Source organism: Erythrobacter sp. (genome assembly GCF_011765465.1).
Classification (GTDB): Bacteria; Pseudomonadota; Alphaproteobacteria; order Sphingomonadales; family Sphingomonadaceae; genus Erythrobacter.
Window position 1 is genome coordinate 1,634,366 of sequence record NZ_CP050265.1, and the last position, 56,628, is coordinate 1,690,993.

Here is a 56,628-nt window from a genome sequence, read left to right on the forward strand (position 1 = left end):
GCGCGCTGGCCGCGGGCGCGTGCGCGCAGGACAGCGGCGCGCAGGACATTGCCGCGCCCGCCCCCGCACCCGCCGCCATGGCCGAGGCGGAGAGCCGCACGGCTTACCCGCCCGAGGACGAGGCGCTCTATCTCGCTCGCTTCAACCAGCTGCTCGAAGCCGCGCGCACCGGCGCAGGGCTCGGTTCCTACGACCCGCTCGAGCCGGTCGCGGGCGCGAGCGACCCGCAGCCGCTCCCGCGCGCCGAACGGCCCGCGCTGTCGGCCGAGGCGCTGGCCGAGGCGGAAAGCTACGCCGCCGCGCGCAATTCGAGCGCCTTCATCGTGATGAAGGACGGGGCGATCCAGCACGAGACCTATTTCGGCGAGACGACGCGCGACACGCCGATCGTCTCGCGCTCGCTCGCCAAGCCGGTCACCGCGCTGCTCGTCGGTCGCGCGATCATGCAGGGGCATATCGCCTCGCTCGACCAGCCGGTGGCGGATTTCATCACCGAATGGCAGGGCGATGCACAGCGCGAGAAAATCCTCGTGCGCCACCTGCTCGATATGCGCACGGGGCTCCTGCCGCAGGGCTTCTCGCGCGAGCCGGAGGACATCCTCAACCGCGCCTACCTCCACCCGCGCCACGACGAGGTCATCATCAACGACTACCCGCTCACCCATGAGCCGGGGACGCGCTACGAATATTCGAACGCCAATTCCGAACTGGTCGCGCCGGTCATCGAGCGCGCGACGGGGATGCGTTATTCCGAGTATCTGACCGAGGCCTTGCTCGAACCCATCGGCGCGTCCGGCGGGGAGGTGTGGGTCAACCGCGAGGGCGGGACGGCCCATTCGGGCTGCTGCCTGATGCTGCCCGCGCAAAGCTGGCTGCGCATGGCGATGCTGGTGATGAACGACGGCGAGTGGGAGGGCGAGCGGCTGCTGCCAGAAGGCTATGCCGAGGCCATGCGTACCGCGACCGACGAGAACCCGCATTACGGCATGGGCGTGTGGGTCGCAGGGCCCTACGTCCCCGAACGCGGCTTCGCCCATCCGAGTGTGCCCTACGGCAAGGTCGCCCATTCGGAGCCCTATCTCGACCGTGACCTCACCCTGTTCGACGGCAACGGCAACCAGGTGGTCTACATGATCCCCTCGCAGCGCATGATCGTGCTGCGGACCGGCAGCGCCCCGCCCAAGGACATGGCCTGGGACAACACGGTCCTGCCCAACCTCCTCATCCGCGACGCGGCGCGCCTTGCGGGCGAGCCGCTTCCCGAACCCCAGGAATAGTCGAAAGAGCCCGGCCCATGGCATCCACCGCCGCCCCGATCCCCGAGACGACGCGCGCCGCGCCTTCGGCCAAGCTGCCCTTCGCGCTCAAGCTCGGCTGGGGGTCGGGCGCCTTCGGCATCTCGCTGCTGATGAACGGGATTTCGGGCCTCATCCTGCTGTTCGCGGCGAGCATCCTGCAGATCGAGCCCGCGCTCGCCGGGACGGTCATCTTCCTTGCCAAGCTGGTCGATGTCGTCACCGACCCGCTGGTCGGCGTGTGGTCGGACCGCCACGAATCCCCGCGCGGGCGGCGGCGGCCCTTCCTGTTCTGGGGCGCGATCATGGCCGCGGCGAGCTTCGCGCTGATCTTCACCACGCCGGTGCTGGGGGGCCAGTACCTGACCGCGGCCTACCTGTTCATCGTGCTCAGTTTCTACGCCATCGGCTACACGATCTACAACATCCCCTACATGGCGATGCCCGCCGAAATGACCGAGGATTACCACGAGCGCTCCTCGATCCACGCCTTTCGCATGGTCTTCGTCTCGCTGGGCTCGCTGATCGCGGGCGCGGGGGTGAAGGTCGTGCTCGAATGGCTCGGCAAGACCGAGGCGCAGAGCTGGGCGATCGTCGGCCTCATCTGCGCCGCGCTGATCTTCGCCAGCCTGATGACCGCCTATTACGCCACGGCAGGCGCGCGCTTCACGCAAGGGGAAGGCAAGTCGGGCAAGAGCAACATGAGCCAGCTGGTCGAGGAATTCGGCGCGGTGAAGGCGAACCGCCATTTCCTGCGGCTCATCTCGGTCAAGTTCGCGCAGCTCATGGGCGTGCAGACGACGGCTGCGGCCTTCGCCTATTTCTTCGTCCAGAGCCTCGGGCGCGATTTCAACGTGCTGGCGATCTTCGGCGTCACCGTCACCGCCTCGACGATCCTGTGCGCGCCGCTGCTGGTGGCGCTGTCGCGGCGGATCGGCAAGAAGAACGCCTATTACCTCGCCGCCGGGACGAACGTGCTCTACGCGCTCAGCTGGTCGCTCGCCTCGGAAGGCGAGCCGATCTGGGCGATCGTGCTGCGCGGCGCGCTCGTCGGCCTCGCCTTCAGCGGCAATGTCGTCATGGCGATGTCGATGCTGACCGACATCATCAATGCCGATGCCGAGCGCACCGGCGTGCGCCGCGAAGGAGCCTTTACCGCGCTCTACAGCTTCGTCGAGAAACTGACCGGCGCGCTCGGCCCGCTGATCGTCGGCTTCGCCCTGTCCTTTGCGGGCTTCGACAACAAGCTGCCCTTCGACGTGCCGCAGGGCGGGAATGTCGACACGGCGCTGCTGGTTTCGGTATCCTGGCTTCCGGCCGTGTTCGGCGTGCTCGCGATGCTGCTTCTGTCGGGATACCGGTTGAGCGAAGACGACTTCGCGGGCGACAAGCAAGGAGCAAGGACATGACGACCCCGTTCCAGAACCCCCGGCTGCGCCAGCGCGGGCGCGCCTCGGTCGATTTCCTCGCCGGCATGGCGGCGGCCTCCGGTCCCGTTCGCGCGAGCGTCGATGCGGCGATTGCCGAGAAGGTGCCTTCACCGGACGCCCTGCCCGACAACCTCGACGAACGGCTCGTCCACATGGACGCGGCGCTGGCCGATTGCCCGGCCTGGCCGGTCCAGCAATTGCTCGGCGACTGGCACGGGCGGATGCACGGGCGCATTTCCGCCGAAGCCTTCGAGGAGGTCGAGGACGACCTCGCCCCGCTGTTCAAGGCGGCGGAGCAGGGCCCCGCGACCCTGCGGCTCGACCCCGCCATGAAAGCCCCCGATTACTGGGACGGCGTCCATTTCCACCGCACCACCGGCGGCTGGGAAGGCCACGCGAACATGGGCTACATCCACGGCGAGATCATCCACAAGAAGCTCGTCGGGCGGTTCTTTCCCGGCGGCATCTTCCAGCAGCGCCGCGACGTCGCCGCGATGGCCCCGCGTGAGACTTACAAGCGCATCCTCGACATGGGCTGCTCCTCCGGCCACTTCACCACCGCGCTCACCGAGACATACCCGCAAGCGCAGATCGTCGGGGTGGACCTGTCGGCGCGGATGCTCGAACACGCATGGCGCACGGCGAACGCGAACGGGTGGAACTGGCAGCTTTCGCAGCAAGCAGCCGAGGCGACCGATTTCGAGGACGCGAGCTTCGACCTCGTCGCAAGCTACATCATCCTCCACGAAATGCCGGCGGACGCGATCCGCAAGGTCTTCGCCGAGGCGTTCCGCCTGCTCGAACCCGGCGGCGACCTGCTGATGAGCGACGTCACGCGCTATGAGGACATGGACAAGCTCGCCGTGTGGAAGGCCGACCGCGGCGCGATGTTCGGAGGCGAGCCGCACTGGCGCGAAAGCGCGAGCCTCGATCTCGAGGCGGTCGCGCGCGAGGCGGGCTTCGTCGACGTGACGAGCAGCGGGCCCTATCCTTACGTCATCCAGGGGCGGAAAACAGAGGCATGAAGGACCCGCGCGATTTCAATACGCCCGACAATCAGATCCTCGGGCCGGAACACGTCGACAATCTCGCGCGCGCGGTGCTTTCGCTGACGCGTGAGGTCGCGGTGCTGACCGACCGGGTGATGGTGATCGAGACGCTGCTCGAACGCGAGGGCCTGGTGACAGTCGAGGCGATCGACACCTTCGAACCCGACGCTGCGTTCCAGAAGCGGGTCGACGAGGCGATGGCGACGATCACCGCCGGGGTGGTCGCGGCGCTGCAGGGCGCGGACCGGGACTAGCCTCTCAGCACCGCGGTCATGGCCGCCGCGCCCGCCGCGAGCGAGCCGATCCCCACCATCTTCAGCCGCGCGTCCGTCCGCTCGATCGCGGCGCGCATTTCGCCATAGGTGAGGTCCGGGTCCTGCGTCAGGAAGAAGCCGGGGCGCGCGAAATATTTCGGTAGCGCCGCGTTCAGCCCGCGCCGCAGCAGGAAGCCCGCGATCCAGCGCCGCATCGCCCAGGGGCGGTGGTTGTACTGCTCGGGAAAGACGTGGGTGACGAGCCAGCACAGGTCGCGCGCTTCGGGCAGGCGCTCTTCGGCATAGGCGGTAAGCGCGGTGTCGAGATCGCCCGCCGCCTCGAGGTGCTCTGCCAGCTTGTCAACGTCCTGCAGGGCGGAGTTCACCCCCAGCCCGAGGTCGGGCGGGAAGGCGTGGGCCGCGTCGCCTAAAAGCAGGGCGCGGCTGCGCGTCGGGCCGTCTCCGAAGGATGCCAGCAGTTCGCGCGCATATTGCGGGGCGGGAAAGGCGCCCGCTTCGAGCGAAACGAAATCCTCCGCTTCCTCGCGGCTGACGAGGTCGCGCACGGCGAGTTGCGGGAAGGAGTCCTCGAGAAAGGCGAGGAGGTCGTCCGCCGTCTCCAGCGTCCACAATTCGTGGTCCGCCTCGCGGATCAGGTTGACGCTGCGCGGGTGGCTCGCATCGGCGACGGGGAAGGCGAACAGGGCGCAGGCTTTCGTGCGGTCCTTGTGGCGCGAGGGGAGGATGTAGCTCATCGACGGATCGTCCACCGCCGCCCCGCCCTTCGCCGCGAAACGCGAGGGCAGGTTGAGCACCTTGTAGCGCAGCCCCGTCGAAAGCGAGGGCGTGGCGATCATCTCGAACCGCGCGGGGTCGATGCCGGGAAGGCCTTGCAGCCCGGAGCGGATCGCCGAGTTTAGCCCGTCGCAGGCGAGCACCAGCGTCGGCTCGAAGCTCTCGGAGCGGCCCTCGCCATCCTCGACCTCGACCGACAGCCCGCCCGCTTCGCTGCGGGTAAGCCCCGCGACCTTGTGCCCGTAAAGCAGCCGCACCTTGTCGCTCGCAGTCTCGCCGATCGCCTCGTAAAGCATGGTCAGCAGCGCGCGGCGCGTGGTCCAGTAACATACGGGCCGGTTCGGATCGATGATCGGCACGCCCTTGGTTTCGGCCTTGCCGTCGGGCGTTATCGTCGTCGCGGTGAATTCGCGCGTGGCGACGCCGACGGGCGGCAGGCGGTCCAGTATCTCGAGCCGCTCGAACAGGCGCTGCGAACGCTTGTCGACGAGGTAGTTGAAGCTCTTGTTCTTCTCGAAATCGGAAGGCCCGCTGCGGCGTTCGGCGAGCACGATTTCGTCCCAGCCGAGCCGGTCGAACAGCAGCGCCGCCGCCAGCCCCGCAGGTCCCCCGCCGCTGATGAAGACCGAACGTTTCGTCATGGGGGAAAGGGCTACCAGAACGCGCCCGCCAGCCGCCGCGCCGCTCGACGATGTTCGACTGGCGGACACATGGCGCCCCGGGCATGGAGGTCCGCTGCCCCGCTGCCAGTCTGACACCATGCCGAAAGCCGCCCTTGCCGCCGCCGCCCTGACCCTTGCGGGCTGCGCCTCCCTCCCCCTCGCTGCCGCCCTCGATGCCGCCTCCGCCCAGCCGCCCGCCTGCGCCCAGCTGCTCGCGGGCGCAGCGCAGAGCTTCGCGCTCGACCGCACGGCGGCGGACGGGCGCACCGTCCCGCTCACCGTCTTCGCCCCCGCCGAGCCGGGCGAATATCCTCTCGTCGCCTTCTCGCACGGCGCTTTCGCGACGCCGGGGCGCTACGAAGCGATGCTCGAACCGCTCGCGGCGGCGGGCTTCGTCGTGCTCGCGCCGATGCATATCGATTCCGAGGAATATCCGAGGGCCGAGGGCGAGCCCGCGCGGCCCGCGCACCCGGTGACATGGGCGGGCCGCACCGCCGACATGGACCTGGCGCTTGCGCCCGATGCGGCGATCCGGACGGCGCTGGCGGACAAGGGGTTGAGGCTCGAAGAGGGCAAGGTCATCGCACTCGGCCATTCCTACGGCGCGCTCATCGCGCAGCTTTACGGCGGCGCGGTGGCGGTGGAGCCGGACGGCGGCAGCGTCGACCGGCGCGACCCGCAAGTCGATGCCGTGGTCGCCTTCTCACCGCCCGGCCCGATGCCGGGGCTGATGGCGAGCGAAGGCTGGGCGAGCCTTGCCGCGCCTGCGCTCACCATTACGGGCACGGCGGACGTTCTGCCCGGCTTCATCGACGACTGGCGCGCCCATCTCGCCGCGCATGAAGCCGCCCCGGAAGGCGCGCGTGCCGTGTGGATCGGCGAGGGGATCGACCACTATTTCGGCGGCAGTTTCGGCCGGCCCGGCGAGGTGGGCGCGGAGGAAGCCCGCCTCTTCGCCCGTGCGCTCGAACGCACGCTGGCTTTCATGCAGGCCCATGTGCAGGATGAACCCGCCTGCCGGGTCGGAGCGCCGATCCCCGGCGAAACCTACGAGGAGGACGCGGCATGAGGATCGCCCGCCGGCTCGCACCCGCCGCGCTCGCGCCCGTCTTGGCCCTCGCCCTTGCGAGCGGGGTCGCTGCGCATGGTCCGGACGAGCGCTATTCCGATCTCGACAACCCCATGACGCCCGCCGATATGCAGGGCGCCAGCGTGCTCGATGTCGATCGCTACCGTCCGACCTACGCACTCGAAGGCTGCGCGAGCGACTTTCCCGCAGCCGCCGGGCCCGACGCAAACCTCGCCGCGGCGCTGGCCGAAGCGCAGGCGTTTTCGGATTCGCACAAGGGGCTCGGCCTGCTCGTGCTCAAGGACGGCGTGCCGGTCCACGAAAGCTATGGCGGCGGGGCGAGCGTTACCAGCACCAGCGCCTCGGCCTCGATGATGAAGTCGCTCATCGGCCTGCTTTACGGCATCGCGATAGAGGACGGCGTGATCGCCTCGGTCGACGACCCGATCGGCGATTACATCGCGGAATGGGAGGACGACCCGCGCGGGGCGATCACCCTGCGCCAGATGCTGACCATGTCATCGGGCCTCGCCCCGTCCGATTTCATGAAAATCATCTTCGCCCCCGACATCGGTGCCGAAGCGCTGAAACTGGAACTGGCGGGCGAGCCGGGCAGCACCTTCTACTACAACAACGCGGTGACGAAGCTGCTCACCCTCGCGCTCGACCGCGCGCTTGCCCGGCAGGAAAAGGGCGGCGTGCTGGACTATCTCGAAAGCGCGCTGTGGTGCCCGCTCGGCAATGGCCCGGCGCGGGTGTGGGTCGATCCCGCCGGCAAGGCGCGCGGCTATGCCGGGATGCAGGCGACATTGCGCGACTGGGCGCGAGTGGGCGAGATGATCCGCAATTCGGGCCGCGCGGGCGGCGAGCAGATCGTGCCCGCCAGCTGGATCGCAGCAATGGCGAGCCCGTCGCAGGCCAACCCGCAATACGGCCTGCACGTCTGGCTTGGGCGCGAACACACCCTTGAGCGCGCCTACAACGCGGACAATCCGGTGAAAGTGCCCCATTCCGAGCCCTTCGTGGCGGAGGACATCGTCTATTTCGACGGCTTCGGCGGGCAGCGGGTCTATGTCCTGCCCTCGCAGGGCTTCACGGTGGTGCGGATCGGCGAGGTCGACCTGACCTATGACGACGCGGTCATCCCCAACCTGCTGGCGCGCGCCGCCGAATAACCGGGCGGATTAATTCGCCCTCTCAGTTCGCAGGCGCGGTGCTGCGGTCGGAGAGCGCGTTCGCGTCCTCTTTCGCCTTCATCTTCTTGAAGGTCTCGTATTCGTTGACCTCGCCCATCGTCTTCTTGGGCCAGCGGGTGGCGAAGCCGCGCGGATACTCCGCATCGCCCTCGCGCCGCCCGTCTTCCGACCACAGCAGCGGGAAGAGCGGGCCTTCGGGCTTTTCCCCGTCGAGCATTTCATCGAAGCTGCATCCGGCAATGTTGAGGCAGTCGGGCCGCGGAGCCCAGCGGATGTCGTCGCCGAACACCCGGATCGAGACCGCCACGCGCCAGTCGTCGGTCGGATTGCCGGCCGAATAGTGCAGCGCCCAGGGATGGACGATGAGCATGTCGCCCGGGTCCATTTCCCACTTGAGGAACCTCAGCCCCTCCTCGCCGCGCCTGCTTTCGATGTCGGGATGCGGCACGCGGTCGTCGGGCTTGATCATCTTGCGCGCGTTCGGGCTGAACAGCCAGTAGGGCACGTCGTCGTGTTGCGTCCCCGCAAGCACTTCGAGGCAGTTCTCCTCGACGATCGGCGTGAGCGGGATCCACAGCGAAGGCACCATGAAGCCCTCGACCGGGAAGGCCATGCGGTCGCAGTGCCACAGGGTCGCGGCGTCGGATTGCGGGGGCTTGGCGAAGAATTCGTCGAAGAAGAAGCGGATTTCCTTCGACTGCATCACCTTGCCCGCGGCCTCGGCCACCGGGCCTTCGAAGACCAGCCGGCGATATTCCTCGATGCAGCGCGCCATGTAGCGGCCGGGAATCGTGGGCAGCAGGCCGACGTCCTTCTTGCCTACGATGACCTCGCGCGCGATCGGCTCCAGCGCCTCGACCCAGTCCTGCGAGAGCACCTTGCGCAGGCACACCGCGCCGTCGCGGCGATAGGTCTCGATGTCCTCGTCGGTGATGTCCACGAGCGGGCTGGTGTTGAAGGCCATGGCCGGTGTCCTCTTGCGCTGTCCTCGTCCCTTGCGCCCCCCCTACCAGTCCCGCCGCGCGCGGCTCGGGCCTGCCCGCGCGCCTATCCGCGCATCGGATAGTCGCGATGTAAAGCCTGCCTTGCCGCCCCCCATTGTCCGCAGGGCGAGAAACGCATGGTCGCAAGGTTCGCAACCGCCGCCCGAGCGCCGAGACCGGCCAAAAGCGCACGGCGAACCGTGCCGATGACGAGCGTAAGAGAGAACAGGACGGAGCCGCGAAGGGATGACAGAAATTCGCACGCAGGTCGCGATCGCGGGCGCAGGGCCGGTCGGCACGGTCGCGGCCTATTGCCTTGCGAGCCAGGGCGTCGATGTCGTCCTGCTGGAAGAAGGCGCGGACTGCGCGCTCGACCTGCGCGCCTCGACCTTCCACCCGCCGACGCTCGAAATGCTCGACGAATTCGGGATCACGCGGCGGCTCATCGAAAGGGGCCTGAAAGCGCCGATCTACCATTTCCGCGAGCGCCGCACGGGCGAGGTGATCGATTTCGACATGAGCGAGCTCGCCGACGTGACGCGCTATCCCTACCGCGTCCAGTGCGAGCAGTATCACCTCTCGCGGATGCTGTCCGAACTGGTGCGCGAACAGGCGGGCGCCGAAGTCCTGTTCGGCCACCGCGTCGCCGCGGTCGAGCAGGGGCCGGACGAGGTCACGATCCACGCCGAGGCGCCGACCTCGATCCTCACGATCAAGGCCGATTACCTGATCGGCGCGGACGGGGCGAACAGCACGGTGAGGAAATGGCTCGGGACCGAGTTCCACGGCTTCACCTATCCGGAAAAGTTCCTCTGTTTCACCACCGAGGAACCGCTGGAGGAGCACATTTCGGGCCTGTGCCACGTCAATTACGTCTCCGACCCGGAAGAATGGATGGTGCTGCTGCGCGTGCCTTCGCTGTGGCGGGTGCTGGTCCCTGCCGACATGGACACGCCCGACGAGGTGCTGCTTGCCGATCCCAAGAAGAACGACGTGTTCGAGCGGCTGATCGGGCGCGGCGAAGAGGTCGCGACGCATCACCGCACGATCTACCGGGTGCACCAGCGGGTGGCGAAGAGCTTTCTCGAAGGGCGCGTGGCGCTGATCGGGGACGCGGCGCATCTCAACAACCCGATCGGCGGCTTCGGCATGAACAGCGGCATCCACGATGCCTTCAACCTCGCCCGGCGGCTGGTGCGGGTGTTCAACGAAGGCGCGGATGCCGACAGCGAACTCGCCGCCTTCGAGCGCCAGCGCCGCACGACGACGCATGAATTCATCCAGGCCCAGACGATCCGCAACATGGAATATCTCAAGGAAGGCGAAGGCCAGCTCCACGCCCGCCGCAAGGCCGAGATGGAAGCGATCCGCGCCGATCCCGAACGACGCCGCGCCTTCCTGCTGCGGCAATCCATGATCGAATGCGTCGAGCGCGAAAGGATGGCCGCGTAATGCCGCTGAAGCCTCGCCCCGATCCCGACGTGCTCGGCCACCGGCGGCTGTTCGGCGTGCTCGGCCCGTCGACCAACACGGTGGTCCAGCCCGATTTCGACGACCTGCGCGTGCCCGGCGTCACAAATCATTACAGCCGCATCGTGGTCGACGACGCGCAGGCGATTTCGGACGAGACCTTCATGGCGGGCACGCTCGAAATCAGCCGCAACACGATCGACGCGGTGCGCGGCGTTTTGACCTGCAATCCCGACTACCTCGTGATGGGGATGAGCGCGGTGACCTTCTACGGCGGCGCGGAGGGCGCTGCGAAATGGCGCGAGAACATCGAGAAGGAGGCGGGGCTCAGCCTGTGCACCGGCTCGCAATCGCTGATCGAGGCGTTCAACGCCTATGGCGGGATCAAGCGCATCGCGGTGATCTCGCCCTATTACCCCAGCGCCAACGCGCAGGTCGCGCGCTTCATGGCGGACCACGGCATCGAGGTCGTGCGCGACACCTGCCTGCAATGCCCGAGCTGGACCGCGATCGCGCAGGTTCCCGTCGCCACCTTGCGCGAGGAACTGAAGAAGCTCGACGGCGACGATGTCGATGCGCTGGTGCAGGTCGGCACGAACCTGTCGATGGTGAAATTCGCCGCCGCGGCGGAGCTGTGGCTCGGCAAGCCCGTGATCGCGATCAACACCGCGACCTACTGGAACGCGCTGCGCCAGAACGGCATCATGGACAGAAAGCCCGGCTTCGGTCGGCTGATGGAAGAATTCTGAGGGGGATCGCCCGGAAATGTTCGAATACGACTACGTGCCGCTTCCCGAGCGCGCGCCGCTGAAATGGCCGAACGGGGCGAAGGTGGCGCTGATGTTCACCTTCAACCTGGAAACCTGGGACCTCGTCAAGGACACCGACCAGCCCTATTACGCGGGCGGCCCGGCGCTGCTGCCCAACGCGCTTGCCGGGCGCATCCCCGATTATCCGAACTATTCCTGGCGCGAATACGGCCAGCGCGTCGGCGTGTGGCGGATGTTCGAGCTGTTCGACGAAATGGGCGCGAAGGCGGGCTGCACGGTCAACGCCGTCACTTTCGAGCGCCGCCGCGCGATGGCCGATGCCTGCCTCGAGCGGGGCTGGGAACTGATCGCCCATAATTACGAACAGGGCGAGCTGCTGACCGATTTCCACGACGACATCGATGCCGAACGCGACATCATCCGCCGCTCGGTCGAGATGTATGAACGCCACGCCGGAAAGAAGCCGAAGGTGTGGCTGTCGAGCTCGCTGCGCGGCACGCTCAACACGCCGACCATCCTCGTCGAGGAAGGGTTCAAGGCCTACTGCGACATCATGAACGACGACCAGCCCTACATGATCCGCACCGATGCCGGGCCGATCGTCGCGACGCCTTATTCCAACGTCATCAACGACTTCACCATCCTCACCCGCAACGCGCGCACGACCGACGAATACCGCGATATCCTGATCGAGGAGCTGAAAGTCCTCCACGAAGAGGGCGCCAAGACCGGACGCATCATGAATGTCGGCCTCCACCCGCACGTCTCGGGCCGGGCCTACACGATCCGGGCGCTGCGCGAGTTCATCGAATACGCGCAGAGCCTCGACGGCATCTGGTGGGCCACCCGCGAGGAAATCGCCGACTGGTATGCCGAAAACCACGAAGGCCATTTTCCCGGCCAGCTCGGCGGATGACCGGGGGCGCGGCCACGAGCGGGGAGAGCGCCCGCGCGCGGCTCGTCGGCTGGGCGTTCTGCCTTGCGCTGATCGCGCATTCCTTCCTCATCGTCGTCCTGCCGCGGCTCGACAAGGAATCGGCCGTGCGCGACCTTGCGAGAAGCTGGCACTACGCCATCGGCATCGCGCTGCTCGTCTTCGGCGTGTGGCGGCTGTGGCTGTGGTGGCGCGAGCGCGGGGCGATTGCGCCGGACATCCTGCCCCCGGCGGCGCGGTTCTGGCACCATGCGCTGTGCCTCGGCGTGCTGCTGCTGGTGGTGGTCGGCGGGCCATTGGGCTTCCTCTACGGCTGGACAGAGGGGCGCGCGATCAACCCGGCGGGCCTCTTCACCATCCCCGCGCCCATCGGCAAGGACCATGTCGTGTGGAAATTCACCGGCTACTTCCACTCGGCCAGCGCCAATGCGACCGTGCTTCTCGCCCTCGCGGCGCTGGTGAGCGCGGGCTACACCTATGCGCGCTATGGCAAGGGGCTCCTCAGCGCCTTTCCGGCGGGCTTCGGCCTGCTCTTCCTCGTGCGCTCGGCGCTGTTCATCTACGCGATCAATTCCTTCGCCGCGCGCGAGCCGGGCTATATCGCCGCCGCGATCTTCCTTGCGATCTGCGCCGCCTTCTGGCTCGCCGTGCGCGCGCTGCGCAAGGGGCGGTTCGCCGCGACCGAGGGCAAGCGCGGCGGCATCGTGTGGAACACCGGCGCGCTTGCGGGCGTGGTGGCGGTGGTCGGCTTCGGGCTGACCATGCCCTATCTTCTCTTCCGCGTGACGCCCTTCTCCAGCGGCGTGGTGGTCGAGGCGGACCCCTCGATCACCTGGCATCGCGAACGCGTCGCGCAAGTCGACTGGGCACCGCCCACCCAGTTCCAGCTCACCACCGGGCAAGAGACCTACAAGTGGTGCAAGTTCTGCCACACGATGGAGCCGGGCGAGGCGCATCTCGTCGGGCCAAACCTCGCCAACATCTTCGGCCAGCGCGCCGGAACCGTGCCCAATTTCCCCTATTCCCCCGCGCTCGCGGAGGCGGGTGCGAACGGCCTCGTCTGGAACGAGGAGACGATCAGGCAATATATCGGCGGGCCGGACGAATTCGTGCCGGGGACCAGCATGATGATCTCGAGCGGGCCTGTCACCGATCCCGCGCTGCAGGACGCGGTGATCGCGAGCCTGAAGCGCGATACGATGTTCGCAGAGGGCGAGCAGCCCGAATAGGGTTTCAGACCAGCATCACCGTGTCGTTCCCGAAAGGCAGGCTTTCGCAGCGCGTGAGGATGTAGTCGGCGACGTCCGCGCGGGCGATCATCTGCTTGCCTTTCGAGCGCTGGCCGCCGCGCAATTCGGTCCATTCCCCGCTCGCCTCGCCTTTTGTCAGCCCGCCGGGGCGCACGATGAGGTAGTCGAGCCCTGCGCGCATGATCGCCTCTTCCTGCCGCTCCTTGTCGGCCCAGATCTCCTTCGCCAGCGTCTTTATGATGAGCTTCATCAGGCGGCTGTTGACCTGGCCGTAGGAGTCCCCGCAGCCGAGCGAGGTGACCGCGGCGAAATGGCGCGTGCCCGCCTGCTCCATCGCGGCAAGGATCGCCTTCGTCGCATCGGACAGGACCGTGTTCGGCTTGCGGCTGGTCGTGCCGAGCGCGCTCACCGCGACATCCGCGCCGTCCAATGCGCGGGCGATGGCGGCGGTATCGGACAAGTCGCCTTCGACGCGCCGGATCGCGGGATCGAGATCGGCGATCTTGCCTGCATTGCGGCAATGCGCCGTGACCTCGTGCCCGCGCGCCAGCGCGCGCTCGCACAGCAGGCGGCCCGTGCGCCCGGTGCTTCCGAAAACCGCGATCCTCATGGCCGTCCCCTGCCTTTCGCCTGTCCCGGGCAATGTGCCCTCATGCGAAGGATTTCCCCTCTCCCCGACCGCGTCTGTCCGACTGGCGAGCATTGGTCCGGACAAATCCGATGCACTCCCCCGCGCTCCTGTAGCTTCCCTAACGGAAAGGAGATCGACAATGCATCGCAGAGACTTCCTCGCAGGCAGCACCGCCGCAGCCGCCGCCGGCCTCACGCTCACCCCCGGCATGGCGCAGGCCATGGAGAAGATGGGGGGCAAGGCGGGGTCGATGGACCGATCGCTGACCGGCGATTTCCTCGACCTGACCAAGCCCGAAGGCAACCGCGAAGCCTGGGCGCGCCTGCTCGGCAACACCGACACGCAGTCGACCAAGTACGGTTTCGCCGAAGGCATCATCCAGGGCGTGCGCCCGAACGAGGCGCTGCGCGACCTCGTCGGCTTCACCATGGTGTCGTGCGCGCGCCTGCTCCCGCACGAGGACGGGGTGGGCTATCGCAAGGTTCTGCGCGAAATCGGCTTCTACACCGACATCAAGACGGGCGAGATCCTGACCGAATGGGAAAACCCCTACATGGGCGAGACGGTCAAGGTCGTGCCGATCGCCAATGACCCGTTCAACCACACGATCACCAATTTCTACCCCGAACCGCCGAGCTATGGCGGGTTGAACAAGGACAAGCCGCCGAAAATCCCGCTGATGCTCGATTTCCGGCGGCGCGGCGACCTCCTCAACCTCTTCAGCCACATCAACCTGTTCTATCCCAGCGCCCTCCAGCCGAGCCAGTGGCCGCGGGAATCCTCCGGCGAATTCAACCGGGTGACCGAGACCTTCCTCTATTTCATCGACTGGAACGAGATGCAGAACCCTGACATCACCAGCGTCGAATACAACGGGACGTGGTCGCGGGTGACGCCGTGGCTGCCGTGGATGCTGATGGGGCCGAGCGAGGGGCACTGCGTCTATCAGACCTTCATGGGCGCGGTGGATTCGATCGACAAGCTGCCCAATCCGGCGACGGTCGAATATATCCGCGAAAACCATCCCAAGTATCTCGAAGCGCCCGAGAAATGGGAAGAGCCCTCGCTCTCCTCGCTCGAATGGTATGCCCGCCAGCAGAGCCCCGCCCCGCTTCCCGCGAGCGGCGAGATCCCGATGGCGCCGACCGCGGAGCTGCCCGAATGGTGGCAGCGCATGAAGGCCGCGCGCGCGGCCGGACAGGGCGGCTGAAAAGCCGAAGCCAGGGAGCGCGCGATCCGCAAGGGCGGACGCGCGCTTTCCCAAAAACTCTGCCCGCAGAGCGGAGAAAGCAACAATGATGCAGGTATCGCAAGAGGAACGGTAACAAAACTGCAATTGGCTCAACAGCTATACGGGGAAATCACGATGAGGGTATCCACAGGCTTCACCAAGGCCGGCATCCGCACACTCGGCCTTGCCACCGTTTCCACGCTTGCCCTGCACACCGGCGCGGCGCTCGCGCAGGACATGGAAGAGGACACCGATCCGCCCGAAAACCTCACCCGCGGCAATGCGATCATCGTCACCGCGCGAACCTTCGAGGAAGACCTGCAGGACGTGCCGATCGCGGTCAGCGCGCTCGAAGGCGACGCGCTCACCCAGCGCGCGGCGGACGACCTCGGCGACATCGCGGACAACATCGTGGGCTTCGCATTCGAGGAATTCACCGGCCTGCTCGCCCAGCCGACCATCCGCGGCCAGACGAACCTGCGCGTGACCTCGCCGGTCAGCAATGTCGCGACCTATCTCGACGGCATCTACATCCAGCGAAACTACCTGATCGACCAGGGCCTGATCGATCTCGAACGGGTCGAGGTCATCAAGGGTCCGCAATCAGCGCTCTACGGGCGCAACTCGTTTGCGGGCGTCATCAACCTCGTCAGCCGCACGCCCGATCTCGACGAGATCACCGGCTATGTGCGCGCCGGCATCGGGACGGACGAATATTACGAGGCGAGCGGGACCATCAACATCCCGATCGTGCCGGGCAAGGTCGCCGTGCTCGCCCATGCCGCCTACCAGGAATTCGACGGGACCATCCCCAACAGCCACCCGCTCGCCGACGAGGAAGGCTGCATCACCTGCGGCAATCTCGGCGGGTTCGAGCGCGAGACCTACCAGGTCACGCTGCTCGCCGACCTGTCCGAAGCCTTCCAGTTCCAGGCGAGCTATTTCCACACCGAGCGTTTCCAGGAACACGTCGCCAACGTGTCCTTCGGCACGGCCGGGCTCGACCCCTACAACTACAACAACTGCAGCCCGGTGGGCGGTCAGAACCGGCTCTATTGCGGCGAGCTGCCGAACACGCCGAACTACGCGACCGGGGCGACCTCGAGCCCCTTCCTCGGCCCCGTGCCCGACCCGCGGCCCGAGGGTTTCCTCATCGACCCGCGCGCCTTCGGCCTGAGGGGGCCGACCGACGTCATCAGTGCCAAGGTCGATTTCTCGCCCGCCGACCCGCTCACGCTGACCTACCAGTTCGGCTACACTTTCGGGAATGTCGACGGGCGCGGCTCGACCTCGCGCAACCCGCTGCAGCCGGTGGTCTTCGGGCCGGTCGTGCTCGGCGCGCTGTTCGATTCCTCGGGCTCGGGCAGCGAGTTCGAAAGCTTCAGCCACGATATGCGCGTGACCTATGAAAGCGACAATATCTACGGCTTCGTGGGCGTGAACTATTCGACCACCAGCGACATCGAATCGAACGCGACCGAGACCTATCCGGTCGGCACGCTGGAAACGCCCGGGCAGGACGACATCTTCTTCCCCATCGGCCCGGGCGAGCCCTTCCCGAATTTCTTCCTCGGGCGGCGCACCTTCCTCGAACGCGACGAGGATATCCTGTCGTTCTACGGCTTCCTCGAGGTGAGCCCGACCGACCGGCTCAACCTCACTTTCGAGGGACGCTACACGATCGAGGACCGCGCGACGATCGACCTTCTGACGCGCGATCCGAACGACCCGACGATCCAGGCGCTGAATCCGCCGCGCGACGACATCACGGAGGAATTCTTCACGCCGCGCTTCACCGCGTCCTACGAACTTACGCCCGACAACCTGCTCTACGCCTCGGCCGCGCGCGGGGTGAAGGCGGGCGGTTCCAATGGGCTCGGCGTGCCTTTCGAACCGCAGCAGCAATATGCGCGCGAGACGAACTGGACCTATGAAATCGGCTCGAAGAACTACTTCCCCGAAATCGGCCTGACGCTGAACGCGGCGCTGTTCTACACCGACTGGAACGACATCCAGACGACCGAGGTGCGCCGCCTTGCCGACGGGACGATCCCGACGACCTTCTTCGTCCTCTCGACCGTCACCGGCAATGTCGGCAGCGTCACGGTCAAGGGCGCGGAAGTCGAAGGCGTGTGGCAGGTCAGCGACACGATCACTTTCGATTTCGGCGCGTCCTACAACGACGCGACCTATGACAGCGGGGTGATCTCGCAGCGCTTCGGCCTTGCGGGAACCTGCGACGGGACGGTGTGCCCGACGGGCGAGGTGCCGATCGGCGGCAACCAGGTCGAGCGCACGCCGGCCTTCGATGCCTATGCCGGGCTGGGCTATCGCGACACTTTTGGCGAGGACGGCGAATTCTACCTGCGCGTCGACGGCTCCTACCAGACCAAGCAGTATGTCGACGAGGTCAACCTCGCCTGGGTGCCCGACCGCTTCCTGATGAACCTTCAGGCGGGCGTGAGCTTCGGCAATATCAACGTGCGCGCGGTGGTGCAGAACCTGCTCGACGAACGCTATGTCTCGAACTCGCTGTTCCTGATCGGCACGGGCGGGCTCGGCTCGTCGAGCTACGTGCCCATCTTCGGCCTCGACCGCACCGCGCGGGTCACGGTCGGCTACGAGTTCTGATCTTCCCTCCCCGGCGTCCCCCGGGGAAATACGCGAACGGCCCGGTGCAGCGATGCGCCGGGCCGTTTCGCTTGTTCGGGGGCTGCGTCAGCCGCGGTCCGACAGGATGAATTCGGCCGCCCGCTCGGCCACCATCAGCACCGCGCCATTGGTGTTGCCGCTGACATGGGCGGGAAAGACGGAGGCATCGACCACGCGGAGCCCCTCGGCCCCATGGACGACGAGGCGCGGGTCGACCACGCCCCCACTCGCGTCGGCGCCTGCCGTGGGCGCCATGCGGCAGGTTCCGACCGGGTGATAGGTCGGGTCCGTGGTGCGGCGCAGGTAATCTTCCCACTCGTCGTCGGTTTCGACCTCGGGTCCGGGCGCGATTTCCCCCTTGACGCGGGGCGCGATCGCGCCCTCTCGCATGATTGCGCGGGCAAAGCGCGCCGCGGCGGTGAGGTCGGCGATGTCGCGCGCGTCGGAGAGCATATCGAGCGCGATGCGCGGCGGCTCGCGCCAGTCGGCGGAGCGCAGCGCAAGCGTGCCGGTGCTGCGCGCATAGGACAGGCCCACCACCAGCGTCACCATCGGCTTTTTCGACGGGGTCACGCCCTCGGGGGTCAGCTCGAAGCCGAAGGGGCCGAACATAAGCTGCACGTCGGGCCTGTTCGTGCCCGCGCCCGAGCGGAAGAAACCGACCGCGTGCGGATAGGGACTGGTCGCGGGCCCGCGCCGCTGCACCAGCCAGCGAAGGCCGTGGAGCGCGACGCGGGCGGAGTTGATCTCCTGGTTGAAAGTGCGCGTGTCGACCGCGAAGGAAAGCTGGCTGCTGGGATGCTCCATCAGGTTCGCGCCGACGTGGCGCTGGTCGATGAGCGGCGCGATGCCGTGGTCGGCAAGTTGCTGCGCAGGCCCGATGCCCGACAGCATCAGCAGCTTGGGCGATTGCAGCGCGCCCGCCGACAGGATCACCTCGCGGCCGGCGCGCGCGATGTCCTCGCGGCCCTTTCGCATATAGCGCACGCCGACCGCGCGCCTGCCCTCGAAGACGATTTCCCGCGCCTGCGCGCCGGTCAGCACGGTGAGGTTGGAGCGACCCTTGGCGGGCTTCAGGTATCCGTCCGCCGCGCTCCAGCGCCGCCCCCGGTTCTGGGTGAGCTGGGGCGGGCCGATGCCCTCCTGCGTCTCGCCGTTGTAGTCGGCATTGGCGGGCATCCCGGCGGCCTCGGCGGCGGCGATGAAGGGCGCGGCGAGCGGGTGGACGGTGCGAAGGCGGTCCACCACCTGCGGGCCTTCGCGGCCCCGTTCCTCTCCGACCGGGAAGGCGCAGGCTTCCATCCGGCGGAAACAGTGCTCCACATCGTCGAACGCCCAGCCCTTGTTCCCCGCCGCCGCCCATTGGTCGAAATCCCCCCGCGCGCCGCGCACGTAGAGCATCCCGTTGATCGAGGACGACCCGCCCAGCACGCGGCCCGCCGGCCAGTAATCGCGCCGAGCGTGCCGGGTCGGGTCGGGCTCGACGTGGAAACCCCAGTCGTAGCGCGGATTGCCGATCAGCTTCACGATCGCGGCGGGGACGCGGACCAGCAGCGAGGCATCGCTCCCACCCGCTTCGAGCAGGAGAACGCGGCTCTTCCCGTCCTCGGTGAGGCGATTGGCAAGGACGCAGCCCGCCGAACCGCCGCCGACGATGACGTAGTCGTATTCGCTCACACGCCCCTGCTCACACCACCGCGCACACGGTCTGCAGGTTGAGGTAGTTCTCGATCGCGACCTGCCCGCTGTCGCGGCCCCAGCCGGACTGCTTGATCCCGCCGATGGGGAGCGAGGGGTCGTACATGGCGTGGGAATTGATCCACACCGTCCCCGCCTGAAGCCGCCGCGTGATGCGGGTGGCGGTCGAAAGGCTCTCGGTCCACACCCCCGCGGCGAGGCCGTAGTCGCTGTCGTTCGCGGCGGCGACGACCTCGTCGAAGTCGTCGAAGGGGGTCGCCACCACGACCGGCCCGAACACCTCCTCGCGCACGATCCGCATATCGGGCGAGACGCCGGTGAGGATGGTGGGCGTGACGAAGCTTTCGTTCGGCCCCGTCGTCTCGCCGCCGACCAGCACGCTCGCGCCCGCCTTGCGCCCGTCGGCGACATAGTCCGCGACCTTGGCCGCGTGGCGCTTCGACACCAGCGGGCCCATCTGCGTCGCGGGGTCGAGCCCGTGCCCGAGCGTGATGCCCTTCGCCGCCTCGGCGACGCCTTCGACCACCCGGTCGAACACCGAGCGGTGCGCGTAGAGCCGCGAGCCCGCGATGCAGACCTGCCCGCCGTTGAAATAGATCGCGTTCGCCGCGCCCGGAATCGCCGCATCGAGGTCGGCGTCGTCCATCACGATCACCGGCGACTTGCCGCCCAGCTCCAGCGTCACGCGCTTCAGGTTGCCCTTCGCCGCATCGAGGATCGCGCGCCCCGTCGCGGTCGATCCGGTGAAGGCGATCTTGTCGACCCCCGGATGCGCCGCGAGCGCCGCGCCCGCTTCCGAACCGTAGCCGGTGACGAGGTTCACCACGCCTTCGGGCAGCCCCGCCTCCATCATAAGCTCGACCAGCCGCACGGCGGTAAGCGAAGTGTCCTCGGCGGGCTTCAGCACCACGGTGCACCCGGCGGCGAGCGCGGGGGCGAGCTTCATCGCGGTCAGCACGAGCGGCGAATTCCACGGCACGATCGCGCCCACCACGCCGACGGGCAGGTGCTGGGTGTAGGCGAAGACCTCCTTGCCTTCGGGCTGGTAATTGATCGAGGTCGGGATGGTCGCGCCTTCGATCTTGGTCGCGAGGCCGGAGAAATAGCGGAACTGGTTGACCGCCCCCGGAATCTCCGCCCAGCGCCCGACATAAAGCGCCTTGCCCTGGTCCAGTGTTTCCAGCTCGGCCAGCTCGTCGATATTGGCCTCGAGCTTTTCGGCGATGTTCCAGAGCACCTTGGCGCGCTCCATCGGGACGAGGCCCGACCAACGCCCATCCTCGAACGCTGTGCGCGCGGCGGCGACCGCAGCATCGACATCCTCCGCAGTCCCGCGCGCAAGCCGCCCGATCACTTCTCCGCTCGCCGGATCGCGCGTTTCGAAATGCCCGCCCGCGCGCGCATCGATCCACTCTCCGCCTATGAAATGACGCTGGGCCCCACGTGCGAGGAAAGCCTGCGCGGCGGCGCCCGGCGTGGCGGCGTTCGAGAAATCCATTCGCTTCATCCCCTTGTCGCAGCAACCCTTTGCCGCAAGTTCTAAGCCCGAGCCGCGAGGAAAGGCCAGCATCGCCGCGCCCTGTCCGCTGGTCGGATAACGCAGCGCCCGGCGCGCCCGCTCTTCCCAAGCGCACAAACCTATGTTTAGTCTCGCCCCCGATGGACCTCTTCCACGCCCCGACGGACCTGTTCCACGCGCTCGTCCTGCTCCATATCGTGACCGGCACGCTCGGCCTCGTCGCCTTTTGGGTTCCGATCGCGACGAAGAAGGGCGCGAAGCCGCATCGCCGCTGGGGCCGGATCGCGTGCTACGGCTTTCTCGGCGCGGGCACGCTGGCGATTCTGATGGCGCTGCTGTCGCTCTACGGACCCGAGGAGCGCATTCCCTCGGTCACCGACCGTACCCTGTTCGCCGGGCTGTTCGGCTGGATGATGCTCTATCTCGGCTTTCTCACCATCGGCTTCGTCGACTACGGCCTTGCCGTGGTGAAGCACGCCCGCGAGCGCACGAAGCTGCGCCGCGCGCGCTATCAGGCGGTGATCGCGGCGGTGATCGTCTCGGGCGCGTGGTGCGGGTGGTTCGGCGCGATGATCGGCCAGCCGCTGATGGTGCTGGTCGCGGTCGTCGGGATCGTCGCCATGGCCCTGCAGCAACGCTATATCTGGCGCCGCGAAGTCGCGCGCGGCTCCCACGTGGGCGAACATTTCCGCGCGCTCATAGGCATGGGCATTTCGGCCTACACGGCCTTTCTTTCGGTCGGCCTCGTGCGGAGCATTCCCGAGCACGTCTTCAACCCCGCGATCTGGGCCGGGCCGAGCGTAATCGGGGTTTCGCTGATCATATACTTCACCCTGCGCGCCCGCCGCAGCGCGCCCTCCAAACCCGGCGCGAAGCCCGCCTCCGCGGCGGCTTTCGGAGCCGAGCGCGCCGGGCCTTAACGCGCCCTTCCCGCGCCCCCCGCGAACATCGCAGGAGCGCCGCCGAAAAACCTTAAGCAAATCACGCCATTGCGGCAGCGTGACCGAAGACGACCGCCTCGCCCATCTCGATCGCCTCGCGCTCGGCAGCGTCAGCGACACAGCGATATTCGACAAGATCACCCGGCTCGCCGCGACCATGCTCGCCTGCCCGGTCAGCCTCGTCTCGATCGTCGAGGCCGAGCGGCAGTGGTTCATCGGCCGCACCGGGATCGAGGTCGAGGAGACCCCGCGCGACTGGTCGTTCTGCTCGGTCTGCATCGCGCGCGGCGCCCCGCTGCTGGTCGCCGACGCGCGGGCCCACGAATTGTTCGCGGGCAGCCCGCTGGTCACGGGCGAGCCTTTCATCCGCTCCTATCTCGGCATTCCGATCGCGAGCGAGGACGGCGCGCTGCTCGGCACGCTGTGCGCGATAGGCCGCGAACCGGACGCTTTTTCGGCCGAGCACATTCCCGCTCTCAAGGTGCTGGCCGAGCTTGCCGAGCAATGCATCACCACCCACGCCCGCACGCTCGACCTCAGCCGCGCGAACGCTTCGCTTTGCGAGCTCAACCGGGTGTTCAAGCAGGCCGAGCGCGCCGCCAATATCGGCTCGTGGCGCGTCGATCTCGCCAGCGGCACGCTGCGCTGGTCGGACCAGGTCTATGCCATTCACGGGCTGGAACCGGGAACGCCGGTCGATGTCGAACGGGCTGTCGGTTTCTACGTCCCCGAGGACCGCGCCACGGTCGAGGCCGCGATGAACGAGGCGATCGAGCACGGCGAGCCGTTCCAGTTCGAAGCCTATGTCAGCCGCCCCGACGGCGAACGCCGCCGGGTGCGCGCGGTAGGGGAACGGATCGACGCGGACGGCAGGCCCGAAAGCCTCGCCGGGGTGTTCCGCGACGTGACCGAAGAGCACCTCAGGAACGCCGCGCTGAAGCGCGCGGCCGAGCGCGACCGGCTGACCGGGCTCTACAACCGCGCGGTGTTCGACCGCAAGCTGGCCGAGACGGTGCGCCATGCGGGCGGAAAGCCGGTGACGGTGATGCTGCTCGACCTCGACGGGTTCAAGGACATCAACGACACGCTCGGCCACCTCGTCGGCGACACCGTGCTCGCCGCGCTCGGCGACCGCCTGCTGGCCGAGACGCGCGGCGATGTCTTCGTCGCGCGCTGGGGCGGGGACGAATTCGCCTTCCTCTTCGCGCCGGGCACGCGGATCGAGCAGGCGACCGCCTTCGCCGAAAAGCTGGCGGAGGAATTGTCCGAACATCTCGAACTGGGCGAAGATGTCTTCGCGGTCGGGGCGACCTGCGGCATCGCGCAAATGGCGGGCGAGCCGCGCCGCGGCTGCGCCAGCCGGGCCGAGGAACTGGTCCGCCGCGCCGACCTTGCGCTTTACCACGGCAAGCGTTCGGAACGCGGCACGGTGCAGTGCTGGAGCGAGCAAATCGAGGATGCGCAGGACGCGCGGGCGAGCGCGATCGCGAGCCTCGCCTCGGCGCTGCGTTCGGAGCGCGCCTTTGCCGCCTACCAGCCGATCGTCGAACTCGATACGGGTCGCACGGTGTCCTTCGAGGCGCTCCTGCGGATGCGCGAGGAAGACGGGCGCGTGCTCACCGCCGGGCAGGTTTCGCCCGCGCTGCTCGATCCGAAACTGTCGCGCCGGGTGTCGGATTTCATGCTCGAACGCGCGCTTGCCGAAGCCCCGCGCCTGATCGCGCTGCACGGGCCGGACACGCGGATCGGGCTGAACGTGACCGAGGCCGATCTGGCCCGCCGCGCGAACGGGGGCGGCTTCGTCGACAGGCTGATGGCGATGGTCGCGAAAAGCCCGCTCGCCCCGCGCAATGTCACGATCGAAGTGACCGAGACGATGTTGCTGGTCGACGATGCGGGCCGCGTGCGCGAGGCGCTCCACCGGCTCGACGCGGCGGGGTTCACCGTCGCGCTCGACGATTTCGGGACGGGGTTCTCCTCGCTTACCCACCTGCGCGACTTTCCCATCCGCAAGGTCAAGATCGACAAGGATTTCATCGCCAGCATCGCCGATGATCACCAGTCGCGGCTGATCGTCCAGGCGATCGTGCAGATGGGGCGCAGCCTCTCGATGCGGGTCGTCGCCGAAGGGGTCGAAACCGAGGACCAGGCGCGCTTCCTGCGCCAGGTCGGCTGCGGCCATGCGCAGGGCTATCTCTTCGGCCGGCCCGAAAGCCTCGCGGTGCATGAGGAAGCGCACGCCGCAGCGAAATGGCGCTGTGTAGGGTAAAGGCGCGCCTGTTGGTGCGCGCGGTGCAAGCGTAGGGCGGCCGCCTTGCGCGCACGAAACCCTATGCGCGCGGCGTTTGGGGGACGTGGGTGAAGGAAACCCGCCGGGCGGTTCCTACAGGGCGATTTGCAAAACCGCCAAGGGGGTATGAATTACGCGAACTTGCGTCCCGCGCACGCAAAGCCGCCGATCAGGCCGCGGCGGGCTTGGCCGCGGTCGCATCGAGGATCCAGTCGGCGAGCGCGTCCTGCTTGAGCTCGGCGACTTCGAGGCCGAGCGCGCGCACCGCTTCGTAGCGTTCCGACGGGGCATAGTCGGCGGGCAGCTGGACGAAGGCGCGGCCCTTGGCGGAGCTCAGGATCTGCAGCCCCTTCGCCCCGTCGGCACCCGTGCCGGGCAGCAGGCCGCCGACCACCGGCAACCCCGAACGCGCGAGCGAGCCGAGCAGCAGGTCGGCCGAGGGGCGAAAGCCGTTCACCGGATCGCGCTCGACCAGCCGCAGCACGGGCGCTTCGCCCTGTTCGACGATGACATGGCGCGATCGGTCATAGGCGAGATAGGCCGTGCCGGGGCGCAGGGTCATGCCGTCGACGACGTTCTCGATCTCGCAGGCGAGCGAGGAGCGCATCGCGCTCACCGCGCTGTCGAGAGTGGCGGCGTCGGCATCGATGACGAGCACGGTCGGCGGGCAATTGGCCGGGAAGGCGGCGAGCAGGCGCTTGGCCGCGTCGATGCCGGCCGTCCCGCAGCCGATCGCGACCACGCTGCCGTCGCTTTCGTAGGCTCCGCCGGAGTCCGGCGTCGCATCGCCGCCCGCCCCCGGGCCGAGCTCGCCGCTATGCGCCTTGACCACGATCTCGCCGAGCTTTTCGACCGTGGCGTTGAATTCCTCGCGCGAGGTGTGGAGCGGCTTGGGAAAGCAGTGCACCGCGCCCAGCTCGAGCGCGCGCTGCGCCGTGCCGGTCCCGGCCTGGGTGATGCTGGAGAGCATGATGACCGGCATCGGGCGGGTCGCCATGATCTCCTCGAGGAATTCCATCCCGCTCATCCCCGGCATTTCGACATCGAGCGTGAGCACGTCGGGCTTCGCCTCGTCCATCTTCTCGCGCGCTTCCTCGGCGCTTTTCGCGACGGCGCAGACATCGACGCCTTTCGCATTGTCGAGAATGTCGCAGAACAGGGCGCGCATCGCCGCGGAATCGTCAACCACCATCACTCGTGTGTTCGGCATCTTTCTTTCCCGTCAGGCCCCGCCGCGCGCCGCTTTGGGGGGCGGGGGCGGTGGCAAAAAGTTCGGCGGGTCGAAGGCGGCCGGGCCGACAGGGGGAGGACGAGGGGATGGCCCGGGAGCCTCCGACCCGTTCGCAGGTCTACGCGCCCACCTGTTTGGAAAGCCTCACGCGCTCTCTAGGGGGCTTCGCATAGTGCGCGCCAAACCCCGCTTTCAGCCGCTCGCCCTAGGCATCCACCCTGCAATGGATCGGACGGAAACGGAACGGACGGGAACCGAGACCAGAAAGGGTGCGAAGTGACGATCAAGCAGATTTCCCGATATGTCGGCACGGGCCTCGTCGGCCTCCTCCTTATCGCGGGGGCGGTCGCTTTCTACAGCGTCGATACGATCCGCTTCGGCGGGCCGATCCAGCGCTCGAACCAGGAATTGTCCGACTTCCGCGCCGACATCAACCCGCCGCCGGGCTACCTCGTCGAAGCCTTCGCGCTCGCCAATGTCATGGCGGTCCACCCGGAGAGCTACGAGATCAACGACAACCGGCTGAACAATCTCGAACGCGACTGGCGCGAGACGGCGGCGAAGTGGGAGAAATCGAATCTCGACCCCGCGCTCAGGGATGAATTCCGCCGCATCACCGAAAGCGATGCGACCGAGTTCTGGGACGAGGTCAACAACACGCTCAAGCCCGCGGTCCGGAACGACCGCGCAGCCGTGGTCGATGGCTCGCTCGACCGGCTGCTGACGATCTACCGCGCGCATCGCAGCAAGATCGACGACCTGCTGGAACGCACCGGCGACGTGCAGACGGGCCTTGCCACCTCGAGCGCGGGGACCGTGACCACCGCCTCGATCGTGCTGATCGGCCTGGGCGTGGTGCTGGTGCTGGCGATCGTGATCAGCCTCGCCGCCTTCGCGCGGCTGGTGCTGCGCCCGCTCGAAGAGACGGCGGGCACTATGGAGGAACTCGCGCGCGGCAATCTCGACGTCGCCCGGCGCGAGACGGAGCGCAAGGACGAGCTCGGCGTCATGGCCCGCGCGATCGAGACCTTCCGCAGCGCGCTCGCACGCGACAAGCACCGCGCCGAGACGCAGAACACCGTGGTCGAGGCGCTGTCGGCGGGGCTCGAGAAGCTCGCTGCGGGCGATCTCACGCATCGCATCGACGACTCGGTGAAAGGCGAATACGCGGCCCTGCGCGATGCCTATAATTCCGCCGCGGGCAAGCTCGGCGGGATCATCGGCCACGTTCGCCTCGCCGCGACCGGGGTGCGCACCGGATCGGACGAGATTCGGGTTGCCTCGGAAGACCTCTCCAACCGCAACGAGGAACAGGCCGCCAGCCTCGAGGAAACCGCCGCCTCGATGAGCGAGGTCACCAGCCTCGTGCGCAAGACCGCGGAAAACGCGCGCGGCGTGCAGGCGTCGATCTCGAGCACCCACCAGCAGGCAACCCAGGGCGGTGAAGTGGTGAAGAAGGCGGTCGACGCGGTCGCCGCGATCGAAAGCTCCTCGCAGGAAATCACCCAGATCATCGAACTGATCGACGGGATCGCCTTCCAGACCAACCTGCTTGCCCTGAACGCGGGCGTGGAGGCCGCGCGCGCGGGCGAGGCGGGCAAGGGCTTCGCCGTGGTGGCCAACGAGGTCCGCGGGCTTGCCCAGAGGAGCGCCGATGCGGCGCGCGACATCAAGGTCCTGATCGACAAGTCGACCGCCCATGTCGGCGACGGGGTCAATCTCGTCGGCGAAACCGGCACGCTGCTGGGCGAAATCGTCGCCCAAGTCGGCAAGGTGACGACACAGGTCGACGACATCGCGGAGATGGCCGCCTCGCAGGCGGTGAACCTCGAACAGGTGAACAGCTCGGTCGGGACGATGGACCAGATGACCCAGCAGAACGCCGCCATGGTCGAGGAAACCACCGCTTCCGCGCGCAGCCTCGCCGACGAAGCGCGCAGGCTGGGCGATCTCGTCGCGCAGTTCCGGGTCGAGGGGGCAGCCCATGCAGCAGCCCCCGTGGCCGAAGTGCCCGCCCCTCGCAGCACCCCGCAAAGCAGCGCCGCGCCCCCGCCTGTAAGGGGCAATCTCGCGCTCAAGCCCGATCCTGCGGCGAACGAAGCGGAGGAGCAGGACTGGAGCGAGTTCTGATCCGGCCCCGCCGGGTCGCTTCCTTACCCTCGCCGCCCACCCGTGATGCCCCGGTCCGCGCCCCGCGCGCGCCGGGGCATTCGCCGTGCCTGCCTCCCCAACGCCCAAAGCCCGCCAGAACCGCCCCGCCCCCCCGCATAAGGGGCTCTGCATAGTCCCGCTGCAAACGCCCTTTCAGCGCTCGCACCATAGGGATGCAGGCGGGATCGAGAATGCCTGCAACAGGCAATGGCTCGCACTCGGCAAGGGAAAGGGTACGCCGTGACTATCCAGCAGCTGTCCAGATATGTGTCCGCCGCCATCATCGGCCTGATCGGCATCGGCGGGCTCGTCGCCTTCTACGGCGTCAACGAAATCCGCTTCGGCGGGGCGATGCAGCTCGAAAACGAGCGCATGGCCGCCTTCGAGGCCGCGATCAATCCGCCGCCGGCCTACCTGCTCGAGCCGTTCATGGAAGTGAACCTGATGGCGAACAACCCGGACAACCTTGCCGAGCACGCCGAATATCTCGGCCGGCAGAAGCGCGAATGGCAGGCCGCGACCGAAGCCTGGGCCGCTTCCGAACTCGACGAGGACCTCAAGCGCGGCCTGGCCGAGACCACCGCGACCCACGGCGCGGAGTTCTGGAACATCGTCGAGCGCGAGTTGATCCCCGCAATCCGGAACGACGAAATGGGCCGTGCGCGCGCGATCCTGCGCGAGCTTCTGATGGTCTACCGCGCGCATCGCGGGGCGGTCGACCAGCTGCTCGCCGACACCGCCGCGCGCCGCGACGCGCTGGACACCGAAAGCGCGGGCACGGTGGCGACGATCACGACCATCCTCGTCGCGCTCGGCCTGATCCTCGCGGCCGCGCTGATCGCCTGCTTCGCCATGGTGACGCGCAAGGTGCTGCGTCCACTGGGCGAGACCGCTGGCGTGATGGAAGCCATGGCCTCGGGCGATCTCGAGGTCGGCCGCACGCACACCCACCGCGACGACGAGATCGGCACGATGACCCGCGCGATCGAACAGTTCCGCGCCTCTCTCAAGGCCGACAAGGAACGCTCCGCGGCGCAGGCCCACGTGGTCGAGACGCTGTCGGGCGCGCTCGGCAAACTGTCGGACGGCGATCTCGTCCACCGTATCGACGACAGCGTGACCGGCGAACACGCCGCGATCCGCGAGGCTTACAACACCTCGATCGGCAAGCTCGCGGCGATGATCGCCAGCGTGCGCTCCTCTTCCGCCAGCGTGCGCACCGGATCGGACGAGATTCGCGTCGCGTCGGAAGACCTCTCCAACCGCAACGAGGAACAGGCCGCCAGCCTCGAGGAGACCGCCGCCTCGATGAGCCAGGTCACCGGCCTCGTTAAGAAAAGCGCCGAGAACGCCAAGAGCGCGCAGGAGGCGATGGGCCGCACCCACAAGCAGGCGACCGAGGGCGGCGAAGTCGTCGCCCGCGCGGTCGATGCCATGGCCGCGATCGAAAGCAGCGCGCAGGAAATCACCCAGATCATCGAACTGATCGACGGGATCGCCTTCCAGACCAACCTGCTTGCCCTGAACGCCGGGGTCGAAGCCGCGCGCGCTGGCGAGGCGGGCAAGGGCTTCGCCGTTGTCGCCAACGAAGTCCGCGGGCTTGCCCAGAGAAGCGCCGATGCCGCGCGCGACATCAAGGCGCTGATCGACAAGTCGACCGCCCATGTGGGCGACGGGGTCAACCTCGTCGGGGAGACCGGCACGCTGCTGGGCGAGATCGTCGCCCAGATCGGCAAGGTCACGGCGCAGGTCGACGACATTGCCGAAATGGCCGCCTCGCAGGCGGTCAATCTCGAACAGGTGAACAGCTCGGTCGGGACGATGGACCAGATGACCCAGCAGAACGCCGCCATGGTCGAGGAAACCACCGCTTCCGCGCGCAGCCTCGCCGACGAAGCGCGGCGGCTGGGCGATCTCGTCGCGCAGTTCCGCACCGGCGAGGATGCGCCCGCCGCAGCCGCTCTCGCGCCCGCCACACGCCCCGCCCCCGCGCGCCCAGCCGTGCAGCCGCGCCGCGCCGCGCCCCAGCCCGCGCCTGCGCCGGCGACCAGCGGCAATCTCGCGCTCAAGCCCGAACCGGCGGAGGAGATGCCTGTCGCCCCGGCAGAAATCGAGGAACAGGACTGGAGCGAATTCTGACCCCGGGGCGCGGCTGGCGCGCCCTCTCACCCGACCACCGACACACCCGGAGTACCCCGTGCAGACCATCACCCTGCCGAGCAAATGCGACCGCGCCGCGGCGAGCGCGCTGATCCCCGAAATGTGCGATGCGATAGGGGTCAGCCCGCTGGCGGTCGACGCCGCCAAGGTCGAGCGGATCGGCCAGGCCATGCTCCAGCTGCTCGTCTCGGCCGCGCGCACCGAAGGGGGCATCGCGCTCGCCAACCCGAGCGAGGCATTCCTTGCCGCGGTCCGGCTTGCCGGGCTCGAGACGGTTCTTCTCGAGGAGGCGGCGCGATGAACGAAGACGACATCCAGCAGATCTTCTTCGTCGAGTGCGAGGAATCGCTCGAAGCCGCCGAGGCCGGGCTCGATGCCTGCCGCAACGGCACGCACGACGACGAGACGATCAACGCGATCTTCCGCGCGGTCCATTCGGTGAAAGGCGGCGCGGGGGCCTTCGGGCACCTCGCGATGCAGGCGTTCACCCATTGCTTCGAGAACCTGCTGGGTGAAATCCGCGAACACAAGATCGAACTGACCCCGGCGCTGGTCGACCTCATGCTGACCGCGCTCGACCTGCTGCGCGACCACGTTGAAGCCGCCCGCAGCGGGGCCGAGGCGCCCGACGATGCCGCCCTTATCGGCCAGCTCGAAGCGGCGCAGGCGGGCGGCGACGGTGGCGGCGTCGTTGGCGAAGATGCGCCTGCCGCACCGTCCGAGCAGGAACCGGAGGCACCGCAGGCGCCGGAGGCTCCCTCGGCCTCCTCCGGCCTCGACGATCTCGACGCGCTGCTCGACGAACTCGCGGCCGATCCGGCCCCCGCTGCCTCGCCCGAGCCCAGCCCTGAACCCGAACCCGAACCCGAACCCGTCGCCGACTCCGCGCCTGCGGACGGTGCGACCGAAACCGGCGGCGGCGCGGAGTGGCTCGTGCACATCCGGCCCCATTCGGGCGCCATGGCGAACGGCAGCGAGCCGCTCTTGTGGCTGCGCGAACTGGCCGAGCTGGGCGGCACCTGCGAGGCGTGCGACGTCTCCGCGATCCCCGCGCTCGAACGGCTGCTGGTCGAGGAAGGCTATTTCGGCTGGACCTTCCGGATGCCCGCCCACGTCACCCGCGAACAGGTCGCGGACATCTTCGACTTCGCGGGCGAGGATGTCGCCGTCGCCTATGGCGAGGACGGCCTGCCCGCGGTCAAGATCCCCCGCCGCGAAGCGCCCGTCGACCCGCCCGGCCAGCCCACCCCGCCGCTCACCGCCGAACGGCGCAAGCCGCAAGGCGCGTCCGGCGGGAGCAGCAGTCCTGCGGTCGGCGGGTCGCAATCGGTCCGCATCGACCTCAAGAAACTCGACCGCCTGATCGACGGCGTGGGCGAGCTCGTCATCGCGCAGGCCATGCTGACCCAGCGCCTCGCCGATGAAAACGTCGCCCATGTCGAGGAGCTCGCGATGCTCGACACGCTCGTGCGCGACATCCAGGAACACGCGATGGCCTTCCGCGCCCAGCCGATCAGCGCGGTGTTCGGGCGCGTGCCGCGCCTGCTGCGCGAACTGGCGGGCAAGACCGGCAAGCACGTCAAGCTCGAGGTGACCGGCGAGACGACCGAGCTCGACAAGACCGTGATCGAGCGCCTGTCCGAGCCGATGACCCATCTCATCCGCAACGCGGTCGACCACGGCATCGAACCGGCCGAGGACCGCCAGGCGGCGGGCAAGGACCCCGAAGGCACGCTGTCGCTTTCCGCCGAACAGAAGGCGGGCCGCATCGTCATCCGCATCGGCGACGACGGACGCGGGATCGACCGCGAGAAGATCCGCGCCAAGGCTGTCGCGAGCGGCATCATCGCCGAGGACGCGCAACTGTCGGACGAGGAATGCTGCCAGCTCGTCTTCGCCCCCGGCCTGTCGACCGCCAAGGAGATCTCGAACATTTCCGGGCGCGGCGTGGGCATGGACGTGGTCAAGCAGAACGTGAAGGACCTGGGCGGGCGCATCACGATCGAATCCGAACCGGGCAAGGGCACGACCTTCGTCCTCGCCCTGCCGCTGACGCTGGCGATTTCCGACGGGATGATCGTCGAGGTCGGCGACCAGTCGCTCGTCATCCCGCTGACCCACGTGATCGAAAGCCTGCGCCCCGCGGCGGACGAACTGAAAGGGCTTGGCACGCAGCGCCAGATGCTCAACGTGCGCGGCGCCTTCGTGCCGATCGTCTCGCTGGGCGCGATGACCGGCGCGCGCGACTGGGAGGCCGATCCGAGCAAGGGCGTGCTGGTGCTCGTCGAGACCGAAGGCAGCGGGCGCGCCGCGCTTCTGGTCGATGCGATCGCCGACCAGCGGCAATTCGTGATCAAGAGCCTCGATGCCCATTACCGCGCGGTCGACAGCGTCGCGGGCGCGACGATCATGGGCAATGGCCAGGTCGCGCTGATCGTCGATGTCGATTTCCTCGTCCAGTCGACCGGTGCGCCGGCCCCCGGAATGGCGCACGCGGCATGACGGCGGAGCGCGCGGCGGGCACGCGAGGGGGCGAAGGGAGCGGCGGCGAGGCCGCGCTCGTCCCCGGCATCAGCCCGATGGTCTATTCCGAAGCAGACTTCCTTCGCATCGCCGAACTCGCGCGGGTCGAGGCGGGCATCGTCCTTTCCGAACGCAAGCGGATGCTCGCCTATTCGCGCCTCGCCCCGCTGGTGCGGCGCAGCGGGCGGACGAGCTTCGGCGAATATCTCGACCTCATCGAAACCGACCCGGGCGAAGCGATGAACGCGATCGCCGCGATCACCACCAACCACACCTATTTCAACCGCGAGCCGCACCATTTCGAGCATTTCGAGGCCGAGGTCCGCCCCGGACTCGTCGCCCGCGCTTCGCAAGGCGGGCGCGTCCGATTGTGGTCGGCGGGCTGTTCGAGCGGGGAGGAGATCTGGACGCTGATGATGGTCCTGCTGGGCGAGGACAAGGGCGCGGGCAAGCGGCTCGCGACGCGCGACGTGGTTGCGCTCGCGAGCGACCTGTCGGGCCAGGCGCTCGCCAGCGCCAAGGCCGCGACCTACCCGGCCGAGGCGATTGCCGCCGTGCCCGAGCGCCTGCGCCGCCACTGGACCGCACCCGCCGCGCCTGCCGCCGCAAGCGGACCGGAACGGCTCTCCATCGGCCCGGAGCCGCGCGCGCTGGTGCGCTTCCGCCAGCTCAACCTTCTGCGCCCCTGGCCCTTCGCCAATGCCTTCGACGTGATCTTCTGCCGCAACGTGATGATCTATTTCGATGCCGCCTCGAAGGAGCAGCTCGTCCTCGCGCTCGCCCGCCAGCTTGCGCCGGGGGGCTATCTATACATCGGCCATTCCGAGCGCGTCTCGGGCGAGGCGAGCGCGCTGATCGATCCCGTAGGCCCGACGATCTACCGGCGGAGGGCGGCATGAACGCGGCGGTGAAACCTCCCCTGCGCGTCCTCGTGGTCGACGATTCGGCGGTGATGCGCGCGCTGCTTCAGCACCGCCTCACGCGAGAGGCCGACATCGAGGTCGTGGGCTCTGCCGCCAATGCGAACGAAGCGCGCGCGCTGATCAAGGCGCTCGACCCGGACGTGGTGACGCTCGACATCGAGATGCCGGGGATGGACGGCCTGTCCTTCCTCGAGAAGATCATGACCCTGCGCCCGACCCCGGTCATCATTGTCTCCAGTGCGACCGAGGCGGGGGCGAGCGCGACCGCGCGGGCGCTGAGCCTGGGCGCGGTCGATTGCTACGCCAAGTCCGAACTCCAGCGCGGCACGGGGCACGACGACGGCGGCGCGCTCGCGCGGATGGTGCGCGAGGCGGCCTCGGTCCGGCTCGGCCCGGCGCGCGGGGGGGACCGTCCCGCCGGGCGCCCCCGCGCGCCCGCTCCCCGGCCTGCATCCGCGCCGCAGCCCGCGCCCCCGCTGCGTCCCGGAGGTGCGCCCGAGCTCATCGCCATCGGCGCCTCCACCGGCGGGGTCGAGGCGCTTCACACCCTGCTCGCGCGGTTCCCCGAGGATTGCCCGCCGACGCTGATCGTCCAGCACGTCAACGCCTGTTTCGCCCCCGCCATTGTCCAGTCCCTCGGCCGGATCGCGCGCCCGCGCGTCATGCTCGGCGAAAGCGACCTGCCCCTCGCCCGCGGGACGGTCCTGCTCGCGCCGGGCGATGCCAAGCATATGCTCGTCGCGAGCGCAGGGGCGCGCGGCCACCGCTGCGTGCTGCGCGCGGGCGAGCCGGTCGCCGGCCACCGCCCGAGCGTCGATATCCTGTTTCGCTCGGTCGCCGAGCGGGTGGGCGCGCGCGCCTGCGGCGTCCTGCTTACCGGCATGGGCCGCGACGGCGCGGAGGGGCTTGCCGCCATGCACCGCGCCGGCGCGCACACCATCGCGCAGGACGAGGACAGCTGCGTCGTCTTCGGAATGCCGCGCGCCGCGATCGCGCTCGGCGCGGCAAGCGAAGTCCTACCGCTAGCCAGCATCGCCGATGCCCTGTTCACTCCCGAGGAGATCGCCCGATGAGCGCCCCGCTTTCCATACCCCCGTCGGACCTGGCGCAGGCCGACCTCGAAGCCCCTGCGCCGGTTCGGCTCACCATCCTGCAGGGCCAGGCGAAGGCCAGCGCCGACCCGGCGGTGGAAATGGGCACGGTGCTCGGCAGCTGCGTTGCGACCTGCCTGTTCGACCTGCGCGCGCGGGTCGGGGGGATGAACCACTTCCTTCTGGCAGAACCCCCCGAGCACGCAGACCGCGCCAGTTTCGACCGCGACTACGGCCTCTTCCTGATGGAGCTGCTGGTCAACGAGATGCTGCAACTGGGCGCGAGCAAGTCGCGCATGAAGGGGCGACTCTACGGCGGGGCGAACATCAATCCCGACCTTGCGCCGATCGGTTCGGCGAATGCCGCCTTCGCCCGCGATTTCCTTCGCCGCGAGGGGATCGAGCAGGTCTACGAGGACCTCGAAGGGCGCCACGCGCGCCGCATCCAGTTCCGCCCCGCCTCGGGCCTCGTGCGCTGCCGGGTGGTCGCGCGCGATGCCGCACCTACGCAAAAACCACTGGCCCGGCCGCAATCGGCGATTGGGACGGTCGAGCTATTCTAGCACGAAAGGATCAGGATATGTCGCCAGCCCACGCTTCCTCGCCCCGCAGCGCGCCCCCGAATACCGCGCCCGCCGATACCGCCACCGCCGAGAACCCCGGCGGGGACGGATCGATCCGCGTGCTGACCGTCGACGACAGCGCCTCGATGCGCGCGCTGCTGCTCGCCGCGCTGTCCTCGCGCGGGTTCGCGGTCGAACAGGCCGAGGACGGGCAGGAAGCGCTCGAATGGCTGGCCACCAACGAGGTCGACGTCATCATCACCGACATCAATATGCCGCGGCTCGACGGGTTCGGCCTGATCGAGAAACTGCGGGGAAGCGCGCTCCATGCCGACCGGCCGATTCTCGTGCTGACCACCGAAAGCTCGGACGAAAAGAAGGCGCGCGCCCGCAATGCCGGGGCGACCGGCTGGATCGTCAAGCCCTTCGATGCCGACAAGCTCACGACCGCGCTGCGGCGCGTGACCCACTGAGCCCGACCCCCACCCCCAGGAGCGGAAAAAGAGACCCATGCGCTGCGAACTGATCACTTTCGGGATAGCCGACCAGCTTTTCGGCATCGACATCATGACGATCCGCGAAATCCGCGCCTGGTCGCCTGTGACGCGCCTGCCGCGCGTGCCCGAATATGTCGCGGGCGTCGTCAACCTGCGCGGCGCGGTGCTGCCGGTGATCGACCTGTCGATCCGATTGGGGTGGCAGGCGACCGAATGCACCCCGCGCAATCCCATCATCGTGACCGAATTCGAAGGCCAGTCGCGCGGGCTGATCGTGCACGATGTCAACGACATCGTCTCGCTCGACGCCGAAGACCTCCAACAACCCGACGCGGTGCAGAACGATTACATCACCAATTTCCTCGAAGGCGTGGCCCCGCTGGGCGACGACATGGTCATGGTGCTCGACCTCACCAAGCTGATGGCGAACGACGAGCTGGACCTTGCCGCATGAGCCAAGCCCTGCCCCAAGGCATCCACCCCGCCATCGCGCAATCGCTCGGCGCGCTCGCCAGCGATACCGAAGGCATGGGTCTCGCCCTGTGTTCCGATCCCGACATCGCGGCCCGGCACATGGAGCAGTTGCAGGCGATCGACCGCATCTCGCAGTCGCTGCGCGAACTCGCCCGCGTGCTGGCGGCGAGCGATCCCGAAGCGGCGGTGGGCGAGATCTGCCTCGGCGACCTGCGCGCGGCGCTGGAGGAGGCGTGTGCGTCCTGAGAAGATCATGCTCGCGGGCCACGTCGCCGCGCTCGGCTTCGCCTTCGCCACGGCGCTGCTCTGCCCGCGTCCTGGCGAGGCGGCGTTGCTGCTGCCGCTGCATGGCGCGGGGCCGGACGCGGCGCTCGCCTGGGCGGCCCGCGAGGAGGCGCGCTTCCTCGCGCTCGATACGGCCAGCGGACGCGTGGTCGCGCTGGTCCCCGATCACGGCAGCCTGTTGAGGGCGCTGGCTGCCGGCATCATCCCGATCGCGGCCGACGGGACGGGCTGCGCGGGGGTTAAGGACGGAGAGACATCGTGGAAGAACTGAACCGCCTGCGCCTCCAGGGCGTGCAATTGCTTGCGGGGCTTTCGGCCCTGTGCAGCGCGATCGTCGCGGGCTGGGCGCTCTATTCGGGCGCGCCCGCCTTCGCGTTGGCCGGGGCCGCGCTCGTCGCCCTGCCGCTGTTCTGCGCCGCCACGGGGCGTGCCGATGCCGCCGCGCGCATCGCGCTGGGGGCGACCTTCCCGCTCTATGCCGCGCTGTTCCTCGCGCTCGCCAAGGGGTCGGGCTGGATCATCGACTGGCACATGACCTTCTTCGCCTTCCTCGCGACGCTTGCGATCATGGCCGACTGGCGGGTGATCGCCGCCGCGACAGTGACCACGGCGGTCCACCACCTCGCGCTCAATTTCATCGCCCCGCTGTATGTCTTTCCCGACGGGGCGGACCTGCTGCGCGTCCTGTTCCACGCCGTCATCGTGCTGGTCGAGGCGGGCGTGCTCGTCATGCTGTGTCTCAGGCTCGAAGCGCTCGTGACGGGCCTGATGGCCGCGCGGCGCGAACAGTCCGAGCAGGAACAGCGCACCGCACGCGAGCGCGAGCGGATCGCGCACGAACAGAACGAGGTTCTCGCCGCGATGAGCGCCCGGCTGAAAGCGCTTGCCGCGGGCGACCTCAAGGCCCGGCTGCAAGATCCTTTCCCCGGCGATTACGACAGCGCGCGCGTCATGCTGAACGACAGCTGCGCCGCGCTCGACAAGCTGGTCGGAGCGGTCGCGCACAACGCCGATCTCGTCGCCAGCGGGTCGCGCGAAATGCGCGAGGCGTCGAACGACCTCGCTTCCAAGACCGAGGAGCAATCCGCCTCGATCGAGAACGTCGCGCGCACCACCGCCGACCTGCTGCGCGAATTCAAGGAGAATTCGGAAGCCTGGTCCACCACCCGCACCACCGCGCTCGAGGCCAAGGCCGATGCCGACCGCGGCAGCGAGGCGATCAAGGGCGCGGCCGAGGCGATGGAGCGGATCGAGGCGTCGTCCGCCCAGATCGGCGAGATGATCGCTTTCATCGATTCGATCGCCTTCCAGACCAACCTCCTCGCCCTCAACGCCGGGGTCGAGGCCGCCCGCGCGGGCGAGGCGGGCAAGGGCTTCGCGGTCGTCGCGGGGGAGGTGCGCGAACTCGCCCAGCGTTCGGGCGAAAGCGCGACCGCAATCAAGGAACTGATCCGCACCTCCAAGACCGAGGTCACGACCGGGGTGGAAAGGGTGCAGGAACTCGTCACCCTCTTGGGCGGTGTCGTCACCCGCTTCACCGAAATCGCCGAGCGGATCGACGAGATCGCGGGCAAGTCGGACCGCTCGCTCGCGGGGATCGAGCACATCAACGAGGCGATGGAACTGCTCGAACGCGCGATGCAGCAGAACGCGGCGATGGCCGAACAGACCAGCGCCGCCTCGGCCCAGCTAATGCAGAGCGCGGGCGAGTTGAAAAGCCACGTGGCGAGCTTCGATCACGGGGCCGCGGGCGAAGGCCCCTCCGACCTGCGCGCCGCCGCCTGAGCGCGCCCCTTCTTGCCGCGGTGCGCTCCTTCGGGAACGCGGCGCGGCCTGCCACCCGGTGAAGGCACCGGAACCCGTCGCCCTTCGCGGGGATGCCCCGATGAGTTTCATCGGCAGCCCCGCGGAGGGTTTGGCGTATCTCGCCCGTTCCCCCTTCGAGCCGCGCGACATTTCGCGACCGAGCGCGACGTGACAGGCATGGACGCGCAAGGCATCCTTGGCGGCGCGGCAGAAGAGGGAAAGGTGGCATGAGGAAACGCAGCATTGCTCTCAACCGCTTCGGCTACGGCCTGCGCTGGCGGGATGGAGCGCGCGGGGCCACCGATCCCGAAGCCGCGCTGCTCGCCCAGATCGACCGCTTCGACCCCGCCCCGCCGGGCCTTGCCGGGCGCGCGGACACGTCGGGCAAGGCCGGCGAAATCCTCGAACTGCTGCGCCGCAACCGGATGATGCGCGAACGCGCCCCCGCAGGCGCGCAGACCGGGGCGATGATGGCTGGCGAAAGAATGGCAGACACTGCTCGCGGGCCGCTGGCCGACCTGCCGCCCGACATCCGTCGATCCTATATGGACGCGGGCCGGGTGCTGCGGCGGGACATCGCGCTCAAGGTCAACACCGCGGTGGTGAGCGACACCCCCTTCATCGAGCGGCTGGTCCATTTCTGGTCCAACCACTTCAGCGTCTCCGCCGCGAAGCCCGGCACCCAGCACCAGGTCGGCAACCACGAATTCGCCGCGATCCGCCCGCGCGTGCTCGGGCGCTTTTCCGACCTGCTCAAGGCCGCGGTGCTGCACCCGGCGATGCTGCTCTATCTCGACCAGTTCCAGTCGGTCGGTCCCCATTCGCGCTTCCAGCAGCGCGCGCGGCGAGGCGCCGGGCGAGAGCGCGGCCTCAACGAGAACCTCGCGCGCGAAATCCTCGAACTGCACACGCTCGGCGTCGAGGGCGGCTATACGCAGGGCGACGTGACCGAATTCGCCCGCGCGCTGACCGGCTGGACGATTGCCGGGATCCGCCGGATCGAACGCTTCGCCGATCCGCAGCCGGGCGGCGCGGCCTTCGTCGCCTTCGCGCACGAGCCGGGAACGCGGCGAATCATGGGGCGCAGCTATCCGCAAACCGGGCCGGAGCAGGCGCTTGCCGTGCTCGATGACCTCGCCGCCCACCCCGCGACCGCGCGCCACGTTGCGACCAAGCTCGCGCGGCATTTCGCGGGCGATGCCCCGCCGACCAGCCTCGTCGCGCGGCTCGAGGCCGACTTCCTCGCCACTGGCGGCGACCTTGCCAGCCTGACCCGCACGCTCGTCGCCTCGCCCGAGGCGTGGACCGAAAGCCCCGCGAAATATCGCGCGCCGTTCGAATGGCTGGTCGCGGTGCTGCGCCTGACCGGCGTCGAGAACCTCGACGACAAGCGGATTGCGGGCGCGCTGCGCGAACTCGGCCAGGTGCCGTGGCGCGCGCCCTCACCCGCAGGCTACGACGATCTCGCGGCGAGCTGGGCCGGGCCGGACGCGCTGGTGCGGCGGGTGGAACTCGCCGAAAGGGTCGCGCGCAATGTCCCGGCAGGCGACGTCATGGCGCGCGCCGAAGCGGCCTTTCCCGGCGCGCTGTCCGACAATACGCGCAGCTGGCTCGCCCGCGCGGAAAGCGGGACGCAGGCGCTCGGCCTGCTGCTGGTCGCGCCCGAGATGATGCGGAGGTGACTGCGATGACCCACGGATTCGACCGCCGTTCGATGCTCACAGGATCGCTTGCGCTTTCCGCGGCGAGCCTCGCCCTGCCGCGCATGGCCTTCGCGCGCGGCCCGGGCAGCCGCAACCTGCTGTTCGTCCTGCTGCGCGGGGCGGCGGACGGGCTTGCCATGCTCGCACCCGTAGGCGACCCCGGCTTCGCGGCGCTGCGCGAGCGCGCCCTGCCCGATTACGCGGCGGCGCGGCGGGCGAACGGCTTCTTCGCGATCCACCCGGCGCTGGACGCGGTCGGCGCGGCCTATGAGCGCGGCGAGGCATTGTTCGTCCATGCCACCGCGACCGCCTATCGCGACCGCTCGCATTTCGACGGGCAGAACCTGATCGAGACGGGCGGCACGCGCCCCTATGGCCTAAAGGACGGCTGGCTCAACCGGCTGGTCGCGCTCACCGGCGAGGCTGCCGGCGCGCCGCCGCGCGCGCTCGCCATCGCACCGACCATGCCGCTTGCCCTGCGAGGGCCTGCGCCCGCGTCGAGCTATGCGCCTTCCGCCCTCCCGCAAGCGAGCGGGGATTTCATGGACCGCGTCGCGCAGCTCTATGCCGCCGACGAACAGCTCGCCGGGCTGTGGGCGCAGGCGATGGAGACGCGCGCCATGGCCGGGGCGAGCGAGGTCAAAAACCTGCGCGATGCGACCGCCGCGGGCGAGCTTGCCGCCTCGCTGATGCGCGAGGAGGACGGCGCGCGGATCGCGATGATCGAGCTGGGCGGGTGGGACAGCCACGCCAACCAGCCCGGCCAGTTCACCCGCGCCGCGCGCCAGCTCGACGCGCTGCTCGGCGCTTACGCGGCAGCGATGGGCAGCGCGTGGGGGCAGACGCTGGTGCTGGTCGCGACCGAGTTCGGCCGCACCGCGCGCTTCAACGGGACGAACGGGACCGACCACGGCACGGCGGGCGCGGCGATCGCGCTGGGCGGGGCGGTGGCGGGACGGCGCGTGGTCGCCGACTGGCCGGGGCTTGGCGAGGCCGCGCTTTACGAGGGCCGCGACCTCGCCCCGACCATCGCGCTCGAAAGCGTGCTGGCGGGCGCGGTGGCGGAGCATTTCGGGCTCGATCCGAAAGCGGCCCTCGCCCGTCTCTTTCCGGGGCGCACCGCACAGCCGCTCGGCGGTATCGTGCACGGCTGAGCCCGTGGGCGGGGCGCGCCTCAGCCCTTCCCCTCGCGCCTTTCGAGCGGCGGCCGGTCCACGCCTTCGAGCAGCGCCGGGTCGAGCGCGTCGCCCTTCACCACCGACACGTCGCCGGTCGTCTCGAGAATGACCGCGCGCACGTTCGACAGGTCCGAAACATTCGCCGCGCGCAGCTTCTCGAACAGGTCGGAGCGGGTGACGCGCGTCTCGTTCATCGCGTCCTGCTGGAACTCGCCGTCGCGCACCAGCACGACCGGGCGGTTCTGCACGACGGTCTGAAAGCGCGGCCATTGGAAGCGCAGCTGGTTCATCGTCCATTGCACCGCGAACAGCGCCGCCATCGCCGCGAGCGCCTGGACGAAATCCGTCCACGCGGTGGCCACCCAAGCGCTCGCCACCAGGCTACCGAGCGCGATCGTCATCACAAAGTCGAAGTTCGACATTTTCGACAGCGACCTCAGGCCGTTGAGGCGGATCAGCGTCGTGACCCACAAGAGCGCGGCCCCCGCGAGGACAAGCCCCCGCAGCACCGTGTCGAGCATTGGTTCGTCTACAAGCATTCGCCGTCTCCTCCCTTACGGGAACGGAGGAGCGGCGCGCGGTTCCCGCTTACTGATCCATGATGGGAGGCGCGGAAGGCACCGTGCCGCCGGTCAGGATCGCGCGCGGCTCGTTGGCGAGGATGCCGACCACCTGCGTCCACACCGCGACGTTCTGGCGCAGCTGGTCGGGATTGATCTTGTCGAGCGTATCGTCGGGCGTGTGGTGGAGGTCGAAATAGCGCAGCCCGTCCTGCTGCAGGTCGATGAGCGCGCCTTCCTGGTCGCGCACGATGTTGAGATCCGCCCCGCCGGTCGCGACCACGGTGGAATCGGCGACGCCGAAGCGCGCGACCGCCTTGGCCAGTTTCGCGTGGAGCTGCGGGTTGCTCTCGCGGAAATTGCTTTCGAAGCGCCAGATGCGGTCCGCGCCGAAATCGCTTTCGAGCCCGACCGCGATCGGCTCGTCGATATGCGCGGCGCTGTAAACCTTGCTGCCCCACAGGCCGGTTTCCTCAGCGCCCGCCATCAGCACGCGGATCGTGCGCAGCGGCTTGCCCGTGTACTGGACGTGGTAAGCGGCCGCCGCGATGATCCCGCAGCCCGCCGCATCGTCGAACGCGCCGGGCGAATTCCACCAGCTGTCGATGTGGCAGGCGAGCAGGACCGGCGGAAGCTCGGGATTGCGCCCGACGATCTCGCCGACGACATTACCGCTCATCGTCTCGCCGAGATCGCGCGGGTTGAGTTCGAGCCGCAGGCGCACCTGCCGCCCGTCCGCGCGGGCGAACATCCGCTCGACATTCTCGGCATCGGGAAGCGACATGGCCGCGGCCGGGATCGGATCGACGCCTTCGGGAAAGGTCGTTCCGCCGGTGTGCGGGTTGCGGTGGTAGTCGGTCCCGACCGACTTGATGACGGTCGCGATCGCCCCCTTGCTCGCCGCGATCCCCGCGCCGACCCAGCGCGCCGGGCCGGCGAAGCCATAGTGAGAGCCGTCCTGCGCAGGCTTCATCGCGTGGCTGATATAGGCGATCTTGCCCTTGAGGCTCCCTTCCGGAGCGGCGCGCAGGTCATCGACATTGCGGAAATAGACCAGCTCGCCCTCGACCCCGCCTTCGGGCGTCGCCGCGCTCGTGCCGAGCGGCAGGACGACGAGATCCTGCGCGAAAGGCTCGGTCACGCGGGCGCGGGCGATGTCGCCGGGAACCCATGTCTCCATGGCGAAGGGCTCGCTGCGGACGTTCTTGAAGCCGTGCTGGCGCAGCCAGTTCATCGCCCATTCGCGCCCGCGCGCCTCGGCCTCGGTGCCGGCCTGGCGCGGGCCGACCTCGGTGGTGATCCCCTCGACGAATTCCCAGGCGAAGCGGTCGCCTTCGCGCACGCGGTCGGCCTGCTCCTCGACGGTCGGCTGTTCGGGCGGGAGCGCGGTGGCGGAATGCGCGACCAGCGCGAGCGAGAGGGCGGCGAGCGTCGAGGTGAGCGGGGCGGTGAGGGTCTTCATGGCAAACCCGCTACGCCCGCGCGGCTCCCAAGTCCAGCTTGCCCTTGCCCCGCTGCCGCCCTATCTGGCAGCGCAACAGCTTCTCCCACTCCCGACCGACAAGGACGACCCTACGATGGCCGCGCAATACGCCTTCGTCATGAAGAACATGACCAAGACCTTCCCCGGCGCCCCCAAGCCGGTGCTCTCGAACATCAACCTGCAGTTCTACCAGGGCGCGAAGATCGGCATCGTCGGCCCCAACGGTGCGGGCAAGTCGACGCTGATGAAGATCATGGCCGGCATCGACACGGATTTCTCGGGCGAGGCATGGCCGGGCGAGAACATCACCGTCGGCTATCTCCCGCAGGAGCCGGAACTCGACCCGACCAAGACCGTCCTTGAAAACGTGCGCGACGGCGCGCGCGAGACCGCCGACCTCGTCGAGGAATTCAACGCCGTCTCAGCGCAAATGGCCGAACCCGACGCCGATTTCGACGTGCTGGGCGAGAAGATGGCGGAACTCCAGGCCAAGATCGACGCGGTCGACGGGTGGACGCTCGACAACCAGCTCGAAATCGCGATGGAGGCCCTGCGCTGCCCGCCGGGCGATGCGTCGGTCGAAAACCTGTCGGGCGGAGAAAAGCGCCGCGTCGCGCTGACCCGCCTGCTCATCCAGAAGCCCTCGATCCTGCTGCTCGACGAACCGACCAACCACTTGGATGCCGAAAGCGTCGAATGGCTCGAGAACCACCTGAAAGAATATGCCGGCGCGGTGCTGATGATCACCCACGACCGCTACTTCCTCGACAACGTGGTGGGCTGGATCCTCGAACTCGACCGCGGCTCCTACTACCCGTATGAGGGCAACTATTCGACCTATCTCGAAAAGAAGGCGAAGCGCCTCGAACAGGAAGCGCGCGAGGAAAGCGGGCGCCAGAAGCAGCTTTCCCGCGAGCTCGAATGGATCCGCCAGACGCCGAGCGCGCGCCAGACCAAGTCCAAGGCGCGTATCCGCAAGTTCGAGGAGCTCCAGAACTCGCAGGATTCCCGCAAGCCCGGCAAGGCGCAGATCGTCATCCAGGTTCCCGAACGCCTCGGCGGCAAGGTGATCGAGGCGAAGAACATCTCGAAAGCCTATGGCGACAAGCTGCTCTTCGAAAACCTCTCCTTCACTCTGCCGCCGGGCGGCATCGTCGGCGTGATCGGTCCGAACGGCGCGGGCAAGTCGACCTTGTTCCGCATCATCACCGGGCAGGAAACGCCCGATTCCGGCACGATCGAGATCGGCGACACGGTGCGCCTCGGCTATGTCGACCAGAGCCGCGACGATTTGAACCCTGCGAACAACGTGTGGGAGGAAATCTCCGACGGGCTCGACTACATGAAAGTGAACGGCCACGACGTCTCGACCCGGGCCTATGTCGGCGCGTTCAACTTCAAGGGGCAGGACCAGCAGAAGAACGTCGGCAAGCTGTCCGGCGGCGAGCGCAACCGCGTCCACATGGCGAAGATGCTGAAGCAGGGCGGCAACGTCCTGCTGCTTGACGAGCCGACCAACGACCTCGACGTCGAGACGCTGGGCGCGCTCGAGGAAGCGATCGAGAACTTCGCGGGCTGCGCCGTGGTGATCTCGCACGACCGCTTCTTTTTGGACCGCCTCGCGACGCACATCCTCGCCTTCGAGGGCAATTCCCACGTCGAATGGTTCGAGGGGAACTTCGAAGCCTACGAAGAGGACAAGCGGCGCAGGCTCGGCGATGCGGCGGACCGGCCGACGCGGCTCGCTTACAAGAAGCTGACGCGGTGAGGTGACGCGGGGGCGGAAGCGGTCCGTCCGCTACCGGCCACGGCTCCGACATCTTCCCCTCGTCGCCCCGGGCTTGACCCGGGGTCCCGCTTCACTTTCACTACCGCCATGGATCGCGAGGCATCCGGAGGTTGGGTCTACGTCATGGCGGACCGCTATCGCGGGACGATGTATGTCGGGGTGACGGCCGATCTCGCGCTCCGGGTGAGCCATCATCGAAACGGGAAGGGCTCCGAATTCTGCGCGCGCTATGGTCTGAAACGCCTCGTGTGGTCCGAACGCTTCGATCGCATCGATGACGCCATCGCGCAGGAGAAGCGGATCAAGCGCTGGCGGCGAGAGTGGAAGTTCGATCTGATCGAAAAGGCCAATCCGGACTGGCGCGATCTGTCGCACCTTATTGGCGGCACTTAAGGAAGAAAAAAGCGGGGCCCCGGATCAAGTCCGGGGAGACGGTGCAGTGCAATCCCTCACCCCCGCATCTTCTTCAGCAGCATCCCGTTGATCATCGCAAGGTCGCTCTCGGTCACCACCGGCTCGATCTCGGCGAGGAAGCCCGCGACCGCTGCGGCCTTGTTGAACAGCACCTCGTCCTTCTCGCCGCGCAGCACGGTCTGGTAGTTCAACTGCAGGTTCATCTGGATCCAGTTCGCCTTGCATTCGAAATACTTGACCGCGAGGAAATAGCCCGCGTCCTCATCGTCGGCGATGTCGTCGAGGCCGCTTTTCATCCGTTCGGCCTGATCGCGCAGGTAATCGCGGATCGCCTGCTTGTCGGCCTCCGCGATGGTATCGGTGAAATGCAGCCCCGCGCAAATGCGGTCGGCGTCGAGGATCGCGCGCGCCCTCTCGAAGGGGGACAGGGTGTCGAGCGGCTGGGCGTGCAGGGACGGATCATGGGCGGTCATCGGGGCCTCTCCTCGATTGGGGCAAAGCCGACATCTGCCAGCCGGGGTATGAACGCGCGGATTGCACCTTACCCGTATTGCCCCCTAGCCGAAGCGCCGCGCCGTCCCCTTCGCCTGGGCGCGGCGGGATGCTAGGGCCTGCGCGCATGGCGACCCGTCTCATCATCCACGGCCGCGTGCAGGGCGTGTTCTACCGCGACTGGACCGTGCGGACCGCGGGCGGGCTCGCTCTTTCCGGGTGGGTGAGGAACCTTTCCGACGGGACGGTCGAGGCGCATCTCGAAGGCGAAGCGGACAAGGTGCGCAGCCTGATCGAGCGGATGCACGAAGGCCCGCCGCGCGCCGAGGTCAGCCGCATCGAGGAAAGCGAGGCCGCGCCCGAGGGGCTCTCCACCTTCGAGCGGCGGTGAGCCATCCCCGGCCGATTTTCCTACAGCGCGCAGGCAGGATAAGGCCCCCTTTCTGCGCTCTTTGCCATCCTCCGCCCCCTTCCGGAAAACCGTGCCCCGGCGCACGGACGCGGACGGGTGCTGCGGAAAAAGGCCCGCTCCTCCTGTCCGTCCGCTTCGCGAAACAGCGCCCAACACACTGAAAAACAGACCGGACTCACCATGATGGAAAGTTGACAGGGTGTCACCTTTGTCACCTTTTCTCGCCCCCGGTCCCCGCCAATCGCGCCCCGCCCCGTCGCGGCTCATGCTCGCCTCGCCCCGCGCAAGGTGGCGTGCGCGAAATGCAAGCCCTAGCTCGCCCGCCATGCCGGACCTGCCCAGGCAATTGCGCAAGAACCGCCTCTGGCCGCTCGCCGCCTTCCTCATCGTGGCCGCGCTCGGCTGGGGCGCGCACGCGGCGATCGGCGGGGTCTATTCGGGGGCCGAGGCGCGCGACCTGCTCGAGGCGCTGAGCCGCGCGGGGCTCTATCTCGGCTCGGCCATCGTTACCGGGTCCGCCACCACTCTGGCGCTGATGCTGACCATGGTCGGGATGATCGACCGGCTGGAGACCGAATTCAACCGCGAGGCTTACGAGAACGTCAACATGGTGGCGAAGCTCGCGACCGCCTCATTGCTGCTCGCGCTCATCGTGCTGCTCGCTTTCGTCCTGCCGGTGGGCGAATTCGAAAACATACCCGATCACTGGTTCGAGATCCTCTATGACGTGCTTTTTGCAGGCTCCGTCGCGATGGTCGGGCTGATGGCGGCGACCGTGGTGATGATCTACCTCACCTTGCGCCGGGTGCTCGCTGCGGTGACGCCGGGCGACAAGTTCTGACGCGCCCGGCAGAGCGCTTTACGCCGTTTTAACCGCGCCACCGCATCATTCGCTCAAGCAGGGGCGATGAGAGGGGCAGCGCAATGACGGAGAGCCTTTCCGGCGGCGAGGCGGGAATGCTCGCGCTCGATCCGGCTGCGGCGCTGCTTGCGACCATCGCGCTGGCCGCGGCGCTGACCGTTTACACCTGCCTGCGCCATCCCCTCGCCGCCCGCGGGACGACTCGGCCATCCCCGGACCCGCTTGGCGACCTGTTCCGCCAAGGCGGCCATGAACGCGCGATGCGCCGTTCCCGGCCCTCGGCCGGCGCCCGCTCCGACAGCGTCATGGCGGCACGGATCGACCGGCTGGAATCGCACGGTCGTGTCTGGGACGAAGACGCGCGGCGCAAGGCCACCGAGCAGGTCGCGAAGGTCCTGCGCGCCGGTATCCGCCGGAGCGACGAGGTCCGTACGATCCCGGGCGAAGGCTTCGTCATCGTGATCGAGAACGCGCGCGAGGACGAAGCGGTAGGGATCGCGCAGCGGCTCCGCAGGGCTCTCGCCGGGGCCCGCATCCCCGGCATGGGCGCCGACCTGCGCGTCACCGCCAGCTTCGGCATCGCCGAGGGCCGACCGGGCGAAAGCTTGGACGAGGCGCGCGCCCGGGCAGGCGGCGCGCTCGATGCGGCGACGGCTAGCGGCGAAGATTGCGTGATCGCGGCGAGCGAGATCGAGGAGATCCTCTTCCTGCCGCCCCCCGCCGCCGCTGAGGCCCCGCAGGACCTGCCACGAACGAGGGCCGCCTGAGCCGCCGGTTCAGGGCGAAAGCCAGCGTCCCTCCCATGAACCGTCCTCCGCGCGCTCGAAGCCGGCGCGGACATGGCCGGTATGGGCGAGATAGAGCCAGTCGAGGCTGGTGAGTTCGACCATGAGCACCGCGAAATTGGGCCACGCTGCGACCAGCTGTTCGTCGGTCGGCTCGACCCCTTCGAATTCGCGCGGAAGGCCCGAGGTCGGCGCATTGCTCGGCGTGCCCGGCCCCTCTCCGAGATAGCAGCGCCGGGCGAAATTCGTGCTGTCGGCCCACGCCTGCCGGGTAACGGGCGCATCGTCCAGCACCCGCGCCGTGCCGCGCGCGCGGATCTGGATCTTGGCGCCCTTGTCGTAGAACAGCACCGCCGCGCGCGGATCGGCGTTGAGCGCGGCGGCCTTGGGCGCGCGGATGTCGGTATGGAAGCGCAGGGTGAACGCCTCCCGGTCGAAGGCGCGCAGCACCATGATGCGCGCATCGACATCGCCGGTCACGACGGCGGGCGTGTGCATCGGCGAGCGGCGATCGCGCGCCGCCCTTGTGAGGCGCGCCGAGAGATCGGCAAGGACTTCGTCGAGCTGCTCGTACATGGCTTGCCCTCTGCGCGCTCGGGCAGGCGGGATCAAGTCGCGTCGCACCCGTTCATTTGGCAAACATTCAATATGAACAGCGACCTGCAGGCCCGGTTAAGGTCGGCGACAGGGCGCAGGGCCTAGAATAAGGCTATCACTCATGCCGTGTGTGGTGGGGCGGCGTTTCTGGAGGCACACATGGACATTTCCCTTTTCCTGAGAGGCAGCGCCTTGTCGGCGCTCGCCCTGGCGCTTGGCTTCATCGCCGCACCCGAACCCGCGATGGCCGCAAGCGCCGGAGCGGAAATGTCGAGCGCAGCCGATCTCCAGCCGCGCGGCGAACGCCGGGAGGCGCGCCGCGCCGCTCGCGCCGAGCGTCGCGCGACGCGCCAGCAGGCCCGCGGACAGCGCAGCCAGAGGCGCGAGGCGCGCCGGGAGATTCGCCGCGAACGCCCGGCAAGGGTCCGCTCGGGCCGCAGCGTCTCGCGTCCCGAGCGCGTCCAGCCCCGCTTCGATCGTGCGCCCCGCCCCCCGCGCGAACGGAGCGTCAGGCCGGCGCGCGAGCGGGCCGACCGCCTCGAACAGCGCGCCGAGCGCCGGGCCCGGCAGTTCGAGCGCCGCACCGAGCGACGCGCCGGCCGGGTGGATAGCCGCACCGACCGGCGGGCGGACCGCCTCGACCGCCGCGGCCGCGACCGCGCGGCGGAGCGGGTCGACCGGCGCGGAGATCGCCGGGCCGATCGCATCGACCGGCGCGCAGAGCGCCGCGCCGACCGCATCGACCGCCGCGGCGAAAGGCGTGCGGACCGCGCCGAGCGCAGGGCTGACCGCCGCGCCGATCGCAGGATCGACCGTCGCCGCGACCGGGGCTTCGACGACCGCATCGCCCGCGGTGTCGGCCGGGCCGACCGCGCGATTGATCGCCGCGCCGATCGCCGCGCCGAGCGCAGGGCAGAACGCCGGGCCGAACGCAGAGCCGAACGGCGCCGCGACTGGCGCGATGGTCGCCGTCGCGACTTTCGCCGCGAGATCCGACGCGAGCGCCGCGATGCCTATCGCGACGGTCGGCGCGACGCGCGGCGCGATTTCCGTCGGTGGGACCGCCGCTGGCGCGACAACCGCCGCTTCGGATGGCGCGATTATCGCCGCGCGCACCGGCAGCGCTTCCGGCTCGGTCGTTACTACGCGCCTTTCCGCGCGCATCGCTACAGCCGGATCGGCATCGGCTGGCATCTCGACAGCCTGTTCTTCCAGCCGCGCTTCTTCATCAACGATCCGTGGGCCTTCCGCCTGCCGCCGGTCTATGGCCCCTATCGCTGGGTGCGCTATTACGACGACGTCCTGCTGGTCGACGTCTACACCGGCGAGGTCGTCGACGTGATCTACGACTTCTTCTGGTAAGCGCCTCCTTGCCGCTCAGCCCCCGGTCGCCCCGCGCGGCCGGGGGCTTTCGCCTGCCGCCTTGCACCCGCTCGCGTGGCTGTTAGAGAGGCGGCCCCATGCCCAAGGCCCCTGCCATCCCCGACCAGGACGCGCTGCGCCGCCTCGGCGCTCAGGTGACGAAACGCCTCGACGCCGATCCCGGCGTCTACCGGATCGACACCGACAAGGCCGACCTGTTCGCGGTCGGAGAGTTCCTCACGCCCGCCGAATGCGCGCGCCTGTGCCTGATGATCGACGATGTCGCGCGCCCTTCGAGCCTTCACGAACAGGGCTATGAAAGCGGCTTTCGCACATCCTATTCGGGCGATCTCGACCCGCATGACCATTTCGTGATGGGCATTTCGCGCCGGATCGACGACTTGCTCGGGCTGAACCCCGTCACGGGCGAGGCGATCCAGGGCCAGCGCTACCTGCCGGGGCAGGAATTCAAGCCGCACAATGACTGGTTCTACACCTCCGAAGCCTATTGGCCGCTCGAAAGGAAACGCGGCGGGCAGCGCTGCTGGACCGCGATGGTGTTCCTCAATGAAGTCGGGGAAGGCGGGCACACGCACTTCACCGACATCGGCATCTCGATCGAGCCCAAGCCCGGCGTTCTGCTGGCATGGAACAATGCCGACAGGGACGGCGTGCCGAACGAGTGGACCAAACACGCGGGAACCCCTGTGGGCAAGGGCGCGAAATACATCATCACCAAGTGGTATCGCACCCGCCGCTGGCGGTAGGAAAGAGGGCGGAAGCCTTTCAAAGCCCGGCGCAGGTCCGGACTCAGGTTCTCTCCAAAGCCTCCGCGATCAGCTTGCGCGTCGGCCCGACGCCGTAAAGCGCGATGAAGCTGCCCATGCGCGGGCCCTGCGAGGAGCCGAGCAGGGTCTGGTAAAGCGCCTGGAACCAGTCGCGCAGATTCCCGAAACCGAATTCCTCGCGCTTGCCGATTTCATAGACGATGGTCTGCAGGTCCTCCGCCGCCATGTCCGCCGGAACCGCGGCCAGCTCGGCATCGAGCGCGCGCAGCGCGTCCGCCTCGTTCGGGGTCGGCGCGCGCTTGACCAGCGTCGGCGCGACGAAATCGCGGTTGTAGGCCAGCGCCTTGTCGACGAGGCTGTCGAGCGCCGGGTGCGCCGCCGGGTCCGCATCCTCGATATAATTCGCAAGATAGGACCACACCGCCTCGCGCGTGGCTTCGGCCCCCAGCACCCCGACAAGGTTCAAAAGCAGGCTGAAGGGCACCGGCAGCGCATCGCCCGCGCCCGGAGCCTGCGGCCCCTCCACCCGCTCGTTCGCGCGCAACAGGTGCCAGACCGGGTTGCCGAGCTGCTTGTCGAGTTCCTGCTCGGGCAGCTTTTCGCGGAACTGCCAGTAATCGTCGATCGCCTTGGGGATCACGCCCGCATGAAGCTGCTTTGCGCTGCGCGGATTGGCGAAGATGTAATAGCCGAGGCTCTCCTCGGAGCCGTATTGCAGCCATTCCTCGATCGACAGGCCATTGCCCTTGGACTTGGAAATCTTCTCGCCCCTGGCATCGAGGAAGAGCTCGTAGATCAGCCCCTCGGGCTTGTTCCCGCCGAGCACGCGGGCGATCTTGCCGGACTGCACGCCGGAGTCGGTCAGGTCCTTGCCGTACATCTCGTAATCGACGCCCAGCTCGACCCAGCGCATCGCCCAGTCGACCTTCCACTGGCACTTGGCCTTGCCGCCCAGCGCGCTCTGCTCGACTTGCGTGCCGTCCTCGTCGGTGAAGCGGATGAGGCCGGCTTCGGCATCGACGACCTCGATCGGCACCTGCAGCACCGCGCCGGTAGTCGGGCTGATCGGCATCAGCGGCGAATAGGTCTTGCGCCGTTCCTCGCCGAGCGTCGGCAGCATGATGTCCATGATCGCGTCGAAGCCGCGCAGGACCTTGCGGATGCCTTCGTCGAAAGCGCCCGAATTGTAGCGGTCCGAGGAGCTGACGAATTCGTAGTCGAAGCCGAAACGGTCGAGAAAGTCGCGCAGGCGCGCATTGTTGTGATGGGCAAAGCTTTCATGCGTGCCGAAAGGATCGGGGATGCGCGACAAAGGCTTGCCGAGGTGCTGGCTGAGCATTTCGCGGTTCGGCACATTGTCCGGCACCTTGCGCAGGCCGTCGAGATCGTCGCTGAACGCCACCAGCCGCGTCGGCGCGCCGCCGGTCACGGCCTCGTAGGCGCGCCGCACCAGCGTCGTTCGCAGCACTTCCTGGAAAGTCCCGATATGCGGCAGGCCCGAGGGGCCGTAGCCGGTCTCGAACAGGACGGGGGCGCCGCCCGGTTTCCCGTCGCGCAACCGCTTCGCAAGGCGTTGGGCTTCCTGGAACGGCCAGGCTTTGGACTTCGCGGCGGTCTCGATGAAGGTGGTCTCGGTCATGGCAGGCCGCATATGCACCTCGCCCGGCATTGTGCAAGCGCGAAGAACAGCGCTTACGGGGTGTAAAGCGGCGGACAGGCGCGTTTACTTTCGCGCGCCCCTGCCCCATCTTGGCGCGCGTGACGGTTCCCTCCACCGCCCCCGCCCCGCTGCCGCTTCCCGCGCTCCATGCCAGCCATGGGGGCAACTGGCTTCGCGCCGGAGACAGGGGGGCCAATTCCCCGACCGAAGCGGTGTCGAAGGGCGATGCGATCATGGCCGCCGCCGATACGCCGGTGCTTCTGCTCAACGCGCCGTTGGTCGCGAACCGGCTGGGCTATCCCGACCTTTCCGGCCTCGACCTGCTCGAAGCCTTCGCCTTCGTTCATCCGGCGCGCTTCTGCGTGCCGACCCCGCGCGGGCTGGCCGAAGCGCTGGGGATGGAGCCGCCCCAAGGCGATGCGGACGTGCCCGAATTCCTCCAGCGCGCGGCGGGCGCGCTGTGCGCGGCGTGCGAGGATCCCGAGTGGTTCGAGCGCGCGGGCGCGTGGAGCGCGCTGCAATCGCTGGAGCGCCTGCGCTGGCCTTGGGCGCAAGTGCTTCGCCCCCACATCGCGCGGCCCGAGCGGGCGGAGAAATGGCTCTTTTCCGCCCTGCCCGAATGGGAGGAAGCGGGCGAGCGCGCCCCGCCCCGCCAGGTCGACCTGCCGTCCGAAAGGGTGCTCGCAAGGCTCGACGAACTGACCGGCGAAGGCGCGGAGAAGCGCGAGGGCCAGCGCGCCTATGCGAGCGATGCGGCGCGCATCTTCGCCCCGCGCTCCCGATCCGAAATGCCGCATATCGCGCTCGCGCAGGCGGGGACGGGAATCGGCAAGACGCTGGGCTATCTCGCCCCGGCCTCGGCGTGGTCTCAGGCTTCGGGCGGAACGGTGTGGGTGTCGACCTACACCAAGAACCTCCAGCGGCAATTGCGCTCCGAAAGCCGCCGGGCTTGGCCGCTGAAGCGCCCCGACGGCACGCCGCCCGTCGTCGTGCGCAAGGGGCGGGAGAATTACCTGTGCCTGCTCAATCTCGAGGACGCGCTGCAAGGGGGCTTTGCGGGCCGCCCCGCGATCCTCGCGCAGCTGGTGGCGCGCTGGGCCGCCTTCACTCGCGACGGGGACATGATCGGCGGCGACCTTCCCGGCTGGCTCGGCACGCTCTTCCGGAAGCGCGGCATCGCCGCGCTCACCGACCAGCGCGGCGAATGCGTCTATGCGGGCTGCCCGCATTACCGAAAGTGCTTCATCGAGCGGGTCGGGCGCGAGAGCGCGAGCGCCGACCTCGTCATCGCCAACCACGCGCTCGTCATGATCAACGCGGCGCGCGGGAGGGACCATGCACAGCGCCCCACCCGCATCGTCTTCGACGAGGGCCACCACGTTTTCGAGGCGGCGGATTCGACCTTCGCCGCGACGCTTTCGGGGCAGGAGGCGATCGAGCTTCGCCGCTGGATCATCGGCCCGGAAAAGAAGGCGCGCGGGCGCAGGCGCGGGCTTTCGGCGCGGCTGGCGGATGTCGCGAGCTACGACGAGGCGGGCGGCGAGGCGATCGACGCGGCGAGCGAGGCGGGCAAGCTGCTGCCCGCCGACGGCTGGCTGCAAAGGCTGGTCGAGGGCGAGCCCTGGGGCCCGCTCGAAGAACTGCTCTTCGCGGTGCGCGCGGTGACCTATGCCCGCGACGAGAGCGGGCAGGAGGCGGGCTACGGCATAGAGACCGAGGCATCGGGCCTGCCGGGCGAGGTGATCGAGGCGGCGGGCGCAGCCGAGGCGGCGCTCGCCAGCATCCGCGCGCCGCTGATCCGGCTGTCGGGCAGGCTCGAGGCGATCATGGCCGACCCGCCCGACTGGCTCGACGCACAGGGCCGCGCGCGGATCGAGGGGGCGCGCCATTCGCTCTCGTGGCGGATCGAGCTGCTGGCGGCGTGGGAAGCGCTGCTCGGGCGATTGGGCGGGCCGGCGGATCCCGAATTCGTCGACTGGCTCGCGGTGGACCGCAACGACGCGCGCGAATTCGACGTGGCGATCCATCGCCGCTGGCTCGACCCGATGAAGCCCTTTGCCCGCACCGTGCTGGAACCCGCGCACGGCGTGATGCTGACGAGCGCGACGCTTACCGACCGGATCGGCAGCGCGCCGGGCAATCCTTGGGAGAGCGCGATTGCCCGCTCGGGCGCGGCGCATCTCGAGGTCGCGCCGATGCTCACGACCGCCGACAGCCCGTTCGACTACGCCGCCCGCGCCGAAGTCCTGATCGTCACCGACATCAGGAAAGGCGACCTGCCCGCGCTCGCCGGAGCCTATGCGCGGATCATCGAAGCGTCGGAAGGCGGCGTGCTCGGCCTGTTCACCGCGATCCGCCGGATGCGCGCGGTCCACGGGCGCATCGCCGACAGGCTCGCGCGGGCGGGCCTGCCGCTCTACGCCCAGCACGTCGACCCGATCGACACCGGCACGCTGGTCGACATCTTTCGCGACGATCCGCGCGCGAGCCTGCTCGGCACGGACGCGCTGCGCGACGGGGTCGACGTGCCGGGCCGCTCGCTGCGCTGCGTCGCATTGGAATCCGTACCCTGGCCGCGCCCCGACATCCTCCACAAGGCGCGCCGCGCGGCGAGCGGTGCGGGGAGCAGTTACGACGACCGCATCATCCGCGCCAGGCTCGCGCAGGCGTTCGGTCGGCTGATCCGGGGCAAGGAGGATACGGGCCACTTCATCGTTCTCTCCCCCGCTTTCCCTTCGCGGCTCCTGTCGGCCTTTCCCGAAGGCACCGCCATCCGCCGCGTGACGCTCGACGAGGCGCTGGCCCGCATCGCGGGCGGGCTGATCGGGCCGGACGAACACGCCGCGAGCGAGAGCGAGGAGGCCCGCGCATGAGCGAGTTCGACGCACCGCTCAGGATCGTCGCGATCGGCGCGTGGCTGGTGCTGCTCGCGCAATATGCAGGCATCGCCATGCGCGCCGAACTGCGCCTGCCGCTGGCGCTCATCGCGCTCGCCAACATCGCGGCGATGCTGGCAGGCGGGGGACTGCTGCTCGCCGGGACCATGGGCGAGGCGTTCGTCCTCGCGCTTGCCGCCTTCGCGCCTTTCGCCGCGTGGCTCGCGGTGCTGCGGCTGATGGGACAGGGGCCGGAGCCGCGCACCGCGCTGGTCGCGGCGCTGGTGGTGGGCGCCTGTTTCGCCGCCGCACGCTATGGCGGGCCGGCGGGCGAGCCCGCATTCTACGCCCAGCGCGTGCTTTCGGCCCTGCTCGCCGCCGACATCCTGCGCGCCGCCATCGCCGGGCGAGTGCGCGAACATGAACCCGCGCGCCGTGCGCTGCGGCTGTGGCTCGCCCCGCTCGCCGCGCTGCAGGCAGGCTATCCCATGGTGGCGGAGATGATCGTCGGGCGCAGCTACCTGCCCGCCCCGCTCTCGCTTGCCGAGGCGGCGCTGACGCTGGCGCTCGCGGTCATGCTCGCGCTCGCCCTGTTCGTGCCGGAACGCGCCGTGCTCGACTGACGCGTCCCTCCCCCTTTACAGCACCCCCGCGCTCGTGTTGGAGGGGTGGGCCGCCGACAAGACTTTGCGAGGGAGCGCGAGAGGGTCATGAAGCTGCTCGGATTGCTGCGCCACGCGAAGTCGGACTGGGGCGATGCGAACCTGCGCGATTTCGACCGCGGGTTGAACGAGCGCGGACGGCGCGGAGCCAAGGCGATCGGCGCGCATATCCGCGATCACGGGACGAAATGGGACGTGCTGCTGGCGAGCCCCGCGGTGCGGGTGAAGGAGACGCTCGCAGATGCCCTGCCCCAGATCGAGCCGGTGTTCGACACGCGGCTCTACCTCGCCAGTTTCGAGACCATCATCGAGACGGTGCAGGGCCACGCCGCCGAGGCCGCAGAGGAAGAGGGCGGGGAACCGGGCGCGGTGCTGGTGTCGGGTCACAACCCGGGGCTACAGGAGCTGATCCTCGAACTCGTCTCGCCTGCCCACGAAACCGACTTCTTTCGCGAGGCCGCGATCAAGTTTCCCACGGCGAGCTACGCCATCCTCGAATGCCCGGTCGAGTCGTGGGCGGACCTGAAACCCCGCACCGCAAAGCTCACCCACTTCGCCCGGCCGCGCGATCTCGACCCGGACCTCGGCCCCCAGCGCTAGGGATCCGGCGCGATGGAAGTGTTCATCGCCCGATATTCGCGCTGGCGCCTCGGCTTGCTGTTCGCGCTCGCCCTGGGCTTCGTGGCGCTCGGGTTTTTCCTCATGTTCGAGACAGGCGATGGCGGGGGTATCGTCATTGGCGGGCTTTCGACCGGGTTCTTCGGCCTGTGCGCTCTCCTGATCGGTCGCAAGGCTTTCGACACGCGCGTACAGCTTCGCATTGACCGGCAAGGCGTGTTCACGCGCGGCTGGTCGGACGGAGTGATCGGCTGGGATGGCATAAGCGAGGTTTCGACCTGGCATCATCGCGGGCAGCGCTTCATCATCCTCTCGCTGGAGGACCGCGCGGTCCATCCCCCGCGACCGGGCCTTGCGGCATGGACCGCCGGGATCAATCGCCGCCTGACCGGGGGCGACGTGCCGATCGCGCTCACCGGCATGGACCGCGGATTCGACGAAGCCTTCGCTGCGATCGAACATTTCCGCAAGGCCGCTAGAGAAGGCTCTTCTGCGTCCCCCGGCCCTTGACCCAGCTTTCGTCGGTCCGCTCGAGCGCGATGTCGCCGCCCCATGCCCGGCACA

Annotated in this window: 51 protein-coding genes (2 of these 51 only partly in view); 39 read left to right on the forward strand and 12 right to left on the reverse strand. The window is 68.5% G+C overall.

What is annotated here, in order from left to right:
• The 4 genes in view from G9473_RS07795 to G9473_RS07810 are tightly spaced (at most 17 nt apart) and all read left to right on the forward strand, a layout consistent with a single transcriptional unit that may run on beyond the window.
• On the forward strand, positions 1-1,277 hold the 3' portion of the coding sequence (locus G9473_RS07795) for a serine hydrolase (RefSeq protein WP_291138102.1). The gene continues 85 nt to the left of window position 1, outside the view; the window shows 1,277 of its 1,362 coding nt (coding positions 86-1,362); the start codon falls outside the window, past its left edge; it ends in the stop codon at positions 1,275-1,277.
• A 17-nt stretch (positions 1,278-1,294) separates the two neighbouring features.
• Complete coding sequence (locus tag G9473_RS07800; protein WP_291138105.1) at positions 1,295-2,704, forward strand: MFS transporter; 1,410 nt, start codon at positions 1,295-1,297, stop codon at positions 2,702-2,704.
• Positions 2,701-3,750, forward strand: a complete 1,050-nt coding sequence (locus tag G9473_RS07805; RefSeq protein WP_291138108.1) for a class I SAM-dependent methyltransferase — start codon at positions 2,701-2,703, stop codon at positions 3,748-3,750. The genes G9473_RS07800 and G9473_RS07805 overlap by 4 nt, the downstream gene beginning before the upstream one ends.
• Positions 3,747-4,028: a hypothetical protein gene (locus G9473_RS07810; protein ID WP_291138111.1), complete on the forward strand. Its 282-nt coding sequence runs from the start codon at positions 3,747-3,749 to the stop codon at positions 4,026-4,028. Before G9473_RS07805 ends, G9473_RS07810 begins: the two co-directional genes overlap by 4 nt.
• Here the strand turns inward: G9473_RS07810 and G9473_RS07815 are convergent.
• Positions 4,025-5,464: an NAD(P)/FAD-dependent oxidoreductase gene (locus G9473_RS07815; protein WP_291138114.1), complete on the reverse strand. Its 1,440-nt coding sequence runs from the start codon at positions 5,462-5,464 to the stop codon at positions 4,025-4,027. The genes G9473_RS07810 and G9473_RS07815 overlap by 4 nt on opposite strands.
• Before the next feature lie 118 nt (positions 5,465-5,582).
• On the opposite strand from G9473_RS07815, the gene G9473_RS07820 reads away from it, so the two are divergent.
• Positions 5,583-6,554, forward strand: a complete 972-nt coding sequence (locus G9473_RS07820) for a hypothetical protein (RefSeq protein WP_291138117.1) — start codon at positions 5,583-5,585, stop codon at positions 6,552-6,554.
• Positions 6,551-7,729: a serine hydrolase gene (locus G9473_RS07825; protein ID WP_291138120.1), complete on the forward strand. Its 1,179-nt coding sequence runs from the start codon at positions 6,551-6,553 to the stop codon at positions 7,727-7,729. Before G9473_RS07820 ends, G9473_RS07825 begins: the two co-directional genes overlap by 4 nt.
• A 22-nt stretch (positions 7,730-7,751) precedes the next feature.
• Here G9473_RS07825 and G9473_RS07830 read toward each other — a convergent pair whose 3' ends face one another.
• Positions 7,752-8,714, reverse strand: a complete 963-nt coding sequence (locus tag G9473_RS07830; RefSeq protein WP_291138124.1) for a phytanoyl-CoA dioxygenase family protein — start codon at positions 8,712-8,714, stop codon at positions 7,752-7,754.
• A gap of 265 nt (positions 8,715-8,979) precedes the next feature.
• Between G9473_RS07830 and G9473_RS07835 the strand changes: the two genes are divergently transcribed.
• Genes G9473_RS07835 through G9473_RS07850 form a run of 4 tightly spaced genes read left to right on the forward strand, consistent with a single transcriptional unit; the run spans position 8,980 to position 13,136 of the window.
• Entirely contained in the window at positions 8,980-10,185 is a 1,206-nt protein-coding gene (locus G9473_RS07835; RefSeq protein ID WP_291138127.1) for an NAD(P)/FAD-dependent oxidoreductase, read from the forward strand.
• Entirely contained in the window at positions 10,185-10,952 is a 768-nt protein-coding gene (locus tag G9473_RS07840) for an arylmalonate decarboxylase (protein WP_291138131.1), read from the forward strand. Before G9473_RS07835 ends, G9473_RS07840 begins: the two co-directional genes overlap by 1 nt.
• Before the next feature lie 16 nt (positions 10,953-10,968).
• Positions 10,969-11,889 carry a polysaccharide deacetylase gene (locus G9473_RS07845; RefSeq protein ID WP_291138134.1) on the forward strand — a complete coding sequence of 307 codons (921 nt, stop codon included), beginning with the start codon at positions 10,969-10,971 and terminating at the stop codon, positions 11,887-11,889.
• Positions 11,886-13,136, forward strand: a complete 1,251-nt coding sequence (locus tag G9473_RS07850; protein ID WP_291138136.1) for a hypothetical protein — start codon at positions 11,886-11,888, stop codon at positions 13,134-13,136. The genes G9473_RS07845 and G9473_RS07850 overlap by 4 nt, the downstream gene beginning before the upstream one ends.
• A 4-nt stretch (positions 13,137-13,140) precedes the next feature.
• Here G9473_RS07850 and G9473_RS07855 read toward each other — a convergent pair whose 3' ends face one another.
• The gene (locus G9473_RS07855; protein ID WP_291138139.1) at positions 13,141-13,767 is read right to left on the reverse strand and encodes an NAD(P)-dependent oxidoreductase; all 627 of its coding nucleotides are present in this window, start codon (positions 13,765-13,767) and stop codon (positions 13,141-13,143) included.
• Positions 13,768-13,927: 160 nt separating this feature from the next.
• On the opposite strand from G9473_RS07855, the gene G9473_RS07860 reads away from it, so the two are divergent.
• A complete protein-coding gene (locus G9473_RS07860) occupies positions 13,928-14,998 on the forward strand; it encodes a DUF1838 family protein (protein ID WP_291138141.1) in 1,071 nt (356 codons plus the stop codon).
• A gap of 156 nt (positions 14,999-15,154) precedes the next feature.
• Positions 15,155-17,650, forward strand: coding sequence for a TonB-dependent receptor (locus tag G9473_RS07865; RefSeq protein WP_291138144.1), 2,496 nt, complete (start codon positions 15,155-15,157; stop codon positions 17,648-17,650).
• An 87-nt stretch (positions 17,651-17,737) separates the two neighbouring features.
• On the opposite strand, the gene G9473_RS07870 is transcribed toward G9473_RS07865, so the two are convergent.
• Together G9473_RS07870 and G9473_RS07875 are read right to left on the reverse strand one after the other, a co-directional pair.
• Positions 17,738-19,348: a GMC family oxidoreductase gene (locus G9473_RS07870; RefSeq protein WP_291132119.1), complete on the reverse strand. Its 1,611-nt coding sequence runs from the start codon at positions 19,346-19,348 to the stop codon at positions 17,738-17,740.
• A gap of 10 nt (positions 19,349-19,358) precedes the next feature.
• Positions 19,359-20,867 carry an aldehyde dehydrogenase family protein gene (locus G9473_RS07875; protein WP_291132122.1) on the reverse strand — a complete coding sequence of 503 codons (1,509 nt, stop codon included), beginning with the start codon at positions 20,865-20,867 and terminating at the stop codon, positions 19,359-19,361.
• A 161-nt stretch (positions 20,868-21,028) separates the two neighbouring features.
• On the opposite strand from G9473_RS07875, the gene G9473_RS07880 reads away from it, so the two are divergent.
• Positions 21,029-21,808, forward strand: coding sequence for a hypothetical protein (locus G9473_RS07880; RefSeq protein ID WP_291132126.1), 780 nt, complete (start codon positions 21,029-21,031; stop codon positions 21,806-21,808).
• Positions 21,809-21,887: 79 nt separating this feature from the next.
• A complete protein-coding gene (locus G9473_RS07885; protein ID WP_291132128.1) occupies positions 21,888-24,098 on the forward strand; it encodes an EAL domain-containing protein in 2,211 nt (736 codons plus the stop codon).
• Positions 24,099-24,288: 190 nt separating this feature from the next.
• On the opposite strand, the gene G9473_RS07890 is transcribed toward G9473_RS07885, so the two are convergent.
• On the reverse strand, positions 24,289-25,329 hold the full coding sequence (locus tag G9473_RS07890) for a chemotaxis protein CheB (protein WP_291132131.1): 1,041 nt from the start codon (positions 25,327-25,329) through the stop codon (positions 24,289-24,291).
• Positions 25,330-25,626: 297 nt separating this feature from the next.
• Here G9473_RS07890 and G9473_RS07895 point away from each other — a divergent pair, with 297 nt between their 5' ends.
• From G9473_RS07895 to G9473_RS07960, 14 genes are all read left to right on the forward strand, one after another.
• Positions 25,627-27,480 (forward strand): methyl-accepting chemotaxis protein, encoded by a 1,854-nt coding sequence (locus tag G9473_RS07895; protein ID WP_291132134.1) that lies wholly within the window; start codon positions 25,627-25,629, stop codon positions 27,478-27,480.
• A gap of 261 nt (positions 27,481-27,741) precedes the next feature.
• Entirely contained in the window at positions 27,742-29,640 is a 1,899-nt protein-coding gene (locus G9473_RS07900) for a methyl-accepting chemotaxis protein (RefSeq protein WP_291132138.1), read from the forward strand.
• Positions 29,641-29,698: 58 nt separating this feature from the next.
• A complete protein-coding gene (locus G9473_RS07905) occupies positions 29,699-29,962 on the forward strand; it encodes an STAS domain-containing protein (protein ID WP_291132141.1) in 264 nt (87 codons plus the stop codon).
• Positions 29,959-32,163: a chemotaxis protein CheA gene (locus G9473_RS07910; RefSeq protein WP_291132143.1), complete on the forward strand. Its 2,205-nt coding sequence runs from the start codon at positions 29,959-29,961 to the stop codon at positions 32,161-32,163. Before G9473_RS07905 ends, G9473_RS07910 begins: the two co-directional genes overlap by 4 nt.
• Positions 32,160-33,083, forward strand: a complete 924-nt coding sequence (locus tag G9473_RS07915; protein WP_291132146.1) for a protein-glutamate O-methyltransferase CheR — start codon at positions 32,160-32,162, stop codon at positions 33,081-33,083. Before G9473_RS07910 ends, G9473_RS07915 begins: the two co-directional genes overlap by 4 nt.
• Positions 33,080-34,180, forward strand: coding sequence for a chemotaxis response regulator protein-glutamate methylesterase (locus G9473_RS07920; RefSeq protein WP_291132149.1), 1,101 nt, complete (start codon positions 33,080-33,082; stop codon positions 34,178-34,180). The genes G9473_RS07915 and G9473_RS07920 overlap by 4 nt, the downstream gene beginning before the upstream one ends.
• Positions 34,177-34,761, forward strand: coding sequence for a chemotaxis protein CheD (locus tag G9473_RS07925; RefSeq protein WP_291132152.1), 585 nt, complete (start codon positions 34,177-34,179; stop codon positions 34,759-34,761). The genes G9473_RS07920 and G9473_RS07925 overlap by 4 nt, the downstream gene beginning before the upstream one ends.
• A 113-nt stretch (positions 34,762-34,874) precedes the next feature.
• Positions 34,875-35,234, forward strand: a complete 360-nt coding sequence (locus tag G9473_RS07930; protein WP_291138328.1) for a response regulator — start codon at positions 34,875-34,877, stop codon at positions 35,232-35,234.
• 37 nt (positions 35,235-35,271) lie between these two features.
• On the forward strand, positions 35,272-35,712 hold the full coding sequence (locus G9473_RS07935) for a chemotaxis protein CheW (protein ID WP_291132155.1): 441 nt from the start codon (positions 35,272-35,274) through the stop codon (positions 35,710-35,712).
• The gene (locus G9473_RS07940; RefSeq protein ID WP_291132157.1) at positions 35,709-35,978 is read left to right on the forward strand and encodes a hypothetical protein; all 270 of its coding nucleotides are present in this window, start codon (positions 35,709-35,711) and stop codon (positions 35,976-35,978) included. The genes G9473_RS07935 and G9473_RS07940 overlap by 4 nt, the downstream gene beginning before the upstream one ends.
• Positions 35,968-36,288 (forward strand): hypothetical protein, encoded by a 321-nt coding sequence (locus G9473_RS07945; protein ID WP_291132160.1) that lies wholly within the window; start codon positions 35,968-35,970, stop codon positions 36,286-36,288. The genes G9473_RS07940 and G9473_RS07945 overlap by 11 nt, the downstream gene beginning before the upstream one ends.
• Complete coding sequence (locus G9473_RS07950; RefSeq protein WP_291132162.1) at positions 36,276-37,802, forward strand: methyl-accepting chemotaxis protein; 1,527 nt, start codon at positions 36,276-36,278, stop codon at positions 37,800-37,802. The genes G9473_RS07945 and G9473_RS07950 overlap by 13 nt, the downstream gene beginning before the upstream one ends.
• Positions 37,803-38,050: 248 nt before the next feature.
• Positions 38,051-39,505 (forward strand): DUF1800 domain-containing protein, encoded by a 1,455-nt coding sequence (locus tag G9473_RS07955; RefSeq protein WP_291132165.1) that lies wholly within the window; start codon positions 38,051-38,053, stop codon positions 39,503-39,505.
• Positions 39,506-39,510: 5 nt separating this feature from the next.
• Positions 39,511-40,680 carry a DUF1501 domain-containing protein gene (locus tag G9473_RS07960; RefSeq protein ID WP_291132168.1) on the forward strand — a complete coding sequence of 390 codons (1,170 nt, stop codon included), beginning with the start codon at positions 39,511-39,513 and terminating at the stop codon, positions 40,678-40,680.
• 20 nt (positions 40,681-40,700) lie between these two features.
• On the opposite strand, the gene G9473_RS07965 is transcribed toward G9473_RS07960, so the two are convergent.
• Complete coding sequence (locus tag G9473_RS07965; protein WP_291132170.1) at positions 40,701-41,243, reverse strand: DUF421 domain-containing protein; 543 nt, start codon at positions 41,241-41,243, stop codon at positions 40,701-40,703.
• Positions 41,244-41,292: 49 nt separating this feature from the next.
• Complete coding sequence (locus G9473_RS07970; protein WP_291132173.1) at positions 41,293-42,726, reverse strand: M28 family peptidase; 1,434 nt, start codon at positions 42,724-42,726, stop codon at positions 41,293-41,295.
• Positions 42,727-42,841: 115 nt separating this feature from the next.
• Between G9473_RS07970 and ettA the strand changes: the two genes are divergently transcribed.
• Positions 42,842-44,515, forward strand: coding sequence for an energy-dependent translational throttle protein EttA (ettA, locus tag G9473_RS07975; RefSeq protein WP_291138331.1), 1,674 nt, complete (start codon positions 42,842-42,844; stop codon positions 44,513-44,515).
• A gap of 108 nt (positions 44,516-44,623) precedes the next feature.
• On the forward strand, positions 44,624-44,929 hold the full coding sequence (locus G9473_RS07980) for a GIY-YIG nuclease family protein (RefSeq protein ID WP_291132176.1): 306 nt from the start codon (positions 44,624-44,626) through the stop codon (positions 44,927-44,929).
• Positions 44,930-44,985: 56 nt separating this feature from the next.
• On the opposite strand, the gene G9473_RS07985 is transcribed toward G9473_RS07980, so the two are convergent.
• Positions 44,986-45,423 carry a hypothetical protein gene (locus tag G9473_RS07985; RefSeq protein WP_291132178.1) on the reverse strand — a complete coding sequence of 146 codons (438 nt, stop codon included), beginning with the start codon at positions 45,421-45,423 and terminating at the stop codon, positions 44,986-44,988.
• A gap of 146 nt (positions 45,424-45,569) precedes the next feature.
• Between G9473_RS07985 and G9473_RS07990 the strand changes: the two genes are divergently transcribed.
• From G9473_RS07990 to G9473_RS08000, 3 genes are all read left to right on the forward strand, one after another.
• Positions 45,570-45,833 (forward strand): acylphosphatase, encoded by a 264-nt coding sequence (locus G9473_RS07990; RefSeq protein ID WP_291132181.1) that lies wholly within the window; start codon positions 45,570-45,572, stop codon positions 45,831-45,833.
• A 346-nt stretch (positions 45,834-46,179) separates the two neighbouring features.
• On the forward strand, positions 46,180-46,695 hold the full coding sequence (locus tag G9473_RS07995; protein ID WP_291132184.1) for a hypothetical protein: 516 nt from the start codon (positions 46,180-46,182) through the stop codon (positions 46,693-46,695).
• Positions 46,696-46,778: 83 nt separating this feature from the next.
• Positions 46,779-47,483: a diguanylate cyclase gene (locus G9473_RS08000; protein ID WP_291132186.1), complete on the forward strand. Its 705-nt coding sequence runs from the start codon at positions 46,779-46,781 to the stop codon at positions 47,481-47,483.
• 9 nt (positions 47,484-47,492) lie between these two features.
• Here the strand turns inward: G9473_RS08000 and G9473_RS08005 are convergent, their stop codons facing one another.
• Positions 47,493-48,077: a pyridoxamine 5'-phosphate oxidase family protein gene (locus G9473_RS08005; RefSeq protein WP_291132189.1), complete on the reverse strand. Its 585-nt coding sequence runs from the start codon at positions 48,075-48,077 to the stop codon at positions 47,493-47,495.
• A 180-nt stretch (positions 48,078-48,257) separates the two neighbouring features.
• Here G9473_RS08005 and G9473_RS08010 point away from each other — a divergent pair, with 180 nt between their 5' ends.
• Positions 48,258-49,460 (forward strand): RcnB family protein, encoded by a 1,203-nt coding sequence (locus tag G9473_RS08010; protein WP_291132191.1) that lies wholly within the window; start codon positions 48,258-48,260, stop codon positions 49,458-49,460.
• Positions 49,461-49,558: 98 nt separating this feature from the next.
• Positions 49,559-50,227, forward strand: a complete 669-nt coding sequence (locus tag G9473_RS08015; protein WP_291132193.1) for a 2OG-Fe(II) oxygenase — start codon at positions 49,559-49,561, stop codon at positions 50,225-50,227.
• A gap of 43 nt (positions 50,228-50,270) precedes the next feature.
• Here the strand turns inward: G9473_RS08015 and G9473_RS08020 are convergent, their stop codons facing one another.
• Positions 50,271-51,887, reverse strand: coding sequence for a lysine--tRNA ligase (locus G9473_RS08020; RefSeq protein WP_291132196.1), 1,617 nt, complete (start codon positions 51,885-51,887; stop codon positions 50,271-50,273).
• A gap of 254 nt (positions 51,888-52,141) precedes the next feature.
• Between G9473_RS08020 and G9473_RS08025 the strand changes: the two genes are divergently transcribed.
• The 4 genes from G9473_RS08025 (at position 52,142) to G9473_RS08040 (ending at position 56,574) form a co-directional block, all read left to right on the forward strand.
• Positions 52,142-54,781 carry an ATP-dependent DNA helicase gene (locus G9473_RS08025; protein WP_291138334.1) on the forward strand — a complete coding sequence of 880 codons (2,640 nt, stop codon included), beginning with the start codon at positions 52,142-52,144 and terminating at the stop codon, positions 54,779-54,781.
• Positions 54,778-55,407: a hypothetical protein gene (locus tag G9473_RS08030; RefSeq protein ID WP_291132199.1), complete on the forward strand. Its 630-nt coding sequence runs from the start codon at positions 54,778-54,780 to the stop codon at positions 55,405-55,407. Before G9473_RS08025 ends, G9473_RS08030 begins: the two co-directional genes overlap by 4 nt.
• 87 nt (positions 55,408-55,494) lie before the next feature.
• On the forward strand, positions 55,495-56,046 hold the full coding sequence (locus G9473_RS08035) for a histidine phosphatase family protein (RefSeq protein WP_291132202.1): 552 nt from the start codon (positions 55,495-55,497) through the stop codon (positions 56,044-56,046).
• A gap of 12 nt (positions 56,047-56,058) precedes the next feature.
• On the forward strand, positions 56,059-56,574 hold the full coding sequence (locus tag G9473_RS08040) for an STM3941 family protein (RefSeq protein WP_291132205.1): 516 nt from the start codon (positions 56,059-56,061) through the stop codon (positions 56,572-56,574).
• Here the strand turns inward: G9473_RS08040 and G9473_RS08045 are convergent.
• Positions 56,540-56,628, reverse strand: the end of a protein-coding gene (locus tag G9473_RS08045; protein WP_291132208.1) for an SOS response-associated peptidase. The gene runs 541 nt beyond the window's last position; only the last 89 of its 630 coding nucleotides appear in the window; its start codon lies off the right edge, out of view — the gene reads right to left on this strand; it ends in the stop codon at positions 56,540-56,542. The genes G9473_RS08040 and G9473_RS08045 overlap by 35 nt on opposite strands.

What these genes read in the sequence shown, in the direction of transcription:
- G9473_RS08035 (WP_291132202.1), top strand. Translation starts at nt 55,495, where the DNA reads ATGAAGCTGCTCGGATTGCTGCGCCACGCGAAGTCGGACTGGGGCGAT.
- G9473_RS07810 (WP_291138111.1), top strand. Translation starts at nt 3,747, where the DNA reads ATGAAGGACCCGCGCGATTTCAATACGCCCGACAATCAGATCCTCGGG.
- G9473_RS08000 (WP_291132186.1), top strand. Translation starts at nt 46,779, where the DNA reads ATGACGGAGAGCCTTTCCGGCGGCGAGGCGGGAATGCTCGCGCTCGAT.
- G9473_RS07800 (WP_291138105.1), top strand. Translation starts at nt 1,295, where the DNA reads ATGGCATCCACCGCCGCCCCGATCCCCGAGACGACGCGCGCCGCGCCT.
- G9473_RS07865 (WP_291138144.1), top strand. Translation starts at nt 15,155, where the DNA reads ATGAGGGTATCCACAGGCTTCACCAAGGCCGGCATCCGCACACTCGGC.
- G9473_RS08015 (WP_291132193.1), top strand. Translation starts at nt 49,559, where the DNA reads ATGCCCAAGGCCCCTGCCATCCCCGACCAGGACGCGCTGCGCCGCCTC.
- G9473_RS07840 (WP_291138131.1), top strand. Translation starts at nt 10,185, where the DNA reads ATGCCGCTGAAGCCTCGCCCCGATCCCGACGTGCTCGGCCACCGGCGG.
- G9473_RS07935 (WP_291132155.1), top strand. Translation starts at nt 35,272, where the DNA reads ATGCGCTGCGAACTGATCACTTTCGGGATAGCCGACCAGCTTTTCGGC.
- G9473_RS07825 (WP_291138120.1), top strand. Translation starts at nt 6,551, where the DNA reads ATGAGGATCGCCCGCCGGCTCGCACCCGCCGCGCTCGCGCCCGTCTTG.
- G9473_RS08040 (WP_291132205.1), top strand. Translation starts at nt 56,059, where the DNA reads ATGGAAGTGTTCATCGCCCGATATTCGCGCTGGCGCCTCGGCTTGCTG.
- G9473_RS07855 (WP_291138139.1), bottom strand. Translation starts at nt 13,767, where the DNA reads ATGAGGATCGCGGTTTTCGGAAGCACCGGGCGCACGGGCCGCCTGCTG.
- G9473_RS07835 (WP_291138127.1), top strand. Translation starts at nt 8,980, where the DNA reads ATGACAGAAATTCGCACGCAGGTCGCGATCGCGGGCGCAGGGCCGGTC.
- G9473_RS07915 (WP_291132146.1), top strand. Translation starts at nt 32,160, where the DNA reads ATGACGGCGGAGCGCGCGGCGGGCACGCGAGGGGGCGAAGGGAGCGGC.
- G9473_RS07830 (WP_291138124.1), bottom strand. Translation starts at nt 8,714, where the DNA reads ATGGCCTTCAACACCAGCCCGCTCGTGGACATCACCGACGAGGACATC.
- ettA (WP_291138331.1), top strand. Translation starts at nt 42,842, where the DNA reads ATGGCCGCGCAATACGCCTTCGTCATGAAGAACATGACCAAGACCTTC.
- G9473_RS07805 (WP_291138108.1), top strand. Translation starts at nt 2,701, where the DNA reads ATGACGACCCCGTTCCAGAACCCCCGGCTGCGCCAGCGCGGGCGCGCC.
- G9473_RS07990 (WP_291132181.1), top strand. Translation starts at nt 45,570, where the DNA reads ATGGCGACCCGTCTCATCATCCACGGCCGCGTGCAGGGCGTGTTCTAC.
- G9473_RS07815 (WP_291138114.1), bottom strand. Translation starts at nt 5,464, where the DNA reads ATGACGAAACGTTCGGTCTTCATCAGCGGCGGGGGACCTGCGGGGCTG.
- G9473_RS07925 (WP_291132152.1), top strand. Translation starts at nt 34,177, where the DNA reads ATGAGCGCCCCGCTTTCCATACCCCCGTCGGACCTGGCGCAGGCCGAC.
- G9473_RS07890 (WP_291132131.1), bottom strand. Translation starts at nt 25,329, where the DNA reads ATGCCGAACACACGAGTGATGGTGGTTGACGATTCCGCGGCGATGCGC.
- G9473_RS08025 (WP_291138334.1), top strand. Translation starts at nt 52,142, where the DNA reads ATGGCCGCCGCCGATACGCCGGTGCTTCTGCTCAACGCGCCGTTGGTC.
- G9473_RS07845 (WP_291138134.1), top strand. Translation starts at nt 10,969, where the DNA reads ATGTTCGAATACGACTACGTGCCGCTTCCCGAGCGCGCGCCGCTGAAA.
- G9473_RS07850 (WP_291138136.1), top strand. Translation starts at nt 11,886, where the DNA reads ATGACCGGGGGCGCGGCCACGAGCGGGGAGAGCGCCCGCGCGCGGCTC.
- G9473_RS07920 (WP_291132149.1), top strand. Translation starts at nt 33,080, where the DNA reads ATGAACGCGGCGGTGAAACCTCCCCTGCGCGTCCTCGTGGTCGACGAT.
- G9473_RS07980 (WP_291132176.1), top strand. Translation starts at nt 44,624, where the DNA reads ATGGATCGCGAGGCATCCGGAGGTTGGGTCTACGTCATGGCGGACCGC.
- G9473_RS08005 (WP_291132189.1), bottom strand. Translation starts at nt 48,077, where the DNA reads ATGTACGAGCAGCTCGACGAAGTCCTTGCCGATCTCTCGGCGCGCCTC.
- G9473_RS07860 (WP_291138141.1), top strand. Translation starts at nt 13,928, where the DNA reads ATGCATCGCAGAGACTTCCTCGCAGGCAGCACCGCCGCAGCCGCCGCC.
- G9473_RS07960 (WP_291132168.1), top strand. Translation starts at nt 39,511, where the DNA reads ATGACCCACGGATTCGACCGCCGTTCGATGCTCACAGGATCGCTTGCG.
- G9473_RS08030 (WP_291132199.1), top strand. Translation starts at nt 54,778, where the DNA reads ATGAGCGAGTTCGACGCACCGCTCAGGATCGTCGCGATCGGCGCGTGG.
- G9473_RS07880 (WP_291132126.1), top strand. Translation starts at nt 21,029, where the DNA reads ATGGACCTCTTCCACGCCCCGACGGACCTGTTCCACGCGCTCGTCCTG.
- G9473_RS07940 (WP_291132157.1), top strand. Translation starts at nt 35,709, where the DNA reads ATGAGCCAAGCCCTGCCCCAAGGCATCCACCCCGCCATCGCGCAATCG.
- G9473_RS07820 (WP_291138117.1), top strand. Translation starts at nt 5,583, where the DNA reads ATGCCGAAAGCCGCCCTTGCCGCCGCCGCCCTGACCCTTGCGGGCTGC.
- G9473_RS07875 (WP_291132122.1), bottom strand. Translation starts at nt 20,867, where the DNA reads ATGGATTTCTCGAACGCCGCCACGCCGGGCGCCGCCGCGCAGGCTTTC.
- G9473_RS08010 (WP_291132191.1), top strand. Translation starts at nt 48,258, where the DNA reads ATGGACATTTCCCTTTTCCTGAGAGGCAGCGCCTTGTCGGCGCTCGCC.
- G9473_RS07970 (WP_291132173.1), bottom strand. Translation starts at nt 42,726, where the DNA reads ATGAAGACCCTCACCGCCCCGCTCACCTCGACGCTCGCCGCCCTCTCG.
- G9473_RS07910 (WP_291132143.1), top strand. Translation starts at nt 29,959, where the DNA reads ATGAACGAAGACGACATCCAGCAGATCTTCTTCGTCGAGTGCGAGGAA.
- G9473_RS08020 (WP_291132196.1), bottom strand. Translation starts at nt 51,887, where the DNA reads ATGACCGAGACCACCTTCATCGAGACCGCCGCGAAGTCCAAAGCCTGG.
- G9473_RS07965 (WP_291132170.1), bottom strand. Translation starts at nt 41,243, where the DNA reads ATGCTTGTAGACGAACCAATGCTCGACACGGTGCTGCGGGGGCTTGTC.
- G9473_RS07985 (WP_291132178.1), bottom strand. Translation starts at nt 45,423, where the DNA reads ATGACCGCCCATGATCCGTCCCTGCACGCCCAGCCGCTCGACACCCTG.
- G9473_RS07955 (WP_291132165.1), top strand. Translation starts at nt 38,051, where the DNA reads ATGAGGAAACGCAGCATTGCTCTCAACCGCTTCGGCTACGGCCTGCGC.
- G9473_RS07995 (WP_291132184.1), top strand. Translation starts at nt 46,180, where the DNA reads ATGCCGGACCTGCCCAGGCAATTGCGCAAGAACCGCCTCTGGCCGCTC.